We start from the raw sequence: 54,828 nt of genomic DNA, 5'->3' as shown, positions 1-54,828 counted from the left end.
GGCAGACAGACGTTTTTGCATCGCCATGCAGGCGTGATCGGCCGCAGCCCAGGCGTCGAAATCGGGCAACCAGCTGTGCAGTAAATCCCAGACCGCCCCATCAGGCCGAATGCGGGCCTGGGTCAGCAGTTTGGCTGCGGCCAGACGGCCCTCGTGTATATTGGTCTGCCACAAGGCATCCGCCAACTCCACGCGCTCAGATACATCCAGGTCTTGACGCCAATCTTTCGTCAGGTCGTTCAGAACGGGGTTCGCGACACCCAGATAGGGGCGGTCAACCTTGTGATAGGCCGCCATTTGGCTCGCGCGTACGGGGTCGGCATGAGCTTTGATCTGTTCCAGATAGAAATTCAATGTTTGTCGCCCTGCTGGTGAAACGGGCCGTGGGTGCAGCCCGATCTTGGCTTATTCGACGGTGACGGATTTCGCCAGATTGCGGGGCTGGTCCACATCGGTACCTTTGGCGACAGCCGTATGATAGGCCAGCAGCTGCGCCGGAACCGAATACAGGATCGGGGCAAGGCTGGGATGAATATGGGGCATGCGAATAGTGCTCCACACCCCATCCTCGGCCTCGGTAACGCCGTCATCATCCGAGACCAGTATTACCTTGCCTTTGCGCGCCATGACCTCTTGCATGTTCGACACGGTCTTGTCGAACACCGCATCGCGCGGGGCCATGACCACCACCGGCATGTGCTTGTCGATCAAGGCGATGGGACCGTGCTTTAGCTCGCCAGAAGCATAACCTTCGGCGTGTATATAGCTGATTTCTTTTAGTTTCAGCGCGCCTTCCATAGCCAGTGGATACATCAGGCCGCGGCCCAGGAACAGCACATCGCGCGCCTCGGACAAGCGCTGGGCCGAGGCCTTGATGGACTGGTTCTGATCCAGCGCGGCATTTAGTGCGGTCGGCAATCCACGCAATGCGGCGGCATGATCAGCCAGTTCCTCATCGCTTAGGGTGCCCCGATCCGCAGCCGCCTTGAGCGCCAGCATCAGCAATACACTTAGCTGACAAGTGAAAGCTTTGGTCGAGGCCACACCGATCTCAACCCCAGCATGGATCGGCAGGGCGATGTCGCTTTCGCGCGCGATCGAGCTTTCGGGGACATTGATCACCGAAACGATCTTATCGGCCTTGCCCTCGCAATAGCGCAGCGCGGCCAGCGTGTCGGCGGTCTCACCCGACTGGCTGACAAACAGAGCCGCCGTACGATCGGGGATCGGAGGTTCGCGATAGCGAAACTCGCTGGCGATATCGACCTCGACGGGCATTCTGGCCAACTGTTCGAACCAGTACTTTGCTGTCAGGCAGGCATAAAAGGCAGTTCCGCAGGCGACCATGGTCAGGCGGTCCAGCTTGCTGAAATCCAGCTCACACGGCAGGGTTATCTCGTTGCCGCCAGTGGGCAGGTAGGATTGGATTGCCTCGGCAACCACCACGGGTTGCTCGGCGATTTCCTTTGCCATGAAATGCTTGTGACCCGCCTTGTCGGCCCGTGTTTGATCCAGTTTGATCTGGCGGGTCTCGCGGTTGGCCAGTTCTCCGGCTTCGTTGCGGATTTCAAGCGAAGTGCGGGTCAGGACCGCCCGGTCGCCTTCTTCAAGATAGGTGATACGATCCGTCAGCGGGGCCAGCGCAATGGCGTCCGAACCGACATACATTTCGCCTTCCCCATGCCCAATGGCCAAAGGTGAGCCCTTACGCGCCGCGACGATCAGGTCGTCTTGCCCGTCAAACAGAAATGCAAGTGCAAACGCCCCTTGAAGCTGGTCGATGGTTTTGAACGCCGCATCAACGGGCGATAGGCCGATATTGAGATAATACTCGGCCATCAGAGCCACGGTTTCGGTATCGGTCTCGGTGACGAAATCGACGCCATGTTCGGCCAACTCAGCCCGCAAATCGCGATAGTTTTCAACGATGCCGTTATGCACCACGGCCACGGGGCCTGCCTTGTGCGGGTGCGCGTTGGTGACTGATGGTGCGCCATGTGTGGCCCAACGGGTATGCCCGATGCCCGATTTACCGCGCAGAGGATTGTGCACCAGCAAATCGCTGAGGTTGACCAACTTGCCCACAGCCCGGCGGCGCCCAAGTTCACCGTCATTGACCGTCGCAATACCGGCGCTGTCATAGCCGCGATATTCCAGCCGTTTCAGCGCCTCAACCAAAATAGGGGCGGCTTCGTGTTGCCCCAGTACACCTACAATTCCACACATAGATCAGGTTCCTTTGTCGCGGCGAGCCTTCTTCGCCTTCAACATATCAAACAATTTACGTGCATAACCCGGCTTGTTGTCCTGCTTGGCGCGGGCCATGGCCAGCGCGTCGGGCTCGACGTCTCGCGTCACGACTGTGCCGGTGGCTGTCATTGCGCCGTCTCCGACCTTCACCGGGGCCACCAGCATTGTGTTCGAGCCGACAAAAACATTCTCACCAATTGTGGTGCGATGCTTCATCACACCGTCATAGTTGCAGGTGATTGTTCCAGCGCCGATATTCGACGCCGCACCTACCGACGCGTCACCGATATAGCTGAGGTGGTTAACCTTGGCCCCTTCGGCGATCTCGGCGTTCTTTATCTCGACAAAATTGCCGATGCGGGCGTTTTCGGCCAACTCGGCACCTGGGCGCAGGCGGGCATAGGGGCCAACAATAGAACCGCGGCTGACGTGGCAGCCCTCCAAATGCGAAAACGACCGGATTGTAGCACCACTTTCGACTGTGACGCCGGGGCCAAAAACCACGTTGGGTTCAATCACAGTGTCGCGCCCGATGACGGTGTCAGCGGCCAGATAAACAGTATCGGGTGCCATCAGGGTGACGCCAAGATCCAACAGCTCGGCACGGGCACTGGCCTGAAACACAGCATCTGCCGCAGCCAAATCGGTGCGGGAGTTCACACCTAATGTCTGTGCTTCGTCACAGGCGACTGCGGTGACTTTCAGACCGCGCGCGCGCGCGATTTCCACGACGTCCGTCAAATAATACTCACCTGCCGCGTTGTCATTTCTTACCGTGTCGATCAGGGAAAACAACGCCTGCGCATCACAGGCCAAAAGACCAGAGTTGCAAAAGGTTATCGCGCGCTCTTCATCCGATGCGTCTTTGAATTCGACGATCCGCTCAAGACTGTCACCGTTCATCACCAGGCGACCATAACGCGCAGGATCGCCGGCCTCAAACCCCAGAATGACAAGATCGTTTTCTGCCCGCGCCGCGATCATGCGTTCCAGCGTATCGGGCTGCAGAAACGGCGTGTCGCCATACAAAACCACGACGTCGCCGGTGAATCCGTCCAAAGCCTCGCGTGCCTGCGCGACGGCATGGGCAGTACCCAACTGCTCGTCCTGAACAGCGATTTGCGCCGCTTCATCCTCGGCAGTTGCAACCTTGGCTACGGCTTCAGCCCCGTGCCCGGTGACGATCACGGTCCGCTCGGGCGACAATATGGCCCCGGCGCGCATAGCGTGCACCAGCATCGGGACCTGCGCGATGGGATGAAGAACTTTGGGAATATCCGAATGCATCCTGGTGCCTTTTCCAGCGGCAAGGATGACAAGGGCAGTGCTCATGAAATCGATTTCTCTTTGTGTTTTGTTGCGCTCCGTTTTATCCGCTGAGGGCAAAGGCGCAAGCGGTTCACGGATCAAACAAGATTGCCGTTTGCAACACGAGACGGCAATAAACCGCCGAGGCAGGAGGCACAATGCGCACAGTAATCTTCGATCTGGACGGAACTTTGGCCGATACGTCGGGTGATTTGCTGGCGGCGGCCAACCACTGTTTTCGCCAGATGGGGCATGGGGATGTCCTGGTTCACGATGATGACGCAGCCGTTGCCTTGCGGGGTGGACGGATGATGCTGACCCATGGGCTGAAGCGGGTCGGTGCTTATGATGAGGATACTGTTCTGGCCTATTATCCCACCCTGCTTGAGGCTTACGCGAAGGACATCGACACTCACACTCGGTTCTATCCCGGTGCGCTTGAGGCTGTCGAAATGCTGAAATCCCAAGGTTATGGCGTAGGTATCTGCACCAATAAACCAGAGGCTCTAGCCCATCAGTTGCTGACCCAGATGGGCGTGCGGGATCAGTTTGCGTCTTTGGTGGGGGCAGACACGTTGCCCGTGCGCAAACCGGACCCCGAACCACTGCGCGAAGCCGCGCGCCGGGCCGGGGGACACCCCGATTTGTGTGTGCTGATCGGCGATTCCGACACCGACCGAAATACGGCGCGGGCAGCGGGCGTGCCCTCGGTGCTGGTGACGTTTGGCCCGTCCGGGCAAGATATGGCCGCATTGGAACCCGAAGCACTGCTGCATCACTTTGAAGATCTGCCTGAGCTGGTCACCGGACTGATTGGTGCGGCGGCACAAATTCTTGACCCCAACCCTTTGCAGGATCAGAACTAGCCCATGACCGAAACATTCACTGGCAGCTTCACCCAGCAGGAACCTATTCCAGAAGAGGCGATTGACGCCGCCATGGCCGTTCTGCGCCATGGGCGTCTGCATCGCTATAACGTCGTACCCGGAGAGTTGGGCGAAACCGCGCTGCTGGAGCAGGAGTTCGCGGCGCAAATGGGGGCGAAATACTGTCTGGCTGTGTCTTCTGGGGGTTATGCACTGGCCACCGCATTGCGGGCCGTGGGGGTGCAGCCGGGTGATCCGGTTTTGACCAACGCCTTCACGCTTGCGCCGGTGCCGGGATCGATTGCCTCGGTCGGGGCAAGGCCAGTTTTTGTGGGCGTGACTGAGAATCTGACGATTGATCTGGATGATCTTGAGGTCAAGCTGGATCAGGCGCGGGTGCTGATGCTCAGCCACATGCGCGGACATCTGTGCGATATGGACCGGTTAATGCAGATGTGTGATGCGGCGGGCGTTGCGGTGATCGAGGACTGCGCCCACACAATGGGTGCCGCATGGCGCGGGCAATTGTCGGGGCGTCAGGGGGCGATTGGGTGCTATTCCTGCCAGACGTACAAACACGTCAATTCCGGTGAAGGTGGTCTGCTGATCACCGATGACGAAGTGATTGCGGCCAAGGCCACGATGCTGTCGGGCTCGTACATGCTATATGAACGCCACCTTGCCGCACCGGGGCCCGAGGTGTTTGAAAAGATCAAATACACCACGCCCAATGTGTCCGGCCGCATGGACAATCTGCGCGCCGCGATCCTGCGCCCGCAACTGCGTGATCTTGACCGGCAGGTGCAGCGCTGGAACGAACGCTATGACGAAATCGCAACCGGCCTGCGGGACACCCCCGGCCTGACCATCGTCGAGCGTCCCGAGCAAGAGACCTATGTCGGTTCGTCGATCCAGTTCTTGCTGCTCGACTGGACGCCCGAACGTATTGCCGAGGTAATCCGTCGTTGCGGCGCACGGGGGGTCGAGATTAAGTGGTTTGGTGGGGCGGAGCCGACTGGATTCACCTCGCGCTATGACAGTTGGCGCTATGCCGAAAGCACGCCTTTGCCCGCAAGTGACCGTATCCTTGCCGGGGTAATGGATATGCGCGTGCCGTTGACTTTTTCGCTGGACGACTGCCGCCTGATCGCGCGCATCATCCGGGCCGAAGTTGGGGCTGTGTTTCAATCGTGATCCAATTGAGTGCGCCTTTGGCGCACGCTTTAATCTTGAAAAATGCCACCCTGTTCGGGGTGGCATTTTCTTTGGTGCTAGCCTTCTCATTGACCCGTGGAGGATTCGCTGTTACCTAATTATTGAACAAGTGTTCATTAATTCGATGAGGAGGTCGCAACATGTTCACGGCCACAATGCAATTTGATCTGGGTGAGGATGTGAACGCTCTGCGCGAGATGGTGCATCGCTGGGCGCAGGATCGGGTCAAACCGATGGCGGCCGAGGTCGATCAATCGAACGCCTTTCCCAATGAACTGTGGAAAGAGATGGGCGACCTCGGGCTGTTGGGCATCACCGTGCCCGAAGAGTATGGCGGGGCGGGGATGTCCTATCTGGCCCACACCGTAGCGGTGGAGGAGGTGGCGCGGGCCTCGGCTTCGGTCTCGCTGTCTTACGGGGCGCATTCGAACCTGTGCGTCAATCAGATCAAGCTGAACGGCAATGACGAGCAGAAGGCGAAATACCTGCCGCGTCTGATCTCGGGTGACCATGTTGGCGCGCTTGCAATGTCCGAGGCCTCGGCCGGATCAGACGTTGTGTCGATGAGGCTGCGCGCGGAAAAGCGCAACGACCACTACCGTCTTAACGGCAACAAGTATTGGATTACCAATGGGCCGGACGCGGACACGCTGGTCGTGTATGCCAAGACAGACCCGGACGCGGGCTCAAAAGGGATCACGGCCTTTTTGATCGAGAAAGAGATGAAGGGATTCTCGACCTCTCCGCATTTCGACAAGCTGGGGATGCGGGGGTCGAACACAGCCGAACTGATCTTTGAAGATGTCGAAGTGCCGTTCGAGAACGTTCTGGGCGAAGAGGGCAAGGGCGTTGCGGTTCTGATGTCAGGTCTGGATTATGAACGCGTCGTGCTGGCTGGGATCGGCACTGGCATCATGGCTGCCTGTCTGGACGAGATCATGCCCTATCTGGCCGAGCGTAAGCAGTTCGGCAAACCGATCGGTAGCTTCCAACTAATGCAGGGCAAGATTGCCGACATGTATACCGCGATGAATTCCGCGCGGGCTTATGTCTATGAAGTTGCCAAGGCTTGTGACCGGGGTGACGTGACCCGTCAGGATGCAGCGGCGTGCTGCCTTTACGCCTCGGAACAGGCGATGACGCAGGCGCATCAGGCTGTGCAGGCGATGGGCGGGGCCGGGTTCCTGTCGGATTCAGCGGTCAGCCGGATATTCCGAGACGCCAAGCTGATGGAGATCGGCGCGGGCACCAGCGAAATTCGCCGAATGCTGATCGGGCGCGAGTTGATGAGCGAAATGCGCTGAGAAAAACGCCCCGCCAAAGGGTGGCGGGGCGTTAAAGACAAGGATCAGAAGCGATGGACGTAGGATACGCCGACCAGCCAGGGATCGATTTCTGCAGTGCCGATATCGGTGCCGTTCAGTTTGACGTCCGAGTCGATGTCGAACCAGCGCACGTTCAGACGCACGGCTCCTTTTTCGGTGACCATGTAGTCCAAACCGGCTTGCAGCGACACACCGAAGGAGTTGTCGATGTCCAGATCCCCAAGCGCGGATTTTTCGTCAAAGAAGATGGTGTAGTTCAAACCGGCGCCAACATAGGGCTTCCAGGCGCTGTTGGTCGCGAAGTGATAGTTCAGCGACAGGGTAGGCGGCAGGTGTTTGGTGCTGGCCAGATCGGTGCCCCCCAGCGCGATACTGTGGCTGAACGGGGTCGCGGCCAGCAGTTCGATGCCAAGATTGTCCTGGACAAAATACTCTACTGTGAAGATCGCGCTGGTGTCTGCGTCAATGTCGGTATCGAGACCAGCCAGGGTTCCGTTGTCGGATTTCGGGTCCAGATAACCAACACCGACACCCACGGTCCAGTCACCTTGGTTTTGGGCCATTGCAGGGGCGGCAAGTGCGACAAGCGCAGTCGAGAGCGTCAAAGCGGCGAGTGTTTTGGTCATTTTATGGCCTTTGAATTTGTTGATGAGTCGCTTGTGCAGGACCGGACCGTTGCGAACTCTGATCTGCATCAAGTTCCTGTGAAAACAGGGGGGCGTCCGCGCCCGCCAAGGGTAGGAAAAACAAGGGGTTTTGCGCATGCATCCCGATAGGTGCATTCCCGGTATGCGGAAGGCGGGCGTCTGGGATATTCCGGATCAGCTCAATATGGCGCGACAATGCCTGGCGCATCCTCGTGACAATGTGGCCATCGTTGATCTGACAGACGGGTACCGCGAAACCGTTACCTTTGGTCAACTCACGCGCATGACGGACGGGATTGCACGTGAACTGCATCAGCAGGTGCAGCCCGGCGACCGCGTGGGTGTGTTGCTGAGCCAGTCGCCCTGGTGTGCGGCGGCGCATCTGGCGATCTGGAAGCTTGGGGCGATTTCGGTGCCGCTGTTCAAGCTGTTCAAACGGGATGCGTTGGCCTCGCGCGTGGGGGATGCGGGTGCGCGTCTGGTGCTGACCGATGCCGAAGGAGCCGCGTTGCTGGGCGATCTGGCTCACCCGGTTCTGGTCGAACATGTTGCACCATCGGATGATCCGTTCCCCTGCTCAGATACAGGCCCCGAGCATCCGGCGGTGCTGATCTATACCTCGGGCACCACGGGCAGCCCCAAGGGCGCACTGCATGGGCACCGGGTTCTGACCGGCCACCTGCCGGGTGTCTCGATCAGCCACAATTACCTGCGCGAAGGCGATTGCCTTTGGACACCTGCAGATTGGGCCTGGATCGGAGGTCTGTTCGACGTGTTGATGCCCGGGCTAGCGCTGGGTATTCCTGTGGTCGCGGCGCGGTTGGAAAAGTTTACGCCGGAAGCCTGCGTCGACGTGATCGCCCGCGGCGGTGTGCGGAACTTGTTCTTCCCTCCGACCGCACTTCGCATGCTGAAGGCGGCGGAGCAGGCAATCCCCGGTCTGCGCTCGGTCGCTTCGGGCGGTGAGCCGCTGGGGGCCGAGATGCTGGCATGGGGGCAACAGGCGTTTGGCCTGACGATCAACGAATTCTACGGCCAGACCGAATGCAACATGGTCGTGTCTTCTTGTTCCGAGGATTTCCCGGTGCAACCCGGCTGCATCGGTAAACCGGTGCCGGGGCATGAAGTCGCGGTGATCGACGAAGACGGCAATCCGATCGATGAAGAGGGTGACGTGGCCATCCGGCGCGGCTCGGCCTCGATGTTGCTGGAATACTGGAACCGGCCCGAGGCGACGGCTGAGAAGTTTCGCGGCGACTGGCTGATCACCGGAGATCGCGGCGTGTGGGAGGGCGAGTATCTACGCTTTGTCGGTCGCGATGATGACGTGATTACCTCAGCCGGATACCGCATCGGCCCGGCCGAGATCGAGGATTGCCTGCTAACCCACCCGGCGGTGGCGACCGTGGGCGTGGTCGGCAAGCCCGACCCACTACGGACCGAGATCGTGAAGGCCTATGTGGTGCTGAAACCGGGGGCCGAGGCTTCGGGGTCGGAGTTGCAGGACTGGGTCAAGGCGCGTCTGGCTCAGTATTCCTATCCGCGTGAGGTCGCATTTCTGGAGGAGTTGCCGATGACGGTGACGGGGAAGGTGATCCGGAAGGAATTGAAAGTGCGAGCGGCGGCGGAGGACAAACAATGCTGAATAAGTTGCACAGCTTTGATTTGCTTACTCTAGGCACTGTTTCAGTTCTCACCTTTGTGCTGCCCCAAGACCTTTGGGCACAGAACTATCAAGTTCAAGATGAGCACGGACAAACTACCGTGGACCAAGCCTACATGGATGCTCAAGTCCGTGGGTGTGTCGAAAGTGCTGGAGCACCAACAGACCTTTCCGACTGTATTGGTGCTTTTTCGGGCGATTGCATGAATGAAGATATTTCTTGGGGGCAAAGCACTCTGGGAATTTACTTTTGCGTCGAAGCTGAAACAGCGGTCTGGGACACGCTGGTGGACGAGAGTGCCGCAGACCTGCTGGTTCATTACAGCATGCTTGATGAAGGAGACGCTGAGAAAGCTTCCTCTCTACCTTTTAGAGTGCCGAGTTTAACCGAAGCACAAGAACGTTGGGAAGAAATGCGGGAGGCGGACTGCTTGGTGGAGTATCTTCAGTGGAGAGGGGGAACAGGTGCGAAACTCCTTGGGGCCGGGTGTCGCTTGGAGCGAACGAGCCAAAGAGTGGTTTGGTTAAAGACGTTGTTGGAGGAAAGATGATGCTTCTTATTTCGGCGGGTTTTCTGATGGACCAGGAAAGCAAAGAATGAAACTCACATCCAAAGCCATGCCCGCCTCTGAGGGCTTCAAGACAAACCGCACCGCTCATCTCGATGCGCTGGCACAAATCACTGCCGCCGCCGAAGCAGCCCGCATGGGCGGTGGTGAGAAATCCCGCGCGCGGCATGAATCCCGGGGAAAGATGCTGCCACGTCGTCGGGTGGCGAACTTGCTGGACCCGGGGTCTCCGTTTCTTGAGATCGGCGCGACGGCAGCGCATGGGATGTATGGCGATGCCGCGCCTGCTGCCGGGGTCGTCGCGGGTATTGGCCGCGTGCAGGGGCGTGAGGTTATGGTGGTGTGCAACGATGCCACTGTGAAAGGCGGCACTTATTACCCGATGTCGGTCAAGAAACATCTGCGGGCGCAGGAGATTGCTGAGGAAAACAACCTCCCCTGTATCTATCTGGTCGATAGCGGCGGTGCGAACCTGCCCAATCAGGATGAGGTCTTCCCCGACCGCGACCACTTTGGCCGCATCTTCTACAATCAGGCACGGATGAGCGCCAAAGGGATTGCACAGATCGCCGTGGTAATGGGCTCGTGTACGGCGGGTGGGGCCTATGTGCCTGCGATGTCGGATGTGACGATCATTGTGCGCGACCAAGGCACGATTTTTCTGGCCGGGCCGCCTCTGGTCAAGGCCGCGACCGGAGAGATCGTCAGCGCCGAAGATTTGGGTGGCGGCGACGTTCATACTCGCTTGTCTGGTGTAGCCGACTATCTGGCCGAGGATGACGCCCACGCGCTAGCTCTGGCGCGGCGCGCGGTCGGGTCGCTGAACCTGCGCAAACCGCAGACGGTGGATTGGGCCAGCCCCGAGGACCCGGCCTATGACCCCGAGGAAATTCTGGGCGTAGTGCCCGCCGATCTGCGCACGCCGTATGACATCCGCGAGGTGATCGCGCGGTTGGTCGACGGCTCGCGTTTCGATGAGTTCAAACCGCGCTTTGGCGAGACGCTGGTGACTGGCTTTGCCCATGTCAAAGGCTGCCCTGTCGGGATCATTGCCAACAACGGCGTGCTGTTTTCCGAAGCTGCTCAGAAGGGCGCGCATTTTGTCGAGCTGTGTTCGCAGCGGAAAATCCCTCTGGTGTTTTTGCAGAATATCACCGGGTTCATGGTTGGCCGGAAATACGAAAACGAGGGGATTGCACGACACGGGGCCAAGATGGTGACAGCAGTGGCCACGACGAACGTGCCGAAGGTCACGATGCTGGTCGGCGGTTCTTTTGGGGCCGGGAATTACGGCATGGCGGGACGGGCCTATCAGCCGCGCTTCCTATGGACCTGGCCGAACTCGCGGATTTCCGTGATGGGAGGCGAACAGGCGGCGGGCGTTCTGGCCACCGTCAAACGCGACGGGATCGAACGGCAGGGCGGCACCTGGTCTGCCGAGGAGGAGACCGAGTTCAAACGCCCCACACTGGAGATGTTCGAGGAACAGTCGCACCCGCTCTATGCCTCAGCCCGGTTGTGGGATGATGGCATCATTGACCCACGCAAAAGCCGCGATGTGCTGGCGCTGTCGCTGAGCGCCGCGCTGAATGCCCCGATTGAAGAGACACGTTTCGGCGTGTTCAGGATGTGATGCGCATGAACCTGAAAGAAGTAATGACCCGCTACCCGGACGCACAGACTTTTAAGTTCGGCGATAGCGCTGCCTTGAGTGCTGAATTGCTGGCATTGGTGCGCTCAGGCCAAAAAAAAGCAACTTGTGGGGCGCTGCGCGACTATCCGGACGGAAGCCCTGAGACACCAGTTGTCGGGCGACGCGATATCGCTCTGGAATGGGATGACACCCCGGCTTTGGTGATTGAAACGGTCGATGTCACGATCTGTCGTTTTTGCGATGTGACTGAGGACTTTGCTTTGGCTGAGGGTGAGAATGAAACGCTTGAAGGATGGCGCGAGGATCACCGTCGTTACTTTGAGCGCAATGGCGGTTTCGATCCCGAGATGGAGTTATTGTGCGAACGTTTCCGTCTTGTCGAAGATCTGGCTGTTGAGGGGTAAGACATGTTCACTAAAATCCTGATTGCCAACCGGGGCGAGATCGCATGTCGCGTCATGGAAACGGCTCAGAAAATGGGCGTCTTCTGTGTTGCGGTCTATTCCGACGCGGATGCCTCGGCAAAACATGTGCAGATGGCCGATGAGGCTGTCCGTATCGGCGGCGCGGCTCCCGCTGAAAGCTATCTGAAGGGCGACGTGATCATTCAGGCTGCGCTGGATACCGGAGCTCAGGCGATCCATCCGGGGTACGGCTTTCTGTCGGAAAACCCCGAATTCGTGGATGCGGTCGATGCGGCTGGTTTGACGTTTATCGGCCCTTCGGCGGATGCGATCCGCAAGATGGGTCTCAAGGATGCGGCCAAGGTTCTCATGGAGCAGGCAGGCGTGCCGGTTGTGCCGGGATATCATGGTGACAATCAGGACCCCGAACATCTGGCGGGCGCTGCTGAATCCATCGGTTATCCCGTGTTGATCAAGGCCGTGGCAGGTGGCGGCGGCAAGGGCATGCGGCTGGTCGAACGTCCTGAGGATTTCGCCTCAGCATTGGACAGCGCACGGGGCGAGGCCAAAACAGCCTTTGGCAATGACGCCGTTCTGGTCGAGAAATTTGTCGCCAAACCCCGCCATATCGAAGTGCAGGTGTTTGGCGACGGCACCCATGCGGTGCATCTGTTTGAACGAGACTGCTCGCTTCAACGCCGACACCAGAAGGTGATCGAGGAGGCTCCGGCCCCGGGTATGACGGCTGAGATGCGCGAGGCGATGGGGCAGGCGGGCGTGCGGGCCGCCGAGGCGATCGGGTACAAGGGCGCAGGGACGGTTGAATTCATCGTTGATGCTTCGGACGGGCTGCGTCCGGACAGGTTCTGGTTCATGGAGATGAACACGCGCCTGCAGGTCGAGCATCCCGTGACCGAAGCGATCACCGGGGTCGATCTGGTCGAATGGCAATTGCGGGTCGCCGCTGGCGAGGCGTTGCCGAAACGTCAGGACGATCTATCCATCACTGGCCACGCATTTGAGGCCCGTCTTTATGCCGAGGACGTGCCCAAGGGCTTCCTGCCTGCAACGGGCACCCTGACGCATCTGCAATTCCCTACGGCCTGCCGTGCCGATAGCGGAGTGCGTGCGGGTGATACGATCAGCCCATGGTATGACCCGATGATCGCTAAAGTCATCGTCCATGGCCCCACGCGCGCGGTTGCATTGGAACAGCTTCATCGTGCCCTGCAGCAGACCGAGGTCGCAGGCACCGTGACCAACCTCGCCTTTCTGGGCGCGCTGACCCGGCATGAAGGTTTCGCCACAGGTGATGTAGATACCGGGCTGATCGGGCGGGATATTGATGCGCTGACACTGGTAGCTCCGATTTCGGCAGCGACATGCGTGGCGGCTGCGATGACGGCGTTGGACTTGGTCGATACGAAGGAAGAGACTGGGTTTTCCCTGTGGGCTCCGTTGCACCGTGCAGTTCAGCTAAAGGTAGATGACACCCTTGATCTTGATGTTCAGGTTGAAGGTTCAAATCGTCAGGTTTGGCAGGTCGGGGAAGATACTGTCATTGCCGAGCGCAGCAACGGTATCTGGTCCATTGACGGCAGCCCAATGCCGCAGGTGTCGGTTTCGGGCGCGCGGATCACGGTCTTTGACACCTACGGGCAGGCGTTTGACATTGTTGATCCGCTGGACCGCGATGCCAGCGCTGCAGGCGATACTAACGTGATCGAAGCCCCCATGCCCGGATTGGTCAAGGCGGTGTTTGCCGCCGTTGGTCAAAAGGTAAGTGAGGGAGACAGGCTTGCCATTTTGGAGGCGATGAAAATGGAACATTCCCTTCTGGCCGCCCGCGACGGTGTCATTGCCGAGGTGCTGACTGAGGACGGCGCGCAGGTCGAAGCCGGAGCGGCCCTGATCAGATTAAAAGAAGAGTGACCTGTTCGCGCGCCGCATCGCGTGGCACAGTCAGGCCATCCGAACAGGACACGAAACAAAACCGGGAGGAGCGCGGCCATGGGTGAGCGGGTCGAGATTTTCGAAGTAGGTCCACGTGACGGCCTGCAAAATGAACAGCGTGAGATCCCGGTTGCCGAGAAAGTGGCGCTGGTCGACTGCCTCAGCCGCGCCGGGTTCAACCGGATCGAAGTAGCCAGTTTTGTATCGCCCAAATGGGTGCCGCAGATGGCCGGCAGTGCGGAAGTTTTGGCCGGAATAAAAAGGACAGATGGGGTGCGCTATGCCGCGCTGACGCCCAACATGCGTGGATATGAGGACGCCCTGACGGCCAAAACGGATGAGATTGCAGTATTCGCCTCGGCCTCCGAGGGATTTTCGAAAGCCAATATCAACGCCACGATTGCAGAATCCATCGAGAGGTTTACACCGATCCTCGAGGCCGCGCGTCATATTGATCTGCCGGTGCGCGGCTATGTCTCTTGCGTGACCGACTGCCCCTATGATGGCCCAACACCGCCCGAGAAGGTGGCCGAGGTCGCTGATCAGCTGTTTGGCTTGGGCTGCTATGAGGTCTCATTGGGCGATACAATCGGGCAGGGGACGCCAGATACCATCGCGCATATGCTCTTGGCCGTACGAGAACGCGTGCCGGTAACCCGTCTGGCTGGGCATTTCCACGACACCAATGGCCGGGCGCTCGACAATATTGATGCTGCCCTGGCGCTGGGCGTGCGGACCTTTGATACGGCAGTTGGTGGATTGGGCGGCTGCCCTTATGCGCCCGGAGCTGCGGGGAATGTCGCGACCGAGGCCGTGGCCGCCCATCTGGAGCGGTTGGGCTATGAAACCGGGCTTGATCTGGAAGTCGTAGAGCAGGCCGCGCAAATGGCGCGGGCCATGCGGCCAGAGTGAGGGGCGGGCATGTTTGAAACGATCTCGGTGACCACAGACGCGCGTGGAGTTGCGACTTTGACGCTCGACCGGGCGGAAAAACACAACGCGATGTCGGCGCAGATGATTGCCGAACTGACACAAGCGGCTGCGCAACTGGGTGCAGATGACACAGTTCGCGTGGTGGTGCTGACCGGGGCGGGCAAGAGTTTCTGTGCGGGCGGTGACCTGGGCTGGATGCAGGACCAGATGGCCGCCGACCCCGAAACGCGGTTTGCCGAGGCGCGCAAGCTGGCCGAGATGCTGCAGGCGCTGAACACCATGCCCCGCCCGCTGATCGGTGCGATTCAGGGCAATGCGTTTGGCGGTGGTGTTGGGCTGACTGCTGTTTGCGACGTGGCCATTGGTGTGGACAGCGTAAAGATGGCCCTGACTGAAACGCGGCTGGGCCTGATCCCCGCCACGATTGGCCCATATGTGATTGCCCGGATGGGTGAGGCGCGGGCGCGGCGCGTGTTCATGTCGGCCCGGTTGTTCGATGCTGTCGAGGCGGTCGAGCTTGGGCTGCTGGCCAAAAACGTTCCGGCAACCGATTTAGCTGATGCGGTCGAAGCCGAAGTTCTGCCCTATCTTTCCTGTGCGCCAGGCGCGGTTGCCTCGGCCAAGGATTTGGTCAGCAAGCTGGGACCCAATATTGACGATGCTGTGATTGACCAGACGATCCGATCCTTGGTGGATCGGTGGGAAACCGACGAGGCGATTGAGGGAATCGGTGCGTTCTTTGAAAAGCGAAAACCTGCATGGAAAAGTTAGGTTTAGGCCTTAATTTCATTGCAGTTGCAGTAGGAATCACCTTTACCGGATCACAGGGCATGACAAGTGGATTATTACTCCTGTCTGCGACTGTGTTCGGTTGACCCTCTGACCCCGCGCGGATAGAGAATGTCCAGTCAACACGCCAATTGACGGCGCCCCCCGACCGGGTTGCGCAGGAAAGGAGCTATTCGTGGAAGACCTGCTACGGGAGTATCTCCCGATTCTGGTGTTTCTGGCCGTTGCTGTCGGCCTTGGAATCGTCCTGATTCTGGCGGCTGTGGTTCTGGCAGTCCGCAACCCCGACCCTGAAAAGGTCAGCGCATATGAATGTGGCTTCAACGCCTTCGACGATGCGCGGATGAAATTCGACGTCCGGTTCTATCTGGTCTCGATTCTGTTCATCATCTTCGATCTGGAAATCGCCTTTCTGTTTCCGTGGGCCGTCGGCTTCAAGGACATCAGCGATGTAGGGTTCTGGTCGATGATGGTGTTCCTGGGTGTTCTGACCATCGGCTTTGCCTATGAATGGAAGAAGGGGGCCTTGGAATGGGAGTGATGACGGGTGCAAACACTGCCGGTGTCGACAAAGAAGTCGCAACCCAGGCCCTAAATGCCGAGCTGCAGGACAAAGGGTTCCTGCTGACCTCGACCGAAGACATCATCAACTGGGCCCGTACCGGATCGCTGCACTGGATGACCTTCGGTCTGGCCTGCTGCGCGGTTGAGATGATGCACACCTCGATGCCGCGTTATGATGCCGAACGGTTTGGTATCGCCCCGCGGGCGTCCCCACGTCAGTCCGATGTAATGATCGTGGCGGGAACGCTGACTAACAAGATGGCCCCGGCGCTGCGCAAGGTTTACGACCAGATGCCCGAGCCGCGCTATGTGATCTCGATGGGGTCCTGCGCAAATGGCGGTGGGTATTACCACTATTCCTATTCGGTCGTGCGCGGCTGTGACCGCGTGGTTCCAGTGGATATCTACGTCCCCGGGTGCCCGCCAACCGCCGAGGCGTTGCTGTATGGCCTGATGCAGTTGCAACGCAAAATCCGCCGCACCGGCACCATCGTACGCTGAGGAGAGAGCTGATGAGCGAAGCACTCAAAGAACTCGGCGCGCAGCTTGAACTGAAACGGGCCGATTGCGTTCTGTCCTGGGATGTGACCCATGGCGAGCTGAACGTGGATGTGGCGCCGTCGAACCTTGTGGAATTCGTTGAGTTCCTGAAATCCGACCGGAATTGCCAGTTTTCGTCGCTGGTTGACATCACTGGCGTGGATTACCCCGAACGGGCCAAGCGGTTCGATGTGGTGTATCACTTCCTGTCGATGTACCAGAACCAGCGCATCCGCCTGCGGGTTTCAATTCGAGAAGAAGACATGGTGCCCTCGATCGTTGACGTTCACCCCTCGGCGAACTGGTTCGAGCGTGAGGTGTTCGACATGTTCGGCATCCTGTTCTCGGGCCACCCGGACCTGCGCCGCATCCTGACCGACTATGGGTTCCGCGGCCACCCACTGCGCAAGGATTTCCCGACCACCGGCTATACCGAGGTGCGCTATGACGAAGCGCAAAAGCGCGTTGTCTATGAGCCGGTGTCGTTGGTGCAGGAATACCGTCAGTTTGATTTCATGTCCCCGTGGGAAGGCGCGAACTACATTCTTCCGGGGGATGAAAAACAGGAGACTGAATAATGGGTGGCATCTGGTGGCTGATCCTTTCTGCACTGACCATCATTCCGATGGTGAAGATTTTGCCGTTTTTCGGGATCAACAAGTTCTGGTGCCTTCTTTGTCTGGTTCCATTTGGCACAATTGCGTTGCTGTGGTGGGTTGGGCTGAAACTGCAAGAGTTGGAGCGCCGCTGAGATGATGGGTGAACTTATCATTCTGGGTGCGCTGGGGGTGCTGCTGGCAGGTGCCGCTGCCAAAGCGGCCGAAGCTGAAAAGGTTCGGGTTCGGGCCGAAGCGAAAAAGAAAAAACGGGGGCGTTGATGGACGGCTCAAGATACGATGACGGCAGCACGGACGCGCTGAGCGGAGAACAGAAGATCCGCAACTTCAACATTAACTTCGGTCCGCAACACCCTGCGGCGCATGGGGTTTTGCGTCTGGTGCTTGAGCTGGACGGTGAGATTGTCGAGCGCTGTGACCCGCATATCGGTCTGCTGCACCGTGGCACCGAAAAGCTGATGGAAAGCCGGACGTATCTGCAGAACCTGCCGTATTTCGACCGTCTGGATTACGTGGCACCGATGAACCAGGAGCACGCCTGGTGTTTGGCCATCGAAAAGCTGACAGGGGTTGAAGTGCCGCGTCGCGGCTCGCTTATCCGTGTTCTCTATTCCGAGATCGGGCGCATCCTGAACCATCTGCTGAATGTGACCACGCAGGCGATGGATGTGGGCGCGCTGACGCCGCCGCTCTGGGGCTTTGAAGAGCGCGAAAAGCTGATGGTGTTCTATGAGCGCGCCTGCGGTGCCCGCCTGCACGCCGCCTATTTCCGCCCTGGTGGTGTCCATCAGGACCTGCCGCCGGAACTGCTGGACGATATCGAGGCGTGGAGCCACGAATTCCCCGCCGTTCTGGACGACATCGACGGTCTGCTGACCGAAAACCGTATCTTCAAACAGCGTAATGCCGATATTGGCGTCGTAACCGAGGATGACATCCAGAAATACGGCTTTTCGGGCGTGATGGTGCGTGGGTCTGGTCTGGCATGGGATTTGCGTCGCGCGCAGCCTTATGAATGCTATGACGAGTTCGAATTCCAGATCCCCGTCGGCAAGAACGGCGACTGCTATGACCGCTATCTGGTGCGCATGGAAGAGATGCGCCAGTCGCTGTCGATCATCCAGCAGGCCATCGCCAAAATCCGTGAGTGCCCCGGCGATGTTCTGGCGCGCGGCAAGATCACCCCGCCGAAACGCTCAGACATGAAGACCTCGATGGAAAGCTTGATCCACCATTTCAAACTGTACACCGAAGGTTTCCACGTTCCCGCCGGTGAGGTCTACGCCGCCGTTGAGGCCCCAAAGGGTGAGTTCGGCGTCTATCTGGTCGCCGACGGCACCAACAAACCTTACCGCGCCAAACTGCGCGCACCGGGTTTCCTACACCTGCAAGCCATGGACCACGTCGCCGGAGGCCACCAATTGGCCGATGTTGCCGCCATCATCGGCACCATGGACGTCGTATTTGGAGAGATTGACCGCTAATGCTCCGCCGCCTCCACCCCGAACAACCCGAAAGCTTTGCCTTCTCCGCTGCCAACCAGCAATGGGCCGAAGCGCAGATCACAAAATACCCTGAGGGGCGCCAGGCCAGCGCGGTTATCCCGCTGCTGTGGCGCGCGCAGGAGCAGGAAGGCTGGCTGAGTCGTCCGGCGATTGAATCCGTCGCCGACATGCTGGGCATGGCCTACATCCGCGTGCTTGAGGTCGCGTCTTTCTACTTCATGTTCCAGTTGCAGCCGGTTGGCTCGGTGGCACATATTCAGGTCTGCGGCACGACGTCCTGCATGATCTGCGGGGCCGAGGATTTGATTGCTGTCTGCAAGGACAAGATCGCTGCCAGGCCGCATGAACTATCTGCCGATGGCAAGCTGAGCTGGGAAGAGGTGGAATGCCTCGGGTCCTGTACCAACGCGCCGATGGCGCAGATTGGTAAGGATTATTATGAGGACCTGACCACCGAGAGCTTTGGCAAAATCCTCGACGATTTGGTTGCGGGCAAAGTTCCGACACCGGGCCCGCAGAATGGGCGTTATGCGGCAGAACCTCTTAAAGGACTGACCAGTCTGACGGAATATGACAGTGGTCGAACCCAGTTTAACGCCAGTGTCGAACTGGCGAATGATCTGGGCGATACAGTCAAGCGGATTGATGGGACCGAAGTGCCCATCCTAACCCCTTGGCTGGGTAAGGACGGTAAGGCTGCAGCGACCAAGGCGGCACCAAAACCTCCGAAAGCGCCGACACCGGGCAAGTCTGCGGTGAAACAGGCCGAAGAGGCGAAGGCGAAAGAAGACCAGCCGGAAACCCTGACCACGCCGCGCGATGGAAAAGCTGATGACCTGAAGATGCTCAAAGGTGTCGGACCCAAGTTGGAAGAAACGCTGAACGAGTTGGGCTTTTACCATTACGACCAGATTGCGGCCTGGACATCGGAACAGGTGGCTTGGGTTGATGCGCGGCTGAAGTTCAAAGGTCGGATCGAGCGGGACGGCTGGATCGAACAGGCCGGTAAGCTGGCGGCGGGCGAGGAAACCGAGTTCGCCAAACGTGCCAAGGAAGACGGCACTTACGAAGACTAGGACGCATGCCCATCCGGGGCATGAAGGATGAGATGGACAAGGACAAAGAACAGGCCATAGCCCGCAAGGGTCGTCACATAGGTATCGTCATTGCAGTGACGATGACCATTTGGCTTGCCATGAACCTGTTCATTGGCCCCGCACTGGAACTGACGACGCGCCATGCGTTGTTGTTTGATCTCGCCGCTCTGGCGGCGTTCGTCTATGCGGGCGTCAACATATTTCAACTCTGGCGCATGCGTCAGGATAGCTGAAGGTAACACGCGATGCTGAAGGATCAGGACCGGATCTTTACCAACATCTACGGGATGCACGAGCGCACGCTGAAAGGTGCGCAGGCCCGCGGGCATTGGGACGGCACAGCTGGCCTGATTGGCAATGGGCGCGACTGGATCATTCAGACGATGAAGGACTCGGGCCTTCGTGGGCGCGGTGGCGCGGGTTTCCCAACCGGTCTGAAATGGTCGTTCATGCCCAAGGAAAGTGATGGTCGTCCGGCCTATCTGGTGGTGAATGCGGATGAATCCGAGCCCGGCACCTGCAAAGACCGCGAGATCATGCGCCATGATCCGCACACGTTGATCGAAGGCTGCCTGATCGCGTCTTTCGCGATGAACGCACACACCTGCTATATCTACCTGCGCGGCGAATACATCCGCGAGCGCGAGGCGCTGCAGGCCGCGATTGACGAAGCGTATGACGCGGGTCTGCTAGGCAAGAACGCCGCCGGTTCGGGTTGGGATTTCGATCTGTTCCTGCATCACGGCGCCGGTGCCTATATCTGCGGAGAAGAGACCGCCCTGATCGAAAGCCTTGAGGGCAAGAAAGGTATGCCGCGGATGAAGCCTCCGTTCCCGGCGGGCGCGGGGTTGTATGGCTGCCCGACCACGGTGAACAACGTAGAATCCATCGCGGTTGTGCCGACCATCCTGCGCCGTGGTGCGGACTGGTTTGCGGGATTCGGTCGACAGAACAACGCGGGAACCAAGCTGTTTGCCATTTCGGGTCACGTGAACAACCCCTGCGTGGTCGAAGAGGCAATGTCTATTCCCTTTGAGGAGCTGATCGAAACCCATTGCGGCGGCATTCGCGGCGGTTGGGACAATCTTCTGGCGGTTATTCCGGGTGGTTCTTCGGTACCCTGTGTGCGCGGTGAGAACATGCGCGATGCGATCATGGATTTTGATCATCTGCGCAACGATCTGGGCTCGGGCCTGGGAACGGCGGCGGTGATCGTGATGGACAAGTCCACGGACATTATCAAGGCGATCTGGCGGCTGTCGAAATTCTACAAACATGAAAGTTGCGGTCAGTGTACGCCCTGCCGTGAAGGCACCGGCTGGATGATGCGCGTGATGGACCGTCTGGTGCGCGGCGAGGCCGAGCTGGAAGAGATTGACATGTTGTTCGATGTGACCAAACAGGTTGAAGGTCACACGATCTGCGCCCTCGGCGATGCGGCTGCCTGGCCGATCCAGGGCCTGATCCGTAACTTCCGCGAAGAGATTGAAGATCGCATCAAGGCCCAGAAAACGGGTCGGATGGGTGCGATGGCGGCGGAGTGATCGAGATGCGGAGCTTTCGAACAACTTGTGTCGCACTCTTGCTTATCGGGGCTGTAGCAGCCCCAGCCGCAGCTGCGAAACGTGCGGCATACGATCAGGCTGTCGGTGAAGTTCTTGCGGCTCATTTCATAAAAGACAGATGCAGCGGTCTGGCCACTGTTGGCGGTTCTGATTACCAGAGTTACGTGCTGACTGCGACAGAACTGACTGCGGTTCAGGGATTGCGTCGGCAAAAAATGCGCAAGTTCTTATTTTATGGGAGATCCGATTGGCTTAAGGGGCAAGTAAGGAAGGTTCTCGACGACAGAAATGTAGAATTTTCAAACAAAAAATCTCTTTGTGCGTTTGGACGAGGCGTGGCAGGAACCGAAGATGCTATCGGGCGATTTCTGGTAAAGGAGTGACCTAGATGGAATTTCTAACCGACTACTCCCACGCAGTTACTTCGATAGTGATCTTCACGCTCGTGCTTCTGTTCATGTCGCCATTCACGGCTTTGGCGAAACAAAGCAAAGGGTTGGCGCCGGGGGCCACACCCGAACAAGACTATGCTGACAAGGCCTATCGCCTGAATCGCGCCTACCTGAATGGGACCGAGACGCTGCCCGCCTATCTGACGGTCATTGTCGCGGCCATTCTTATGGGGGCCAGCCCATTTTGGGTTAACCTGCTGGCTTCGGTCGCGTTGCTGGCGCGTCTGATAATGCTGGTGGTGCATATTCGCGGTATCGGCAAACCGTCTGCTGGTTTGCGCTCGGTTCTGTATGTCATCGCCTGGGCTTGCATGGTCGTGATGGGGATTATGGCAATAGTGGCGGCGTTTTGATGAAGACTTGGGGAAAATATCAGATGCTAGGACGTAAAAGTGTTGCCGGTCGCGTGTCCATGTTGGCCGGCGTCCTTACGTTGTCACTTGTTTCGGCGTGCGGCGGCATCACGTCGTCCAGTGATCGTGTCCTTTTTGACGGTAAGTACTTTCGGGCCAAAGCAAAGCCCGTCGATAAAAAGAAGATGCCGACCGAATTCACCGTGGTTGTGAATGGAGTTTCTGCCTCGTTGGACGGCGCGCGCGAAGCGGGACGGTACGAGGGGACGAAATTCTGCATCAAGAACTTCGGTTCTTCCAGCATCGCGTGGAAGGTCGGCCCGGATACTGAACCCCAGAACTTGCGTGTCAGCGACGACAAGTTGACCTTTGCAGGAGCTTGCCAGCGACCATGACGCGCGTGATCGCATATCACTCGATGACACGGGGGATGTTATTGCATAGCACCCCGACTGCCGGTCGTCTTGGGTTTCCCAAGACGAAAGGAATTGTCATGTCCAGTGTGAAAATGCTGACGCTGCTGTCTGTGCTGGCTTTGCCCACCATCGTTGAAGCGAAACCGCCCTTGCGCGAAGTCAAAGAGATCGACAACGAACTCTATTACATCGCCATTGCAAATGAGATTTCAGAGTATTGCCCCTCGATCAGCGGGCGGCGTCTGAAAGCGATCGGTGTGCTGTGGGGATTGAAGTCGCAAGCGAACAAACTGGGATACTCGGACAATGAAATCCGGGCGTATGTGGATTCGGATGCCGAAAAGGACCGGATGCGCGCCAAGGGCGAGGCGTATCTGGCCCAACACGGTGTCACCTACGAAAACCCCAATTCCTTCTGCACGCTGGGGCGGGCAGAGATTGAAAGAAACAGCGCCATTGGCGTGTATTTGAGGGCGAACTAGACGATGTCTGACCTCCGTAAGATCAATATCGACGGGCAGGAAATCGAAGTCGATGGTGCGATGACCCTGATCCAGGCTTGTGAGCAAGCCGGGGTCGAGGTGCCGCGCTTCTGTTATCACGAACGTTTGTCGATCGCAGGGAACTGCCGGATGTGCCTGGTTGAGGTTGTGGGCGGCCCGCCCAAACCTGCAGCGTCCTGCGCGATGCAGGTGCGCGATTTGCGCCCCGGCCCCGAAGGGCAAGCGCCGGAGGTCAAAACGAACTCACCCATGGTCAAAAAGGCCCGCGAAGGGGTGATGGAGTTTCTGCTCATCAACCACCCGCTGGATTGCCCGATCTGTGATCAGGGCGGCGAGTGCGACTTGCAGGATCAGGCGATGGCCTATGGTCTGTCGGGCAGCCGCTTCAAGGAAGCCAAGCGCGCGGTGGACGATCTGGATCTGGGACCGCTGGTTGGCACAGCGATGACGCGCTGCATCAGCTGCACCCGTTGTGTGCGGTTCACGACCGAGGTTGCCGGGATCACTCAGATGGGTCAGACGGGGCGCGGAGAAGATGCCGAGATCACCTCATATCTGAACCAGACGCTGGATTCGAACCTGCAGGGCAACATCATCGACCTGTGTCCGGTGGGGGCGCTGACCTCGAAACCTTATGCCTTTACGGCTCGTCCGTGGGAATTGACCAAGACCGAGAGCATCGACGTGATGGATGCCTTGGGCTCGAACGTCCGGGTGGATACCAAGGGGCGTGAGGTCATGCGCTTCCTGCCGCGCAACCATGACGGCGTGAACGAGGAGTGGATCAGCGACAAAACCCGCTTTGTGTGGGACGGTCTGCGGCGTCAGCGTTTGGACCGCCCATATATTCGCGAAAACGGCAAGCTGCGCCCGGCCTCGTGGCCCGAGGCGCTGACCAAAGCGTCCCAGGCGCTGAAAGGTGCCGAGAAACCGGCGGGTATCGTGGGTGATCTGGCGCCAGTCGAAGCGGCCTTTGCGCTCAAACAGATGATCGAAAGCCTGGGCGGTGTCGTCGAGTGTCGCACCGACGGTGCCCGACTGCCTGCGGGCAACCGTGGGGCTTATGCCGGGACTGCTGCGATCGAGGATATCGACAGAGCCGAGCGTATTCTGTTGATCGGCACCAACCCGCGTGAGGAAGCTCCGGTTTTGAACGCGCGTATTCGCAAGGCATGGGCGCACGGGGCCGAGGTTGCTCTGGTCGGTCCGGCTGTCGATCTGACCTATAAGTATCACCACATGGGTGATGACCGCGCAGCACTGCAAAAAGTCGTCGATATGGGCGGCGATGATGTGATCAAAGGCAAGGCCTCTCTGGTTGTTGTGGGGCAGGGGGCGCTGCAAGAGGCTGACGGTGCCGCTGTTCTGGCCACTGCGCAAGCCATTGCTGCAAATACAGAAAGCGGTCTGATCGTTCTGCATACAGCAGCCTCGCGCGTGGGCGCGATGGACGTGGATGCGACAAACGAAGGTGGTATGGGCGCGATCAGCGCGGCGGACGTAATCTATAACCTTGGCGCGGACGAGGTCGAGATCGGTGAGGGCGCGTTCGTCATCTATCAGGGCAGCCATGGCGACCGGGGCGCACACCGCGCCGATGTGATCCTGCCGGGCGCCGCCTATACTGAGGAAAACGGCCTGTTCGTGAACACCGAAGGCCGCCCTCAGCTGGCCATGCGCGCAGGCTTTGCACCGGGTGAGGCCAAGGAAAACTGGGCGATCCTGCGGGCCTTGTCGGCCGAATTGGGCGCGACGCTGCCTTACGACTCGCTGGCGCAATTGCGCAGTGCGCTGATCGAAGCAGTGCCGCATCTTACGCGCATCGACGAGGTGATCGAAAACGAAGTGCAATTGATGGAGGCTGGCCCCCTAGGTACAGCCACTTTCCGCAATGCGATCAAGGACTTTTACCTGACCAATCCAATCGCCCGCGCCTCGCAACTGATGGCTGAGCTGTCGGCGCAGGCACAGGCACGCAAGGCCGGGAAGATCGCGGCGGAATGAAACAGACCTGTTTCATATCGCTTTTAGGCGCCTGCAATAAGGTGGCTGTGAAAATGCGCGTGAGACGCAAGAATAAGGGTGGCGTAAGTGCGGCGGATGCTGTTTACACCAACGCGCCGACCCAGCCGCAGTTTGCGCAGGCAAATGGCCTTCGCAATTTACGCGGAAAACGGAATACCCACGGTGTGAGGACCAATGGCTGATTTCTTTAACACCCCAGGCGGAATAGCCATCATCATTCTGGCGCAAGTGCTTGCCGTTGTTGCCTTTGTGATGATCTCGCTGTTGTTCCTCGTTTATGGCGACCGCAAGATTTGGGCGGCGGTACAGATGCGCCGCGGTCCCAATGTGGTGGGCGTCTATGGCCTGCTGCAATCGGTGGCAGATGCGCTGAAATATGTGGTGAAAGAGGTGGTCATCCCCGCCGGGGCCGACCGCACGGTTTTCATTCTGGCACCGCTGACAAGCTTTGTTTTGGCGATGATCGCCTGGGCGGTAATCCCGTTCAACGATGGCTGGGTTCTGTCAGATATCAACGTCGCCATCCTGTATGTCTTCGCCGTATCCTCGTTGGAGGTTTATGGCGTGATTATGGGCGGTTGGGCGTCGAACTCAAAGTACCCGTTCCTAGGATCGTTGCGCTCGGCTGCGCAGATGATTTCTTACGAGGTTTCCATCGGCCTGATCATCATTGGTGTGATCATTTCTACAGGGTCGATGAATTTCGGCGACATCGTACGCGCGCAGGATGGAGGGCTGGGCCTATTCAGCTGGTACTGGCTGCCGCATTTCCCGATGGTCTTCCTGTTCTTCATCTCGGCGCTGGCGGAAACCAACCGACCACCGTTTGACCTGCCCGAGGCGGAATCCGAACTGGTCGCCGGTTATCAGGTGGAATACTCGGCCACACCCTTCCTGTTGTTCATGGCAGGCGAATACATTGCGATCTTCCTGATGTGCGCGCTAACATCGCTGCTGTTCTTCGGTGGCTGGCTGTCGCCGATCCCGGGCCTGCCCGACGGTGTCCTGTGGATGGTTGCGAAGATGGCGTTCTTCTTCTTCCTCTTCGCAATGGTCAAGGCGATCACACCCCGCTACCGCTATGACCAGCTGATGCGGTTGGGCTGGAAAGTGTTCCTGCCGTTCTCGCTGGCCTGGGTGGTGTTCGTGGCCTTTGCGGCGAAATTCGACTGGTTCTGGGGCGCATTCGCCCGTTGGAGCGTAGGAGGCTAATCATGACGCAGATCGACTATAACCGCGCTGCCAAATACTTCCTGCTGCAGGACTTTTGGGTCGGCATGAAGCTGGGGTTGAAATATTTCTTCGCCCCCAAGGCCACCATAAACTACCCGCACGAGAAGGGTCCTCTATCCCCGCGGTTCCGGGGCGAGCACGCCTTGCGTCGTTATCCGAATGGCGAGGAACGTTGCATCGCCTGCAAACTCTGCGAGGCGGTTTGCCCGGCGCAGGCCATCACCATCGACGCCGAGCCGCGCGAGGACGGCAGCCGCCGAACTACGCGCTATGACATCGACATGACCAAATGCATCTATTGCGGCTTCTGTCAGGAGGCCTGCCCGGTCGATGCAATCGTCGAAGGCCCGAATTTCGAGTTCGCCACCGAAACCCGGGAAGAGCTGTTCTACGACAAGCAAAAACTGCTGGATAACGGCGAACGCTGGGAAGCCGAGATTGCCCGCAACCTGGAAATGGATGCGCCGTACAGATGAGTGACAAGCCCACAAACCCATTCGAGCAAATGCTCAAACAGGCACAGGACATGGCCAAGGCGATGAACCCGGGGCTCGAGAATTTCTCGCCCAAGGGGTTCGAAGCGCTGTGGCCGACCATGCCCAAAGAGGTCATGGAGATGATGTTCGGCAACACCGTCAACAAGGACGGATTGGACGCCAAGACCCGCTTGCTGCTGACGCTGGCTGGGCTGACTTGTCAGGGCGCGCAGGCGGATTCAGCGGTGCGTCAGACCGTGCGTCATGCGCTGAAAGCGGGCGCGAAGAAACAAGAGATCGTGGAAACGATCGGTCAGATGTCGGTCTTTGCCGGCATCCCGGCCATGACCCGCGCGCTGGATCTGGCGCAAGAGGTCATGGGCGACAACGAGGATGAGGATCAATGACCGTCTTTGCCTTCTATCTGTTTGCCATCAGCGCCATCACCGGTGGTCTGTTCACGGTAATCAGCCGCCAGCCGGTGCATTCGGTGCTGTGGCTGATCCTCTCCTTCCTCTCCTCGGCCGGGTTGTTCGTGCTGCTGGGGGCCGAGTTCGTGGCAATGCTGCTGATCATCGTCTATGTCGGCGCGGTCGCGGTGCTGTTCCTGTTCGTGGTGATGATGCTGGACGTGGACTTTGCCGAACTGAAGGCTGAGATGGCGCGCTATATGCCGCTGGCCCTGCTGATCGGTCTGGTCATCCTGATGCAGTTTGTCATGGCCTTTGGCGCATGGGACAGCGCGCAGGGCGCGGCGGCCAATTTGGCTCAGCCGGTGCCTGTGGATCGCCATAACACCGAAGCGCTGGGCGTCATCCTTTATGATCAATACTTCCTTCTGTTCCAGCTGGCGGGCCTGATCCTGCTGGTGGCCATGATCGGCGCCATTGTTCTGACGCTGCGCCACCGTCAGGACATCAAGCGTCAGGACATCATCGGCCAGATGATGCGCGACCCGGCCAAGGCGATGGAGTTGAAGGACGTGAAACCGGGGCAGGGACTTTGAGACGATGATCGGACTTGAACACTATCTTACGGTCGCGGCGACGCTGTTCGTCATCGGCATCTTCGGTCTCTTCCTGAACCGCAAGAACGTCATCATCCTGCTGATGAGCATCGAACTGATGCTGCTGGCGGTGAATATCAACCTTGTGGCGTTTTCCAGTTTCCTCGGCGATCTGGTCGGGCAGGTGTTTACGCTGTTCGTGCTGACCGTTGCAGCGGCCGAGGCGGCGATTGGTCTGGCCATTCTGGTCTGCTTCTTCCGCAACCGCGGCACCATCGCGGTTGAAGACGTCAATATGATGAAGGGGTAAGAGAACATGGAAACCACCATCCTCTTTGCCCCGCTGGTGGGCGCGCTGCTTTGCGGGTTCGGCTGGCGATTCATTGGCGAGAAGGCCGCGATGTGGACCGCCACGGGCCTGCTGTTCCTGGCCTGTCTACTGTCGTGGATCGTGTTCTTCACGTTTGACGGGGTGACCCAACAGGTCGAGATCATGCGCTGGATCGAGAGCGGGTCGCTGTCGACAAGCTGGGCCGTGCGTCTGGACCGTCTGACCGCGATCATGCTGATTGTGGTGACGACCGTATCGGCGCTCGTGCATCTTTATTCGTTCGGCTACATGGCTCACGATCCGCAATGGCGCGAGGGCGAGAGCTATAAGCCGCGCTTCTTTGCCTACCTGTCCTTCTTCACCTTCGCCATGCTGATGCTGGTGACGGCGGACAATCTGGTTCAGATGTTCTTTGGCTGGGAAGGCGTGGGTGTCGCGTCTTACCTGCTGATTGGGTTCTACTACCGCAAACCATCGGCCAACGCGGCGGCGATGAAAGCGTTCATCGTTAACCGGGTGGGTGACTTCGGCTTTGCGTTGGGGATCTTCGCGCTGTTCTTCCTGACGGACAGCATCAATTTTTCCGACATTTTCGCGTCGGCCCCTGAGCTAGCGGAAACGCAACTGCACTTCCTGTGGGGTGAGTGGAACGCCATCGAAGTGATTTGTGTGCTGCTGTTCATCGGTGCGATGGGTAAATCGGCGCAGCTGATCCTGCACACCTGGTTGCCGGATGCGATGGAAGGCCCGACACCGGTGTCGGCACTGATCCACGCTGCGACCATGGTGACTGCAGGTGTCTTCCTGGTGTGCCGCATGTCGCCGCTTATGGAGTTCGCACCGGGTGCGACCGGGTTCATCACCGTACTGGGCGCCTCGACCGCGTTTTTCGCCGCAACTGTGGGTCTGGTGCAGACCGACATCAAGCGCGTCATCGCCTATTCGACATGTTCGCAGCTGGGCTACATGTTCGTGGCCGCCGGTGTGGGCATGTATTCGGCTGCGATGTTCCACCTGTTCACGCACGCGTTCTTCAAGGCGCTGCTGTTCCTTGGTGCAGGGTCGGTGATCAACGCGATGCATCACGAGCAGGAAATGACCGAATACGGCGGTCTGCGTAAGAAAATCCCTTATACCTTCTGGGCGATGATGATCGGGACACTGGCTATTACCGGCGTTGGTATTCCGCTGACCACCATCGGGTTCGCCGGGTTCCTGTCCAAGGATGCCATCATCGAGAGTGCCTATGCTGGTGGGTCGGCCTATGGCTTCTGGCTGCTTGTGATCGCGGCTGCGTTCACTTCGTTCTACAGCTGGCGCCTGATCTTCCTGACTTTCTATGGCGAGCCGCGTGGTGATCAGCATACGCATGAGCATGCGCATGAAAGCCCGATGACCATGTTGATTCCTTTAGGCGTGCTGTCCTTGGGTGCGGTCTTTGCCGGGATGATCTGGTATGGCAACTTCTTTGGTCATGCGGACAAAGTCGGCAAGTTCTATGGCATTCCGGTGGCCGAGGCGTCGGAGCATGCCGAGGCGGGCGATCATGGCACTGCGGGTTCACATGCGGATGATACACACGCTGATGAGGGGCACGCAGAAGATACTCATGCCGATGATGGACACGGCGAGAAGGATGCACATGGCGGTGATCACCACTATGTCTTTGCGGGTGAGCCGGGCGAGGGCGCGATCTATATCGCGCCGGACAACCATATTCTGGACGATGCGCATGCCGCCCCGAAATGGGTCAAGGTCTCACCCTTTGTCGCGATGGCGCTGGGTTTTGTCATGGCCTATTGGTTCTATATCGTGAACCCGTCCCTGCCGGGACGTCTGGCACAGAATCAGCGACCGCTTTACCTGTTCCTGCTGAACAAGTGGTACTTTGACGAGATCTACGATGCGATCTTTGTCAAACCCACCGTTGCGCTTGGTCGGTTCCTGTGGAAACGCGGTGACGGCAATACTATCGACGGCTTCCTGAACGGGGTTTCGATGGGCGTAATTCCCTTCTTTACCCGCCTCGCAGGCAAGGCACAGACGGGCTACATCTTTACTTATGCCTTCTGGATGGTTCTGGGTATCGCTGCCCTGGTCACCTGGATGTCGATCGGCGGAGGCGCACACTAATGGATAATATCCTCTCGATCGTCACCTTTATTCCGGCAGTGGCGGCAGGCATCCTGGCCCTGTTCCTGCATGGTGAGGACGCGGCTGCGCAGCGCAACGCGAAATGGGTTGCACTGGTGGCGACCACGGTGACCTTCCTTGTCTCGATCGGTATCTACACAGGGTTTGATCCGTCCAATACCGGCTTTCAGATGGTGGAAGAGGCCGAGTGGCTGCTGGGTCTGAAATACAAGATGGGTGTAGACGGTATCAGCGTTTTGTTCGTACTGCTGACCACTTTCATCATGCCGCTGACCATTCTGGCCAGCTGGCAGGTCACCGACCGCGTCAAAGAATACATGATCGCCTTCCTGCTGCTGGAAACGCTGATGCTGGGCGTATTCATGGCGCTGGATCTGGTCCTGTTCTATCTGTTCTTCGAGGCCGGCCTGATCCCAATGTTCCTGATCATCGGCATCTGGGGTGGGGCGAACCGGATTTACGCAAGCTTCAAGTTCTTCCTCTATACTTTCCTGGGCTCGGTGCTGATGCTGGTGGCGATGGTTGCGATGTATTCCGATGCAGGCACCACCGATATCGAAGCCTTGATGAGCCACCATTTCTCGTCCGAAGGGTTCAGCGTGCTGGGCGTTTATATCGTCGGCGGTATGCAGACGTTGATGTTCCTGGCCTTCTTTGCCTCGTTTGCGGTGAAAATGCCGATGTGGCCGGTTCATACCTGGCTACCTGACGCACACGTTCAGGCGCCGACTGCAGGCTCGGTTGTGCTGGCGGCGATCCTGCTGAAGATGGGCGGCTATGGCTTCCTGCGGTTCAGTCTGCCGATGTTCCCGGTCGGGTCAGCGGTGATGACCGATCTGGTGCTGTGGATGTCGGCCATCGCAGTAGTCTACACCTCGCTAGTGGCGCTGGTGCAGGAGGATATGAAAAAGCTGATCGCTTATTCCTCGGTTGCTCATATGGGCTTTGTGACTATGGGTATCTTTGCTGCGAACCAGCAGGGTATTGACGGCGCGATCTTCCAGATGCTCAGCCACGGGTTTATCTCGGCCGCGCTCTTCCTGTGTGTCGGTGTAATCTATGACCGGATGCACACGCGTGACATCGACGCTTATGGCGGTCTGGTGATCCGGATGCCCGCATACGCGCTGGTTTTCATGCTGTTCACCATGGCCAATGTCGGCCTGCCGGGTACATCCGGGTTCATCGGTGAATTCCTGACGCTGATGGGCGCGTTCCAGGTCAATACCTGGGTGACGGCTGTGGCTGCATCTGGCGTGATCTTCTCGGCTGCCTATGCGCTGTGGCTGTATCGCCGGGTCGTGTTTGGCGATCTGATCAAGGAAAGCCTCAAGGCAATGACGGACATGAGCTCGCGCGAGCGGCTGATCTTTGCACCGCTGATCGTGATGACCATCCTGCTGGGCGTTTACCCGTCGCTGGTAACCGATGTGATCGGCAATTCGACCGCCGCGCTGATTTCGAACTATGACTCGGCTCTGGCCGCGGCTGAGGCCGCGACCCAGACGGCCGCCTCGCATTAAGGGAGCTTTGGAGACATGATCCAGGCTGATCTGACAATAATCCTGCCGGAAATCGTTCTGGCCGTGTATGCGATGGCCGCCCTTATCGGGGCAGTTTACACGACGAAAGACGCGCTGGCGCCAATTCTGGTGTGGACGACGGCGGGGCTAATGGCGCTGCTGTCCTTCTGGATTGCAACCAATGGCGATGGCACCAACGTGGCGTTCAATGGGATGTTCGTCGATGACGGGTTCTCGCGGTTTGCCAAGGTCGCGATCCTGCTGTCGGCTGCGGCTGTTCTGGTGATGAGCCAGGAATATATGACCCGCCGCGATCTGTTGCGGTTCGAATACCCGTTGCTGGTGGCGCTGGCTGCTGTCGGTATGATGATGATGGTCAGCGCAGGCGATCTGATGTCCTTGTATATGGGGCTGGAACTGCAATCTCTGTCGCTGTATGTCGTGGCTGCGTTGCGTCGTGACAGCGCCAAATCAACTGAGGCCGGTCTGAAGTACTTCGTACTGGGTGCGCTCAGTTCGGGGCTGCTGCTGTATGGTGCATCGCTTGTTTATGGCTTTACGGGCACGACGCTGTTTTCGGGCATCATCCAAACGGTCCACCATGACGACATCTCGGTTGGTCTTCTGTTCGGCCTGATCTTCCTGATCTCGGGCCTTGCCTTCAAGGTTTCGGCTGTGCCCTTCCATATGTGGACGCCGGACGTGTACGAAGGATCGCCCACGCCGATCACCGCCTTCTTTGCCACTGCACCAAAAGTGGCGGCGATGGCGCTGTTTGCCCGCCTGATGCATGACGCCTTTGGTGGCGTAGTGAAAGACTGGCAGCAGGTGATCGTGCTGCTTTCGGTTCTGTCGATGCTGCTGGGTGCGGTTGCCGCGATTGGTCAGCGCAATATCAAGCGGCTGATGGCGTTTTCGTCGATTGCCCATATGGGTTATGCGCTGATCGGTCTGGCAGCGGGTACGGAAATGGGCATCAAAGCGATGCTGATGTATCTGGCAATTTACGTGACCATGAATATCGGCACCTTTGCCTTCATCCTGATGATGGAGCGCGATGGCAAACCCGTCACTGATATCGATGCGCTGCGCCAGTTTTCCAAACGCGATCCGGGTAAGGCCTTGGCTGTTCTGATCCTAATGTTCAGCCTTGCTGGCGTTCCGCCAATGTTGGGCTTTTTCGCCAAGTTCGGCGTCTGGCAGGCTGGTATCAGCGCGGGTCTGACCGGGTTGGTGATCGTGTCGGCCATCGCCTCTGTGATCGGTGCGTTCTATTACCTGCGGATCGTGTTCTATATGTATTTCGGGGCCGAGAACGAGGATCCGATCGAAACCCACTCGACCCCGGTTCTGTGGGTCGCGCTGATGGGGTCGGCGGCGTTGATGCTGGTGGGCGTTTTCTATCAGTTCGGCATCGAAGGCGCGGCTGCGGCTGCGGCAGCGACGCTTGTCAACTGACGTGTTTAACATCCAATTACAGGGGGCTCGGTCAAAAGGCCGGGCCTTTTTGACATGACTGATTGGCCGCAAGGATACGGACTGCACATCGTGCAGGAAGTCGACAGTACATTGAATGAGGCTGCCCGACTTGCCCCTACGGCGCCGGGCCCTGTGTGGATCATGGCGCATCACCAGACGGCGGCGCGGGGACGACGGGGTAGGGCGTGGGCCAACCCCAGGGGCAACCTGGCGGCGACCTTGTTAATGCGACCGCAGGGTAATCCGGAACAAGCGGCCTTGCGCAGCTTTGTGGCGGCCTTGGCGCTGTTCGACGCCTGTGTCGCGGTCACCGGTCGCGCCGACGGGCTGTCATTGAAGTGGCCCAACGACGTGCTGCTGAACGGGGGCAAGCTGGCGGGCATCTTGCTGGAAAGCACCGGAAAGGGCGGGGGCGTGTCGTATCTGTCGATTGGCATCGGTGTAAATCTTTCCGAGGCGCCCCCAGCCTATGCGGTGGAACAAAGCGCGGTGCGGCCAGTCTCTCTGTTATCGGAAACCGGTGCCGCAGTGCTGCCCGAGGATTTTCTGACCGAATTGGCCGCGGCTTATGCACAATATGAAACTCAGTTCGTGACCTACGGGTTCGAACCGATCCGCACTGCCTGGCTGTCTCGTGCCGCTCGCTTGGGTGAAGTGATCACCGCGCGAACCTCGACATCTGAAACGGTTGGAACCTTTGAAACCGTGGACTCGGGCGGCAACCTTGTCCTAAAGACCGCAAAAGGCCGTGTCAGCATTCCTGCGGCGGACGTGTATTTCTAAAGGGGGCTCAGATGCTTCTGGCTATCGACTGCGGCAACACCAATACCGTTTTCTCGATCTGGGACGGCGAAAAGTTCCTGTGTACCCTGCGCACCTCGACCCATCATTCGCGTACGGCGGATGCCTATTTCACTTGGTATTCGACGCTGGTGAAACACTACGGGATCGAAGCGGAGATCACTGACGTGGTGATCGCCTCGACCGTGCCGCGTGTGGTCTTTAACCTGCGTATTTTTGCTGATCGCTTCTTTGGGTGTCGGCCGCTGGTTGTGGGCAAGCCTGAATGCCTGTTGCCCGTGGCACCGCGCATTGACGAAGGAACAATCCCCGGCCCGGACCGGTTGGCCAATGCCGTGGGCGCGTTTGACCGCCATGGCGGCGATGTTGTTGTGGTCGATTTCGGGACGGCCACGAATTTCGATGTAGTGGCCCACGACGGGGCCTATGTTGGCGGCATCATTGCACCGGGTGTGAACCTCAGCCTTGAGGCACTGCACCAAGGCGCGGCCGCATTGCCGCATATCGACATTACCCGCCCGGAAAAGGTGATTGGTACGAATACTGTTGGCTGCATCCAGTCCGGCGTGTATTGGGGCTATTCCGGTTTGATCGAGGGGCTGATTGCCCGGATCAAGGCAGAATACGGGATGCCGATGAAAGTGGTCGGCACCGGTGGGCTTGCGCCTTTGTTCGATCAGGCGGATGTCGGGTTTGACGCGATCGAAGAAGATCTGACGATGCACGGGCTGACCGTGATCCATCGCTATAACAAGGATAATGGCTCGACATGAGCAGTGAACGACTGATCTATTTGCCGCTGGGTGGTGCCGGCGAAATTGGCATGAATGCGTATGTCTATGGCTATGGAAAGCCTGGGAAAGAGCGTCTGATCCTGGTGGATCTTGGCGTGACCTTTCCGGATATGGACACGACGCCGGGCGTTGATTTGATCCATGCCGATATCTCGTGGCTGCGCGAAAGGGCGGACCGGCTTGAGGCCGTATTCGTCACCCACGCGCACGAAGACCACGTCGGCGCCGTGGCCCATTGCTATGAGGCACTGGGCGCACCTGTTTATGCACGCGCCTTCACCGCCAACATTGCCCGTCGCAAGATGGAGGAACATGGCCACCCCGAGGACGCGGTCCGCACGGTATCGGCCTGGCCCGAGCAGGTCTCGGTCGGTCCCTTCACGATTGGCTTCCTGCCTGTGTCGCATTCGATCCCCGAAAGTGCTGCGCTGGTGATCGACACGCCCAAGGGGCGGATTGTGCATACTGGTGACTTCAAGCTGGATGAAAACCCCGTGGTGGGTGAGCCCTTTGATCCCGATCTGTGGGCCGAGGTCGCGAAATCCGGTGTTAAGGCGCTGGTCTGTGACAGCACCAATGTTTTTTCTGGCCATGCGGGTCGTTCGGAATCCGAGGTTGGCCCCGAGATCACCAAACTGGTTGAAAGCGCCGAAGGTATGGTGGTTGCGACCACCTTTGCATCGAACGTTGCACGGGTGAAAACACTGGCCGAAGCGGGCCAGCGCGCCGGGCGTTCGGTTGTGTTGCTGGGTCGTGCCATGCGACGGATGATTGAAGCCGCGACTGAAACTGGAATCCTCACGGATTTTCCCAAGGTTGTCAGTGCCGAAGAGGCCGTGGACATGCCGCGCCAGAACCTGATGCTGATCGTGACCGGCAGCCAGGGCGAACGCCGCGCCGCCAGTGCCCAACTGGCGCGGGGCAAATACCGCGGGCTGGAGCTGAAAGAGGGTGATCTGTTCCTGTTCTCATCCAAAACCATCCCCGGAAATGAGCGCGGCGTGATTTTCATCATGAACCAGCTCAGCGAAAAGGGTGTGGATGTGGTGGATGACAGTTCAGGTCTGTACCACGTGTCCGGCCATGCCAACCGACCGGATCTTGAAAGAGTTCACGCCCTGATCGACCCGCAGATGGTGATCCCGATGCACGGCGAGCATCGGCATTTGCGTGAACACACTAAACTGGCCGAGGCCGGTGGGCGTACGGGCATTCTGGCCGTCAACGGAACGATGGTTGACCTGACAGGCAATGCGCCGCAGGTGGTGGATTATATTGAAACCGGCCGCACCTATCTGGACGGCACCGTCAAGGTCGGGGCTCTGGACGGGATCGTGCGTGACCGTATTCGCATGGCTTTGAACGGGCACGTGACCGTGACGGTCATTCTGGACGAAGAGGATGAGCCGCTGGGTGAGCCGTGGTGCGACACGATGGGTTTGCCTGAAATCGGGACGTCGCGGGCGGCGCTGATTGAAGTGTTGGAAGAGGACCTGAACCAATTCCTGATGCGGGCCGATGCCAAGACGTTGCGCGACGATGACAAGCTGGAGGAAGCTTTGCGCCGCATCGTGCGCCAGACCGCCAAGTCAGAAATCGGTAAAAAGCCCGAGGTGACGACGGTTATCAGCCGGATGAGGTGACGCCTAGTCCGCGTCGGGCATGGGATAACCCTTGAGCTGCAAGAACAGGCTTTGTTCTTCGGTATGCAGGTATAGCGGCACGGTGGCGGGTGGTTCGGGATTTGTAGCCCGGGCCGCTATTTCCGCAAGAACGACCTCGGTAATGAAGGGCAGGTCCAGTTCGCGCGCGCGGTCCAGCGGGACCCATTGCAAATGGGACAGCTCATCCGACGCGCGGCTGAAATCATCCAGATCCCCCTGAACGGCGTTGGCATCGACCAGAAAGAACCGTGCGTCGAAACGGCGTGGGCGCCCCGGAGGGGTCACAGCACGGAACACAAATTGCAGCGCGCTGGCCGATGGGCGGTAACCCAAGTCGGCAAAGCCCTGCCAATCGTCCGGAACTGTGCCGCTCCACCCGCCGGGATCCCCCAGGATCAGCCCTGTTTCTTCCCACAATTCACGAATTGCGGCTGCGGCCAGTGCGTTTTGCAATCCCGGTTCGGACTTTTCGTCTAGCCTGTCGCTGCACAACGCGGGCAGGGGCGTGGCCAAAGGGACCGAGCTGTCCTCTGCATCGACGGCACCGCCGGGAAACACGAACTTATTGGGCATGAATACGGCCTTTGCACCGCGTTGCCCCATCAGGATGGACGGCTCGATCATACGATCTCGCAGAACGATGACCGTTGCCGCGTCCCGTATCGCTGATTTGTCGACTGTCATGTTCTGTGCGAGCCGATGAGCGAGGTCATTGCGCTTTTTCGAATCCGTGCATGCGACGTGCCCATTGGTACGCGACAACCGCCCCCTTCAGCCGAGGCAGCAGGAACAAGGACAGGGCCGTACAACCGATGGCAAAGATCAGGAACATGGTCATCGGTTCCGGGCGAAACTCTACATAAGACACGTGAAGGGCCGGTGCCATCAGGTGTCCGACCAGCAGAATGGTCAGGTACGCCGGACCGTCATCTGCCCGATGGTGAAACAGCTCTTGCCCACAAGAGTCGCAGCTGTCCTTGACCTTCAGATAGCCTTTCAGAACCTTGCCCTCGCCGCATTTGGGGCAGCGGCAGCGGAAGCCTTTGACCAAAGCAGGCCAAGTGGGGCGGTCATTCTCAGTCGTGGTGTCGATCGTTTGATCTGTCATTGTAAAACTCGCGCGTTCGTTTGAGCCGGATAATGCGCTTGTTTTGCCCTGAAAAAAAGAGGGGTGCGTCGCTTTGTGGCGTGGGGTGTTGGTAAAGGCCTGCAAAGTTTTTTGGATTTTTGCGACGGAAAGCATCCCGCCCTGCGTTTGAACTAATGTGAGCAGCGGCGATGGGGCCGCCAAACAAAGGGAAAACGACATGAAAAGCGCCAAATTCATTCCGGCCATCCTTATCTCGGCTATTGCAATCACAGGTACGTCCGTATTGGCGGCCGGACCAAAGGATCGTGAACCTGCAAGCTTTCAAGAACTGGATGCCAATGGTGACGGTCAACTGACGCAGGAAGAATTGGAGGCCCACCGCACGCAGCGATTCTCGAACGCTGACACTGACGGCGACGGCAAACTGAGCGTCGAAGAAATGCAGGCCGCTGGCCAAAAACGCGCCAATGACCGCGTGACCAAGATGTTCGAAAAACACGACGCCAATCAGGACGGCTTTCTGAGTGAAGACGAGTTGCCCAAACCGCGCCGCGCTGGCAAGATGTTTGACCGTATCGACGCGGATAACAGCGGAACGATCTCGGAACAGGAATACGCCGATGCGAAAGAGCGGATGGGTCGCAAGCACAAGAAACACGGCAAGGCGGACTCTGACGACAGCTGATGAAGGATGGAGGATCTGACCTCTCCATTACAGGATGTCCGCGGCGCAGAATGTGCCGCGGATACGACAGATGATGCATTGCTGCGGCAGTTCGCGGGCGGCGACGCGGCGGCTGCCCGTCAGTTGACTGACCGGTTGGGGCCGCGTTGTTTTTCAGTCGCGATGCGAATGCTGGGCAACCGCGCCGAGGCCGAAGACGTAACGCAGGACGCCATGATGCGGCTGTGGCAGATGGCCCCAAAATGGGTACCGGGGCAGGCCAAGGTGTCCACCTGGCTGTATCGGGTCACGCTGAACCTGTGTGTGGATTTACAGCGCAAGAAAAGGCCGGACTGTCTGGACGATGTGCCCGAGCCCGAGGATGAAGACCTGAGCGCTACCGAGCGGCTACAAGAAGCGGCGCGTAAGGATGCGCTGCAATCAGCGTTGTCGCAATTGCCAGACCGCCAACGGCAAGCGGTTATTTTGCGGCATATCGAAGAACTGCCCAACCCTGAAATCGCCAGGATCATGGGCATTTCGACTGAAGCGGTAGAAAGCCTGACTGCGCGCGGAAAGCGCGCCTTGGCGGCAATACTGGCAGGACGGCAAGATGAACTGGGGTACGAAGATGGCTGAAGATGACATGAAATTGGACCAGTTGTTTGCTCAGGCACGGCAAGCCCGGCCGGAACTGCCCGATGATCTGGCAGTTCGCATTCTGACGGACGCCGAAACGGTGCGTCTTGACCGGATGAAACCTGCAGATCCACCGCGTTCTGTCTGGGCGCGGCTGCTGGACGGGATCGGAGGCTGGCAGAGCATGGGTGGTTTGGTCGCGGCCAGTGCCGCAGGGGTTTGGATCGGATTTGCCGCGCCTGACTTTTTACCTGACCCGGCAACGATTATTTTTCCGCAGGACACCAGCTTTGTGGTCGCTGACCTTGGCCTGGACACAACTTTTCTGGAGGACGCCGAATGAGCGATAATGTCAAACCCAAAAGACGGTGGGTGACGGTTCTTTTGACCGTATCGCTGGCGCTGAACCTTTTGGTTGTCGGGGTCGCTTTGGGCACTGTTTACAGGGTCAAAGGCGGGCATCACGGCAAGGGTCCGCCCGGATTTGCCCCAACATTGTACCGGGCGCTGCCCAAAGAGGAACGGAAAGCGTTGCGCGGTGAGTTGTCTGAGCGGCATATCAAGGGGGCGAAGATGCGGTCGCAGGACTTTGCCGCGCTTGTGGCAGCCTTGCGCGCGGAACCGTTCGATCCCGAGGCGGTGCAGGCGCTGTTGCAGCAACAGGCGCAAGCCATGGCCGAATTGCAAAGCGCATTGCAGGATAAATGGCTGGACCGCATCACCGGGATGTCTGACGCGGAACGTCAGTCTTACGCGGACCGGCTGCAGGAAGTGGTCGAGCGCAAGGCGCATGGGCGCAAGCAGAAGGATTGATCGGTTCAGGCTGCGCTCTGCCGGACCCGAACCTGGTTGCGCCCAGCCGACTTGGCAGCATAAAGCGCGGTGTCGGCCGATTTGATCAGCCCCTCCAACCGGAGTGGTTGAAGTGATTTCGACAATCCGTTTGGTTGGGCTGCGATTAGTCCAATACTGATCGTGACCGGTATTGGGGCAGGGGCGTCTGGCAGCTCAAAAGGTTTGTCACGGATGCAATCACACAAGCTTCTTGCTAGTTTCAGTGCTTTGGCCTGCGTTGCTTCGGCGAGGCCAACCATGAACTCTTCGCCACCGATTCGTGCGATGAACCCGGCCGAGCCAATCGTTTGTTTCATCCGGGCCGCTGCCTCGGCCAGCACCAGATCCCCGCCAGTGTGGCCGAAGGAGTCGTTGATACACTTGAAGTGATCCAGGTCAGCCAGCATCACCGCAAAACCTTGTTCGGTCCGCGCAGCCTTGTGCATGATCTGATCCATCGCGTGCATCGCATATCGGCGATTGTGCAGGCCGGTTAACGGATCGACCCAGGAATCCTCCAACCCGCGCCTGAGCGACGCGCGCATCTGGTCCAGCCGGGCCTTTCGCACAATCTGGTTTTCCAGGCGCAACAGCGTTTCTTCGGGGCAGAAACTACCCATGCAAATCGCGTCGGCACCCCGATCAAGCGCTTCGGATGCCAATTCGGTATTCTCTTCCTCAAGAACACCGATCAGAACCGTATGCCGCGTAGTGCTTCGCGATTTCAGATCGGCCAGCAGTTTGAGGTCCGACGGGTTTGCACTGACCTCGAACACGATGGCATCAGGGACAGGTCCCGACAGAATACCCCGAAGGTTGGATGTTGTATGAGCGGATAGATTGTGCGGTGTCTGCTTGAATAGAGCCTTTTTCCACAAAGCGCTGGTGCATGACGATTGTGTCAGAATAGCGACTCGACCGGTTTTCGCAGGCATGATCAGCGCAGCGCTGGGTTCGGCAAATCCGATGGGGTGCGAACTGGTTCCAACCTGCAATTCTTGGGTATCGGCGCGCGCGCGCAACAGGCTGCGAACCCGCGCAAGCAGGAACGTATCCTTGAACGGGTGGGCCAGAACATCGTCCAAGCCGTCAGCCAGCGCCTTCAGCCGCGCGGCCTTGTCGTTTTGCTGTGCGATCGCAACCACCGGCACATCGGTCAAATCCGGGTCTGTCATGACAAGCTTCTTTACGTCAGCGGCAGTGCCGTCCGGCAAGGTTTGCGAGGTCAGTACCAGGTCGGGCCTGGCACGCCGTAAAAGCCCGGGCAGACCCTGAAGCCGTTCACCCTGAACAACGTGATACCAAGCCGCAGTTAGCTGAACCTTCAGCATGATGCGATTGGTTGAGGCCCCGTCGAGGACAAGGATGGTTCCCTGCACGGACATATCAGTCACCATTGATTGCATGCGTTGCTAAAGTGTTTATGAGTCTGGTTAACAAACCCTTTCCAAGACCTGATCCGGGGCTACTTTATGTCAATCAACGCCCAATCTGCCGAAACACTGGCGCTCAATGTTCTGAGTTGGCTGGTGGGCAATGAAGAATTGCTGCCAATTTTCCTTGGCTCAACCGGTGCATCGACACAGGACCTGCGCGAAAGAGCAGGCGAGCCCGAGTTTCTGGGGTCGGTGCTGGATTTTCTTGTGCTTGACGACTCGTGGGTAATCGCCTTCTGTGACGCGAATTCCGTGCCCTATGACCTGCCTGGACAGGCCCGCGCGATTTTGTCCGGTGGCGCTGACGTCCACTGGACCTGACCCACAACTTTGCAGGAGCATGCAATGCCTATCGACGCGATCCTGTTCGACAAGGACGGCACCTTGTTTGACTTTGCCAACACCTGGGGGGCTTTCGGGCGCAATGTCGTGTTGCGCCTGGCCGACGGAGACCCTGCACGCGCTTCAGAATTGGGGCGTGTTATCGGCTTTGACCTGGAAAAGGCCACCTATTCCGAGGACAGCATCGTCATCGCCGGTACGGTTGATGAAATAGCCGAAGCCTTGGTTCCGCATCTTCCCGACATGACGCAGGAAGATCTGGTCGATGTTCTGAACACCGAATCGGCGTCGGCTCCGCAGGCGCAGGCCGTGCCATTGGCCCCCTTTCTGGAAGGTTTGAAACAGGCTGGGCTAAAGCTGGGCGTGGCAACAAATGACGGTGAGATGCCAGCGAAACAGCATCTATCCTCGGTCGGGATTCGCGATCATTTTGACTTTGTCGCGGGCTATGACAGCGGCCACGGGTACAAACCAGGGCCCGGGCAGTTGCTTGCCTTTGCGACCCATGTAGGCGTGGCACCTGAACAGGTGGCCATGGTGGGCGACAGTCTGCACGACCTGCAAGCTGGTCGCGCTGCCGGGATGACGACAATTGCCGTTCTCACGGGCATGGCCCCGGCCGAAGCACTGGCGCCCATGGCGGATGTCGTGTTGCCGGATATCGGGCACATTCCCGACTGGCTGGCGAAAAACTGATCACGCTCCAGCCAATTTCGTCGCTTCGGGATAAAAAACCGACAAAGTCTGTCGCAGACAGAGCGGCCAGCCCCCGACCTTCGGGGCTTGCTTGTGATAGAGCAAGCTCCGGAGGATCAGATGGCAGACACAAAAACTCGCAGGCGTCGTGGTGGTGGACGTGCCGGGGCCGCTGAACGCAGAGGTACTGCGGTAATCGACCAGATGCCGTGGAGCCCGCCAATCAACATCGACCGCCCGACTGAACCGTTGGATCAGGACGGGATCGAGGCGATCCATGAAGGGGCCATGCGCATCCTCGAAGAGATCGGGATCGAGTTCTACAACGAAGAAGCCAAAGGCATTCTGCGCGAGGCAGGGTGTACGGTCGAGGGCGACAATGTTCGCATGGGCCGGGACTTTGTCATGGAGATGGTGGGCAAAGCCCCTTCAAGCTTTACGATTACTCCGCGAAATACGGACCGCACGATTGAGATCGGCGGAAAGAACATGGTGTTCGGCAACGTCTCATCGCCGCCGAATTACTGGGATATGGAGATCGGTACCAAGGTTCCCGGCAATCGAGATATGTGCCGCAACCTGTTGAAACTGACGCAATATTTCAATTGCATTCACTTTGCGGGCGGGTATCCGGTTGAACCCGTCGATATACATGCCAGTGTCCGGCACCTGGATGTGCTTTATGACAAGCTGACCCTGACCGACAAGGCGATGCATGCCTATTGCCTCGGGAAGGAACGGGTCGAAGATGTGATGGAGATGGTCCGCATCGCTGGCGGGCTGAGCCACGAGGAATTCGAGGCAACGCCTCGGATGTATTCCAACATCAACTCGACCTCACCGCTGAAACATGACCACCCGATGATTGACGGATGCTTGCGTTTGGCGCGGCGGGGGCAGGCGATTGTTGTGACGCCGTTCACGTTGGCTGGTGCAATGGCTCCGGTAACGATGGCGGGGGCTGTGGCGCAATCGCTGGCCGAAGCCTTGTGCGCAATCGCTCTGTTCCAATACGTGCGCCCGGGGATTCCCTGCGTAATCGGGACGTTCACATCCAATGTGGATATGAAGTCAGGCGCACCTGCCTTTGGTACACCGGAATACATGCGTTCCACCCAGATGACTGGGCAAATGGCACGGTTCTACAACCTGCCGATGCGGTCGTCGGGGGTGTGTGCCGCAAACGTGCCTGATGGCCAATCGGTTTGGGAGACCTCGAACTCTCTGTGGGCGTCCGTTCAGTCGGGTACCAATATGGTATACCACGCAGCAGGTTGGCTTGAGGGAGGGTTGATCGCCAGCCCCGAAAAATTCATCATGGACTGTGAAATATTGCAGCAAATTCAGCGCTATATGCAGCCTGAAATTACCGCGACCGGTCCAGATGAAATCGCGTTGGATGCGATCCGGTCGGTGGGCAATGACGGCCATTTCTTTGGTATTCAGCACACGCAGGACCGCTACACCACCGCGTTCTATCAACCCTTCCTGAGTGATTGGAAGAACTTCGAGGGCTGGAATGTTGCGGGTGGCATTTGGACGGCGGAGCGGGCCCATCACATGTTCAAAGAGATCATCACCAGCTTTGAACCACCGGCGCTGGATGATGCGATCCGGGATGAGCTTGCCGACTTTGTCGCCCGTCGCAAGGCCGAAGGTGGGGCGCCGACGGATTTCTAGTTCCCTGTCAAAGACTTCCACTGCGATACTTGTTCAGATTGTTGGAATCCAACGACCTATCTTGGGGGTTTGTTAAGGAATCTCGGGCCAGATTGGAGAAGTAACCAATCTGGGGCATTTTATGCATGGTCTGATCAATCGGGCGGTACAATCTTTCGTATGTGCGACCTACGGGCAGACGTGCTGGTTGCGCGTAACCGAGATGGCTGAGCTGGGATTTACCGAGTTCGAGGCCATGCTCGTCTACGATGACGACATGACTGCCCGGGTTTTGGACGCACTGTGCGACGAAATAAAGCGCCCACGTGCCGAAATACTCGAGGATTTGGGAACATATCTGGTGTCTCACCCGAATATGGAGGATCTGCGCCGTCTGCTGCGCTTTGGCGGCGTCACTTATGTAGAGTTCCTGCATTCCCTGGATGACTTGTCCGACCGCGTCCGTTTGGCAGTTTCCGACCTTTGCCTGCCAATGTTGGAGCTTATTGAGGTGAGCCCAACAGAATATCAATTGTATTGTCATCCCGGATTGGCCGGATATTCCAGCGTTATGGTCGGGGTTTTGCGCGCCATGGCTGACGATTACGGTGCCTTGGCCATGTTGTCCCATGACGGGCAAGAGGGCGAGGCCGAAGTCATCTCAGTCGTACTTGTGGAAAGCGCTTTTGCCGAAGGGCGTCATTTCGATCTTGGGGCGCGCAAATCATGATGGATACTGGCGATCTGGGTTCTTTGCTGGAAACACTATGTCCAATGTTCGTTCTGGTGAGCGAAACTGGGCGGATAACACGCGTAGGGCCGACGTTGCAGAAACTTCGCCCGGATCAACCGATAGAGGGGAAAGAATTTCTGGACGTATTCGAGTTGATACGCCCGCGCGCTGTCACAACCCTTTCGGCGCTGATGTCGTTGGCTGGCGCAAAACTGCACCTGAAACTCCATGATACGCCACGAACGGCGTTGAAGGGATTGATTGCCCCACTGCCCAACGGAAAAGGCGCAGTAATTAACCTGTCCTTCGGCATTTCGATTTTGGATGCTGTACGTGATTATGCGCTGACCAGTGCGGACTTTTCTGGCACCGACCTTGCGATCGAACTGCTGTACCTGGTCGAGGCTAAATCGGCCGCGATGGAGGCTTCGCGGTCGCTTAACCTGCGGCTGCAAGGGGCGATGTTGGCCGCCGAAGAACAAGCCTTTACCGATATGCTGACCGGGTTAAAGAACCGTCGGGCCATGGACGTGGTTCTGGGCCATCTGATATCCGGGCATTTGCCTTTCGCCCTGATGCATCTGGATTTGGATTTCTTCAAGTCGGTCAATGATCAATATGGGCACGCAGCGGGGGATCACGTGTTGCAGCAGGCCGCCCGGATCATGGTAGAGGAAACCCGCAACGATGACACAGTGGCCCGCATTGGCGGGGATGAGTTCGTTATTATCTTTAAGGGTTTGATGGATGAATCTGTCCTTTCAGCAATTGCGTCACGTCTTATTGACCGGTTGCAAAAACCAATGGTGTTCGAGAAAAACCCCTGTCGGATATCAGCCAGTATCGGGACCGCGTTGTCCACGCAGTTTTCGCCCCCCAAATCCGCGGAAATTCTGAACGCGGCTGATTTGGCGCTGTATGAGGCGAAGAGGAAGGGCAGATCTCGGCATTGCTTATACTCGACACTGGTGGGGCGTCGGCAAGGCGACCCGGCATCCGGGGTTCGTTTGGATTAAAATCGCGCGGACCCGGCTTAGATGCGATCAAGCCTAATCGAACACACGGCTCAGAGTGTTTGCAATATGGCGTTTGATCGGTGGTAGCTCTCCGACAACTGGCATGAGTTGTCCTTTGAACGTGGCTTCAGCCAACTCTTGCGGCAGGTCCTCAAGAACGTGACCGCCGGTGCAGGCAAAATAGGGCAGGCAAATAGCTTGCTCCGAAAAACCTGACGCGGCCTCGGAGATGGAAGGGGGTTCTTCGACAAAACCCACACGAATAGACCTGAATGCTAGATGTTTTTCTAACGTGCCGGCAAATGCAAGGGCAACGGAAGATGGGTTGCGACTGCGACCTGAGCCATGAGCGGCCACAACCAGATCCGTTTCCTGCGCCGTCCACTGGTTTTCCACCAACCTGTCGCGCAGCGCCCCGGCCACAAGTTCTGGTAGGTCAGGGTCGACACCAAGCGGGTCCAGAATGCGTAGATTTCGCCCGGCAAGACGTTTGGGTAGGGCGCTGGTGACAAACCACCCTTTTGCCATGAAAAGCGGGTAAATCACTGCGTCATCTGTCAGCTTTGAAACGCGCTCTTCGAATATACCCGGTGCCGCCAGCGTTGCCGACCGTACAGTCACCTTTGCGCACAGTGCGTCGACCTCGGCGGCATACTCGGCTAAGACCTGTTCGGCCGGGGTCGGGTCCGACGGTTGGCCATGGGCGACGATAAGGGCGTGGTGCATTCGAATTGTCCTGTTAGCTTTACCGATAGGTGCGTCCCGCCGCGCCAGAGTCAATCCAAACTAAGGTGCCATCAACCTAAAAGTGTCAGCCAGAACCAGACCGTCAGAATCGAGGTCGCCGTTCCAATCAAAACGGATGAGGCTGCCACCCGTTTTGCGTGTCCGTACATGTTGGCAAATATATAAGCGTTGAAGCCGGGCGCCATCGCCGCTGTGAGAACGCCCGAGCGGAACAAATCCTGAGGCAGACCAGCAGAGGTCCCAAACAGCCAAACCAGGGCGGGGTGCAGGATTAATGAAATGCAGCAGACATAGGCAATCGCGCGCAGATCGCCCTCGGGCTTGTATTTGACCAGAACTCCGCCCAGCGCAAACAGGGCGCCAGGCAGGGCGGCACGAGTAATAAGGCCAAGCGCTTCGTCCAAAACTGAAGGTACGCCAATTCCTGAAAGGTTAACGATAAATCCCAGCGCGATACCGAGGATCAGCGCATTGCGGAACATTGCCGACATCACCGACCGGATCATGCGCCTGCCGCCATTCCCCCGGTTTCGGACAACTTCCATCACCGTGATGCCGATGGCATAGCAAAATGGCGCATGGAAGGCGATGATGGCGTAGTTCCCGTCCAAATTCTCGGACCCAAAGGCGCGTTCCGTGATCGGAAGGCCCAGCAGAACCGAGTTCGAGAACAAACAGCAAAAGCCGATGGCGACGCAATCTTCCCACTCGCGGTGAAAGATCAGGCGGGCGCCGAACAACCCGGCGGTGAAACACAGGGCTGCGGCGGCATAAAAGCTGCCCAGCAGCCGGGGATCGAAACTGGCGCTCAGATCCAGATGTGCGATGGCCAGAAACAGCAGGCAGGGAATCGCGAAGCCCTGGGTGAATTTCATCAACCCTTCGACATGGGCTTCTTTGAAATACCCCAGACGGGTCGCGGTGTATCCGGCACCGATCACAAGAAATACCGGCAGGATAACTTCGATCAGAGTTTGCAGCATCCAGCCGCCCCAGAGTGTTTCGCGGGCTGCAACGGCAGTGCCCTATAAATCCTGATGGATCACCATACCGTCATAGGCAGGGGTGATGTGATCGGCGGTTTCGGCGTCAACCGTGACATAGTCGAGGTCGATATGCATGTTGGTCAGAACCGCTCGTTTGGGTTTCAGCTGCTCAATCCATTCCAACGTTTTATCCAGATGGGCGTGTGTGGGATGAGGGCTACGGCGCAGGGCGTCAATGACCAGACAGTCCAGCCCTTCCATCATAGGCCATGCGTCGTCATAAAGTTCGGCGACGTCCGGCAGATACACCAGCTTACCCATCCGAAAACCCAAAGAATCGATCGAGCCATGATTGACCTTGAAGGGGTGAAACGGGATCGAACCGCCGGGGCCGTCGATTTCGAACGGGCCGTCGATGGACTTCAAGTCAAGGATCGGCGGATAGGGAGAGCCTTCGGGTTGGATGAAGGCATACCCAAACCGCCCCAGCAGGGCGTTCTGCGTATCACCGTCGGCCCAGACCGATACTCTCTCGCGCATGTTATAGACGATCATGCGCAGGTCATCGATGCCGTGGACGTGATCGGCATGGGAATGAGTATAAACCACGCCATCCAAACGCCCTGTTCCAGTACTCAGCAATTGGCTGCGCATGTCGGGGGTGGTGTCGATCAGCACCGTGGTCGTGCCATCCGGCCCGTCACGTTCAACCAGCATCGAACAGCGGCGGCGAATATTCTTGGGGTTCTGCGGATCGCAATCCCCCCAATGCCCGCCCAGTCGCGGTACGCCGCCGGACGAGCCGCAGCCAAGGATGGTGCAGCGCAGCTGGGTCATGCAGCCGCCTTGTAGGTTGCGGCCTTTGTGAACAGACGGTCGAAATTGGCCTGCGTCTGGGCAGCGAAATCGGCATAGTCCAACCCGAACACTTCGGCCCCTTTATGGGCGGTGTGGGCGGTATAGGCCGGTTCGTTACGTTTACCGCGATAAGGCGGCGGGGCCAGATAGGGGGCGTCAGTTTCCACCAGAACGCGGTCGACCGGCGCGGCGGCGAAGATATCGCGCAATTCCTGGCTTTTGGGGAAGGCGGCGATGCCGGACATGGACAGGTAGAAACCCAGATCCAGCGCGGCGCGGGCCAGTTCCGTCGAGGATGAGAAACAGTGCATTACGCAGGAATAGGGCGCATTGCGGTGTTCCTCGGCCAGAATGCGCGCCATGTCATCATCAGCTGCGCGGGCGTGGATAATCAGCGGTAGACCGGTGTGCTGGGCGGCCTCGATATGTACGCGCAGCGATTGCTTTTGCACCGAGGCTGAGTCAGCGGTGTAGTGATAATCCAGTCCTGTTTCGCCGATGCCGACAAATTTAGGGTGCCGGGACAGCGCGATCAGTTCGTCGACCGTGGCCATCGGCTCATCCGCGGCGCTCATGGGATGGGTGCCTGCGGCATAGAAGATCGGCGCGTGTGCCTCGGCAATGGCACGAATGGTGGGTTCGTTGCGCAAGCGGGTGCAGATCGTGACCATGCGGGTCACGCCTGCTTCGGCGGCATTGGCGATGATCTGGTCCAGCTGCCCCTCAAAATCGGGGAAGTCCAGATGGCAATGGCTGTCGGTGATCTGGGGGGTGTCGCTCATCTGCTCTGACCGGCGGTTTCCTGTATCTTGAACACCGTATCTAGGACCAGAGCGGCAGGGTCAAGGTTCACCGCCTGACCATGGCGCGCGCGGGCCGTGATTGTCGCCGCAACCTCGGCCCATTGACGGGCCTGATGCGGAGATGGGGACAAACGTGACAGCGTTTCCGCCTCATTCGGCGCAGCCGCGGGTAGTGGCGGCGCACCGGTTGCGCCGGTCAGCGCCAGGCGCGACAGGACGACGTCGATCAGGGTCAGCAGCAGTTCGAACCGCTCTGCCGCACCGCGTTGGGCAGCGGCTTCGGCCAAAGCCAACGCGCGCTGGCGATCCATGCGGGGCAGAGTGCCGAGAATGGCGATCAGTTCAGCATAGATCTCTAACCCACCCAGATTGATCAACCGCACCGCATCGCCGACCGACCCGGCGGCCAGCGCCGCCAAATGGTCGGTCTGCGCGGGCAGGTCCGCACCCGTTTGCACGAGGGCGGCTTGCATATCCTCAGGTCCAAGTGGAGAAAGGCGCAGGGTTCGACAACGGGATCGGATCGTTGGCAACAGGCGTGACGGCTGGTGCGAAACCAACAGTAATGTCGTGCGCGCAGGTGGCTCTTCGAGCATTTTCAGCAGGGCGTTAGCCGCGCTGACATTCATCTCATCCGCTGAATCGACGATTACGACACGCCGCCCGCCATCGGCCGAGGACAGACCGAAGAATTTCCCCAGCTTGCGAATATCATCAACGACGATTTCGTTCCGCAACCGCCCCTGATCATTCACGGATCGGGTGATGGCGGCCAGCCCCGGCTCGGCCCCGGCCAGTATGCGGTGTGCGACCGGATGTTCGGGATCAATCGCAAGGGTTTCAGGTGGCGGAGGGGCACCGAACAGCCCATCCTCTTCCATCGGCGGCGTTGCCAGTAAAAACCGTGCAATCCGCCAGGCCAGGGTTGCCTTACCCACCCCGCGCGGGCCAGTCAAAAGCCAGCCGTGGTGCAGCCGGTCCGAGGTGTAGGCGCTCAGAAATGCCTGTTCAGCCGCGGCTTGCCCAAACAGTTGCTGGGTTTCGCGCGGGTGCGGGGCACCGGGGGCCTGATCCGGGGTTGGGGTATCGTCGCTCATCTATCGTCAGTCACAAAGCTTGCAGAACGATATCTGTCACATCCTGTGCAACGCTGTCCATGTCGCGATTGCCGTCAATCACGCGAAAGCGGTCCGGAAACTCATCGGCCAGCGCCAGAAATCCGGCGCGCATCTTTTGCTGCAGATCGATGCCGAAATCTTCGAACCTTTCTTCTGTGCCCTGTCGCCCCTTGGCGCGGGCCAGACCGGTTTGTGGGTCCATGTCGATCAGCAGTGTCAGATCGGGTTCGCGCCCAATCACCAGGCTGTGCAATTGATCAACCACCCCGCGCAAATCGCCGCGCGACAGGCCCTGATACATGCGAGTGCTATCGGCAAATCGGTCACAGATAACCACTTTGCCAGCGGCAAGAGCGGGCTCGATTGTGCGCTCCAAATGATCCCGCCGCGCGGCAGTGAACAACAGCAATTCCGTTTCGGCCGACCAGCGGTCGGGGTCGCCTTCCAAAACCAGGCGGCGGATCTCTTCGGCCCCGACCGAGCCACCGGGTTCGCGCGTCAGCACGACCTCATGACCAAGATCACGCAAACGCTCGGTCAGCATGCGTGCCTGCGATGATTTGCCTGATCCATCAATGCCTTCGAAGGTCAGAAACAACCCGGGCTTTGTCACAATGCGTCCAGTGGATTGCCGATCACATCGGTCAGAAAGATACCGCCCACGGTCATCATACGCACCACGAAGCCTCCGGCCGGGACGCTTTCAGACGCCACCAATGGGCGGCGGATTTCCGGCAATCCTTCGGGTTTGATAACCAGCTCAGCCAGTTGTTGGCCCTTTTCAATTGGCGCGTTGACCGGCCCGTCATAGACAACCTCGGCCTCAATATTCTTGTCACCCAGAACTGGGAACAGCAGCGACAAGTCCTCTTCCGGGACCAGACCCACGGTCTTTTGCGCGCCCATCCAGATCTTGGCCTCGGCTATTGGCGTGTCCGCGTTGGCAACTGTCCTCTCGACAAAATTTCGAAACGACCAGTTAACCACGGCCTCAGCCTCCTCTGCCCGTTTGCCGGTGCTGTCGAGACCTGAGAGTACAAAAATCACCCGACGGTCACCCTGTTTGGCCGACCCGACAAGGCCATACCCGGCCTCTTGCGTGTGGCCGGTCTTCAGACCGTCGGCACCGATCCCCAGCTTGAGCAGCGGGTTGCGGTTGCGTTTGTTCGACGGCGCGCGGCCATCGAATTCAAACTCTTCCTCGGCGAACAGGGGGTAGTATTCCGGGAAATCCGAAATCAGATGATTTGCCAACACAGCCAAGTCATGGGTGGACATCATATGACCGGCAGCGGGCCAGCCGTTCGAGTTGGCAAAGTTGGAATTGTTCATGCCCATTTGCTGCGCACGTTGCGTCATGTATCGGGCAAACCCAGCCTCGGTTCCGTCAGGGCTGAGCGCCTCGGCGATCACCACGCAAGCGTCGTTGCCCGACAGTACGATAATGCCGCGCAACAGGTCCTCGACCCGGACGCGGTCCTGCGTGTTCAGGAACATGGTTGAGCCGCCATAGCTCATGGCGTGTTCCGAAACCGGCAGTGTTTCATCCAGTGTCAGGCGGCCATCGCGCAGTGCCTCGAACGCCACGTAAAGCGTCATGAGCTTGGACATAGAGGCAGGCGGTAGGGGCAGATCGGCCTCTTTGGACAGTAGAACCGTACCTGTGGTCTGATCTACCACATATGCCGCGCGGGCTGTTGTATCAAAGGCTTGGGCGGGCAGGGCAAACACAGCCAGCCCAAGGGTCAAAACGGATGATCGCAGTGAGGACAGCACGAGGGGCCTCCTTTGTTTCAATTCTTGACAGAGAACGCGTCGGAAAACCCAAGGTCTCTGACGTCGCTTTGCAATGCGTTGCGTTCCGAGCGGGTTTTTGCCGGGCCAACCAGCACGCGCCAGACCGTTTTGTCGTCGGCCTTCAGCTCGCGAACGTTGGCAGTCATTCCGTTCCGCTCAATTTTTTGCGCCGCGCTCTTGGCATTGGCTTCGACATTGAAGGTTCCAACCTGAACAAACGGCTTGGTCAGAGATCGTGGTGCTGGATCCTGAGCCACCGGAGCAGGCGCGCTTACCGGGGTGGGGTCGGCCGCTTCAATCGCGGCTGCAGCACCTGCAACGGGGTCAAGCGGCGTTTCAGTGATCTCGTTAGGATCTTTCTTTTGCCACCACTTCCGCTTGGCCGGTTTGTCCTCGGGTGGGGTGACTTCGGGGTCAGACAGAGACGGGGCCGCGGTGGGTTGAGTTGCGGTTTCTACCACTTCTCCCACCGCATCAGCGGTTGCCTCAGCTGCGGTGTCGCTTGTTGCCGCCGCGGTAGCTCCGGCTGCGCCTGCTGCGGCAACCGGTTCTTTCTTTTGCCACCACTTCCGTTTGGCGGGCTTTTCCTCGGACGGGCTGACTTCGGGTTCAGATTGAGTAGAGGACGGTGTGGCCTGAGCTGCGGTTTCAACCACGTCTTCCGCGGCATCGGCGGTTGCTTCAGCTGCGGCATCGCCTGTTGCCGCTGCAGCGGCTCCGGCTGCACCTGCTGCGGCAACCGTTTCTTTCTTTTGCCACCATTTCCGCTTTGTGGGCTTTTCGGCATCTGCCGTAGCCGTTTCTATGGCTGCGTCTTTTGATTTTGCTTCATCGGTGACCGATTTATTCTCGGTTGTCGCGGTTTCTTCGGGCTTGGGTTCTTCTTTTTCTACGGGTTTGCGCCGCAGGGCAGTAACCTGAACCTTGGTCGGCGCACCTGCAAGGATACCCAGCTTGCCAGCGGCCGCAGAGGACAGTTGTAAAGCCGGGCCGGGCAGGTTTCTTTCCCGCCGGAACAAGGCGCCATTCACAGATTTGTTGTTTTTCGGATTCTTGATGACAACGCGTTCGGGTTGAGTCACATCCGGGTGGGCAACCCAGATACCGCCCAAGGACGGACGCCCATCCCACAGAGCGGCTTCGGTCACATTGAAGGCCTCTGGCGCTTCGACCGTTGCGCCTGATTTGTCTGAATGACCGGGAAACAGTTCGACGGTACCGCTGGTCTGGGTGCCGTCACTTGGTGCGTCCGACAATGCTTCCTCGGTCGACAGTGTCTCGTCACACCCCGCCAGAATTGCCAATGTTACCGCCAGCACCGCCCACGATCGCGGTTTTAAGCGTGTCTCAGTCGCTCGCTTCATTTTGTCATCCCTTGCCTGAAGGGGTCTCGTTTCCTGAACCCCGCCGCCAATTGCCGGTTCTGTCTTGCCGGTCTGTTACGGTCTTTCCTGCAAAGCATAACGTGGGTGAGGTGTCATGGAAAGACCACTGCACATCCTTAGGCGAGAATTCCCTATTTGCTCTTGCCACCGATTTCAGTTGGCCTTAGACCCAGCCCCACGCGGGGAGGTGGCAGAGTGGTCGAATGCGGCGGTCTTGAAAACCGTTGGGCGTGAGAGCGTCCCCAGGGTTCGAATCCCTGTCTCCCCGCCACTCATACCTGTCTCACTTCAGTTGTGTTTTCTGACCCGGAATTGTGCCGCAATTCCCGCGAGTTGGAGCATGCGCTTTCAATCAGAGACGGAGCAAACCGTACACTCTGAGTAGAATTCAGGCCTCAGTCTCAGTGCCACATTTTGTCGGGGTCGCTTTGGACCAGATTTCCCTGATACCCGGCAATTTACAGGGAATTTTCGTGAGATGGGTTCAATATCAGACGTTTTGCAGGTCAGAACCGTATGCTTTTCAGCGGCTTATGTGGGAAATTCCCTAAAAGGTGGAACAGGGAGTTTTCTTGAGCGAACAGGGGGTCTTGTCAGAAGAACTTTGCTTCAGCAGGGCAGGGGTGTTGCGTAGCTTTTTCTCATGACCAGACCTGCCTCTTTCAAATACTTCAAAACCAATCCCGAGATTATCCGCTTGGCGGTGATGCTGTACATCCGTTTCCCGCTCTCGCTTAGGAATGTTGAAGATCTGCTGCACGAGCGAAGCATCGACGTGAGCCACGAAACTGTCCGGTATTGGTGGAACAGGTTTGGCCCAATGTTTGCTGCTGAGATCAGACGGAAGCGTGTTCAGCAATTGAGAGCATACTCCAAATGGAAGTGGCACGTGGACGAGGTTTTCGTGAAGGTGAATGGCAAGAGACACTACCTCTGGCGGGCTGTCGATCATGAGGGCGAAGTGCTGGAAGCAATCGTCACCAAACGCCGAAACAAGCAGGCCGCGTTGAAATTCCTCAGGAAATTGATGAAGCGACACGGTAAAGCGGAAAACGTCGTCATGGATCGCTTCGCCTCATACAGAGCCGCGCTCAGAGAGCTGGGCGCGCTCAAAAAACAACAGACGGGCAGGTGGCTCAACAACCGCGTTGAGAATTCCCACCTTCCTTTCCGGCGACGCGAACGCGCGATGCAACGGTTCAGGCGCATGCGAAGTCGACAGAAATTCGTCTCGGTCCACTCCTCTGTCTACAACCACTTAAACCAGGAAGGATCGCTCGCAAGCTGAGATACCTTCAAGCTGACCCGCGCCGCCGCTCTTAGCGAGTGGCGTCAACTTTGTTCCGGATAG

General features: G+C 58.4%; 59 protein-coding genes, 1 tRNA gene and 1 pseudogene (1 of these 61 only partly in view). 46 read left to right on the top strand and 15 right to left on the bottom strand.

The annotated features are described in order from the left end of the window. The 3 genes in view from GOX21_RS20955 to glmU are tightly spaced (at most 51 nt apart) and all read right to left on the bottom strand, a layout consistent with a single transcriptional unit that may run on beyond the window. A protein-coding gene (locus GOX21_RS20955) for a DNA alkylation repair protein (RefSeq protein ID WP_170374582.1) crosses the window boundary here: on the bottom strand, window positions 1-354 show its 5' portion. 330 nt of this gene lie to the left of the window's left edge; 354 of the gene's 684 nt are visible here — the first part of the coding sequence; it begins with the start codon at window positions 352-354; its stop codon lies off the left edge, out of view. A gap of 51 nt (window positions 355-405) precedes the next feature. Then, complete coding sequence (gene glmS / locus GOX21_RS20950) at window positions 406-2,226, bottom strand: glutamine--fructose-6-phosphate transaminase (isomerizing) (RefSeq protein WP_170374583.1); 1,821 nt, start codon at window positions 2,224-2,226, stop codon at window positions 406-408. Between the two features lie 3 nt (window positions 2,227-2,229). Further along, window positions 2,230-3,582, bottom strand: a complete 1,353-nt coding sequence (gene glmU, locus GOX21_RS20945) for a bifunctional UDP-N-acetylglucosamine diphosphorylase/glucosamine-1-phosphate N-acetyltransferase GlmU (RefSeq protein WP_170374585.1) — start codon at window positions 3,580-3,582, stop codon at window positions 2,230-2,232. A 134-nt stretch (window positions 3,583-3,716) separates the two neighbouring features. Between glmU and GOX21_RS20940 the strand changes: the two genes are divergently transcribed. From GOX21_RS20940 to GOX21_RS20930, 3 genes are all read left to right on the top strand, one after another. Then, complete coding sequence (locus GOX21_RS20940; RefSeq protein ID WP_170374587.1) at window positions 3,717-4,424, top strand: HAD-IA family hydrolase; 708 nt, start codon at window positions 3,717-3,719, stop codon at window positions 4,422-4,424. Window positions 4,425-4,427: 3 nt separating this feature from the next. Further along, the gene (locus GOX21_RS20935; protein ID WP_170374589.1) at window positions 4,428-5,618 is read left to right on the top strand and encodes a DegT/DnrJ/EryC1/StrS family aminotransferase; all 1,191 of its coding nucleotides are present in this window, start codon (window positions 4,428-4,430) and stop codon (window positions 5,616-5,618) included. 161 nt (window positions 5,619-5,779) lie between these two features. Continuing rightward, window positions 5,780-6,943 carry an isovaleryl-CoA dehydrogenase gene (locus GOX21_RS20930; protein WP_170348123.1) on the top strand — a complete coding sequence of 388 codons (1,164 nt, stop codon included), beginning with the start codon at window positions 5,780-5,782 and terminating at the stop codon, window positions 6,941-6,943. A gap of 44 nt (window positions 6,944-6,987) precedes the next feature. Here the strand turns inward: GOX21_RS20930 and GOX21_RS20925 are convergent, their stop codons facing one another. Next, a complete protein-coding gene (locus tag GOX21_RS20925; RefSeq protein ID WP_170348125.1) occupies window positions 6,988-7,590 on the bottom strand; it encodes an OmpW/AlkL family protein in 603 nt (200 codons plus the stop codon). Window positions 7,591-7,726: 136 nt separating this feature from the next. Between GOX21_RS20925 and GOX21_RS20920 the strand changes: the two genes are divergently transcribed. The 32 genes from GOX21_RS20920 (at window position 7,727) to GOX21_RS20770 (ending at window position 36,653) form a co-directional block, all read left to right on the top strand. Then, the gene (locus GOX21_RS20920) at window positions 7,727-9,256 is read left to right on the top strand and encodes an AMP-binding protein (RefSeq protein ID WP_170374591.1); all 1,530 of its coding nucleotides are present in this window, start codon (window positions 7,727-7,729) and stop codon (window positions 9,254-9,256) included. Next, entirely contained in the window at window positions 9,250-9,825 is a 576-nt protein-coding gene (locus tag GOX21_RS20915) for a lysozyme inhibitor LprI family protein (protein WP_170374593.1), read from the top strand. Before GOX21_RS20920 ends, GOX21_RS20915 begins: the two co-directional genes overlap by 7 nt. Window positions 9,826-9,871: 46 nt before the next feature. Then, a complete protein-coding gene (locus GOX21_RS20910; protein WP_170374595.1) occupies window positions 9,872-11,476 on the top strand; it encodes a carboxyl transferase domain-containing protein in 1,605 nt (534 codons plus the stop codon). Then, entirely contained in the window at window positions 11,476-11,901 is a 426-nt protein-coding gene (locus GOX21_RS20905) for an ASCH domain-containing protein (RefSeq protein ID WP_170374597.1), read from the top strand. Before GOX21_RS20910 ends, GOX21_RS20905 begins: the two co-directional genes overlap by 1 nt. A 3-nt stretch (window positions 11,902-11,904) precedes the next feature. After that, window positions 11,905-13,833 carry an acetyl/propionyl/methylcrotonyl-CoA carboxylase subunit alpha gene (locus GOX21_RS20900; protein ID WP_170374599.1) on the top strand — a complete coding sequence of 643 codons (1,929 nt, stop codon included), beginning with the start codon at window positions 11,905-11,907 and terminating at the stop codon, window positions 13,831-13,833. 78 nt (window positions 13,834-13,911) lie between these two features. Continuing rightward, entirely contained in the window at window positions 13,912-14,766 is an 855-nt protein-coding gene (locus tag GOX21_RS20895; RefSeq protein ID WP_170374601.1) for a hydroxymethylglutaryl-CoA lyase, read from the top strand. Between the two features lie 9 nt (window positions 14,767-14,775). After that, window positions 14,776-15,558 (top strand): crotonase/enoyl-CoA hydratase family protein, encoded by a 783-nt coding sequence (locus GOX21_RS20890; RefSeq protein ID WP_170374603.1) that lies wholly within the window; start codon window positions 14,776-14,778, stop codon window positions 15,556-15,558. Between the two features lie 193 nt (window positions 15,559-15,751). Then, complete coding sequence (locus GOX21_RS20885; protein ID WP_050602775.1) at window positions 15,752-16,117, top strand: NADH-quinone oxidoreductase subunit A; 366 nt, start codon at window positions 15,752-15,754, stop codon at window positions 16,115-16,117. After that, a complete protein-coding gene (locus GOX21_RS20880; RefSeq protein ID WP_010442777.1) occupies window positions 16,108-16,641 on the top strand; it encodes a NuoB/complex I 20 kDa subunit family protein in 534 nt (177 codons plus the stop codon). The genes GOX21_RS20885 and GOX21_RS20880 overlap by 10 nt, the downstream gene beginning before the upstream one ends. Window positions 16,642-16,652: 11 nt before the next feature. Continuing rightward, window positions 16,653-17,258: an NADH-quinone oxidoreductase subunit C gene (locus GOX21_RS20875; RefSeq protein ID WP_170348140.1), complete on the top strand. Its 606-nt coding sequence runs from the start codon at window positions 16,653-16,655 to the stop codon at window positions 17,256-17,258. Beyond that, complete coding sequence (locus GOX21_RS20870; protein ID WP_058274391.1) at window positions 17,258-17,431, top strand: hypothetical protein; 174 nt, start codon at window positions 17,258-17,260, stop codon at window positions 17,429-17,431. Before GOX21_RS20875 ends, GOX21_RS20870 begins: the two co-directional genes overlap by 1 nt. Before the next feature lies 1 nt (window position 17,432). Further along, window positions 17,433-17,558, top strand: coding sequence for a hypothetical protein (locus tag GOX21_RS21695; protein ID WP_264187107.1), 126 nt, complete (start codon window positions 17,433-17,435; stop codon window positions 17,556-17,558). After that, a complete protein-coding gene (locus GOX21_RS20865) occupies window positions 17,558-18,781 on the top strand; it encodes an NADH-quinone oxidoreductase subunit D (RefSeq protein ID WP_170374605.1) in 1,224 nt (407 codons plus the stop codon). The genes GOX21_RS21695 and GOX21_RS20865 overlap by 1 nt, the downstream gene beginning before the upstream one ends. After that, window positions 18,781-19,878, top strand: coding sequence for an NADH-quinone oxidoreductase subunit NuoE (nuoE, locus tag GOX21_RS20860; RefSeq protein WP_170374607.1), 1,098 nt, complete (start codon window positions 18,781-18,783; stop codon window positions 19,876-19,878). The genes GOX21_RS20865 and nuoE overlap by 1 nt, the downstream gene beginning before the upstream one ends. A gap of 32 nt (window positions 19,879-19,910) precedes the next feature. Beyond that, window positions 19,911-20,132: a DUF5337 domain-containing protein gene (locus tag GOX21_RS20855; RefSeq protein WP_170349358.1), complete on the top strand. Its 222-nt coding sequence runs from the start codon at window positions 19,911-19,913 to the stop codon at window positions 20,130-20,132. A gap of 12 nt (window positions 20,133-20,144) precedes the next feature. After that, on the top strand, window positions 20,145-21,443 hold the full coding sequence (gene nuoF, locus GOX21_RS20850; RefSeq protein ID WP_170348145.1) for an NADH-quinone oxidoreductase subunit NuoF: 1,299 nt from the start codon (window positions 20,145-20,147) through the stop codon (window positions 21,441-21,443). A 5-nt stretch (window positions 21,444-21,448) separates the two neighbouring features. Continuing rightward, complete coding sequence (locus GOX21_RS20845; RefSeq protein WP_170374609.1) at window positions 21,449-21,847, top strand: hypothetical protein; 399 nt, start codon at window positions 21,449-21,451, stop codon at window positions 21,845-21,847. A 5-nt stretch (window positions 21,848-21,852) separates the two neighbouring features. Next, window positions 21,853-22,269: an MAPEG family protein gene (locus tag GOX21_RS20840; protein WP_170348149.1), complete on the top strand. Its 417-nt coding sequence runs from the start codon at window positions 21,853-21,855 to the stop codon at window positions 22,267-22,269. Next, a complete protein-coding gene (locus GOX21_RS20835) occupies window positions 22,269-22,664 on the top strand; it encodes a hypothetical protein (protein ID WP_226688669.1) in 396 nt (131 codons plus the stop codon). The genes GOX21_RS20840 and GOX21_RS20835 overlap by 1 nt, the downstream gene beginning before the upstream one ends. A gap of 98 nt (window positions 22,665-22,762) precedes the next feature. Then, entirely contained in the window at window positions 22,763-23,167 is a 405-nt protein-coding gene (locus GOX21_RS20830) for a DUF5333 domain-containing protein (protein ID WP_254428648.1), read from the top strand. 3 nt (window positions 23,168-23,170) lie between these two features. Beyond that, on the top strand, window positions 23,171-25,192 hold the full coding sequence (nuoG, locus tag GOX21_RS20825) for an NADH-quinone oxidoreductase subunit NuoG (protein WP_170374613.1): 2,022 nt from the start codon (window positions 23,171-23,173) through the stop codon (window positions 25,190-25,192). Between the two features lie 195 nt (window positions 25,193-25,387). Then, on the top strand, window positions 25,388-26,425 hold the full coding sequence (nuoH, locus tag GOX21_RS20820) for an NADH-quinone oxidoreductase subunit NuoH (protein ID WP_170348155.1): 1,038 nt from the start codon (window positions 25,388-25,390) through the stop codon (window positions 26,423-26,425). Window positions 26,426-26,427: 2 nt separating this feature from the next. Further along, window positions 26,428-26,922, top strand: coding sequence for an NADH-quinone oxidoreductase subunit NuoI (nuoI, locus tag GOX21_RS20815; RefSeq protein WP_170374615.1), 495 nt, complete (start codon window positions 26,428-26,430; stop codon window positions 26,920-26,922). Continuing rightward, window positions 26,919-27,329, top strand: coding sequence for a carboxymuconolactone decarboxylase family protein (locus GOX21_RS20810; RefSeq protein WP_170374617.1), 411 nt, complete (start codon window positions 26,919-26,921; stop codon window positions 27,327-27,329). Before nuoI ends, GOX21_RS20810 begins: the two co-directional genes overlap by 4 nt. After that, the gene (locus GOX21_RS20805) at window positions 27,326-27,928 is read left to right on the top strand and encodes an NADH-quinone oxidoreductase subunit J (protein ID WP_170348161.1); all 603 of its coding nucleotides are present in this window, start codon (window positions 27,326-27,328) and stop codon (window positions 27,926-27,928) included. Before GOX21_RS20810 ends, GOX21_RS20805 begins: the two co-directional genes overlap by 4 nt. A 4-nt stretch (window positions 27,929-27,932) precedes the next feature. Beyond that, window positions 27,933-28,238 carry an NADH-quinone oxidoreductase subunit NuoK gene (nuoK, locus tag GOX21_RS20800; RefSeq protein WP_005984024.1) on the top strand — a complete coding sequence of 102 codons (306 nt, stop codon included), beginning with the start codon at window positions 27,933-27,935 and terminating at the stop codon, window positions 28,236-28,238. 6 nt (window positions 28,239-28,244) lie between these two features. Beyond that, window positions 28,245-30,392, top strand: a complete 2,148-nt coding sequence (nuoL, locus tag GOX21_RS20795; RefSeq protein WP_170374619.1) for an NADH-quinone oxidoreductase subunit L — start codon at window positions 28,245-28,247, stop codon at window positions 30,390-30,392. Next, complete coding sequence (locus GOX21_RS20790) at window positions 30,392-31,936, top strand: NADH-quinone oxidoreductase subunit M (protein WP_170348165.1); 1,545 nt, start codon at window positions 30,392-30,394, stop codon at window positions 31,934-31,936. The genes nuoL and GOX21_RS20790 overlap by 1 nt, the downstream gene beginning before the upstream one ends. A 15-nt stretch (window positions 31,937-31,951) precedes the next feature. Beyond that, window positions 31,952-33,394, top strand: coding sequence for an NADH-quinone oxidoreductase subunit NuoN (gene nuoN / locus GOX21_RS20785; RefSeq protein WP_170348167.1), 1,443 nt, complete (start codon window positions 31,952-31,954; stop codon window positions 33,392-33,394). A 54-nt stretch (window positions 33,395-33,448) separates the two neighbouring features. Further along, complete coding sequence (locus tag GOX21_RS20780) at window positions 33,449-34,198, top strand: biotin--[acetyl-CoA-carboxylase] ligase (protein WP_170374621.1); 750 nt, start codon at window positions 33,449-33,451, stop codon at window positions 34,196-34,198. Window positions 34,199-34,209: 11 nt separating this feature from the next. After that, window positions 34,210-34,989: a type III pantothenate kinase gene (locus GOX21_RS20775; RefSeq protein WP_170360150.1), complete on the top strand. Its 780-nt coding sequence runs from the start codon at window positions 34,210-34,212 to the stop codon at window positions 34,987-34,989. After that, a complete protein-coding gene (locus GOX21_RS20770) occupies window positions 34,986-36,653 on the top strand; it encodes a ribonuclease J (protein ID WP_170348172.1) in 1,668 nt (555 codons plus the stop codon). The genes GOX21_RS20775 and GOX21_RS20770 overlap by 4 nt, the downstream gene beginning before the upstream one ends. A gap of 3 nt (window positions 36,654-36,656) precedes the next feature. On the opposite strand, the gene GOX21_RS20765 is transcribed toward GOX21_RS20770, so the two are convergent. After that, window positions 36,657-37,358 (bottom strand): NUDIX hydrolase, encoded by a 702-nt coding sequence (locus GOX21_RS20765; protein ID WP_170360146.1) that lies wholly within the window; start codon window positions 37,356-37,358, stop codon window positions 36,657-36,659. A 25-nt stretch (window positions 37,359-37,383) separates the two neighbouring features. Next, window positions 37,384-37,782, bottom strand: a complete 399-nt coding sequence (locus tag GOX21_RS20760) for a DUF983 domain-containing protein (RefSeq protein WP_170360144.1) — start codon at window positions 37,780-37,782, stop codon at window positions 37,384-37,386. Window positions 37,783-37,981: 199 nt separating this feature from the next. Between GOX21_RS20760 and GOX21_RS20755 the strand changes: the two genes are divergently transcribed. Genes GOX21_RS20755 through GOX21_RS20740 form a run of 4 tightly spaced genes read left to right on the top strand, consistent with a single transcriptional unit; the run spans window position 37,982 to window position 39,880 of the window. Continuing rightward, entirely contained in the window at window positions 37,982-38,449 is a 468-nt protein-coding gene (locus GOX21_RS20755) for an EF-hand domain-containing protein (protein WP_170374623.1), read from the top strand. Between the two features lie 6 nt (window positions 38,450-38,455). Beyond that, window positions 38,456-39,067, top strand: coding sequence for an RNA polymerase sigma factor (locus tag GOX21_RS20750; protein ID WP_170374625.1), 612 nt, complete (start codon window positions 38,456-38,458; stop codon window positions 39,065-39,067). Next, window positions 39,042-39,410, top strand: a complete 369-nt coding sequence (locus tag GOX21_RS20745) for a hypothetical protein (protein ID WP_254428647.1) — start codon at window positions 39,042-39,044, stop codon at window positions 39,408-39,410. The genes GOX21_RS20750 and GOX21_RS20745 overlap by 26 nt, the downstream gene beginning before the upstream one ends. Next, window positions 39,407-39,880, top strand: a complete 474-nt coding sequence (locus tag GOX21_RS20740; RefSeq protein ID WP_170374627.1) for a periplasmic heavy metal sensor — start codon at window positions 39,407-39,409, stop codon at window positions 39,878-39,880. The genes GOX21_RS20745 and GOX21_RS20740 overlap by 4 nt, the downstream gene beginning before the upstream one ends. Window positions 39,881-39,885: 5 nt before the next feature. On the opposite strand, the gene GOX21_RS20735 is transcribed toward GOX21_RS20740, so the two are convergent. After that, window positions 39,886-41,286 (bottom strand): diguanylate cyclase, encoded by a 1,401-nt coding sequence (locus tag GOX21_RS20735; RefSeq protein WP_170374629.1) that lies wholly within the window; start codon window positions 41,284-41,286, stop codon window positions 39,886-39,888. Window positions 41,287-41,373: 87 nt separating this feature from the next. Here GOX21_RS20735 and GOX21_RS20730 point away from each other — a divergent pair, with 87 nt between their 5' ends. The 5 genes from GOX21_RS20730 (at window position 41,374) to GOX21_RS20710 (ending at window position 45,783) form a co-directional block, all read left to right on the top strand. Continuing rightward, window positions 41,374-41,658, top strand: a complete 285-nt coding sequence (locus tag GOX21_RS20730; RefSeq protein WP_170374631.1) for a DUF3572 domain-containing protein — start codon at window positions 41,374-41,376, stop codon at window positions 41,656-41,658. Between the two features lie 24 nt (window positions 41,659-41,682). Then, window positions 41,683-42,375, top strand: a complete 693-nt coding sequence (locus GOX21_RS20725; RefSeq protein WP_170374633.1) for an HAD family hydrolase — start codon at window positions 41,683-41,685, stop codon at window positions 42,373-42,375. 120 nt (window positions 42,376-42,495) lie between these two features. Continuing rightward, entirely contained in the window at window positions 42,496-44,055 is a 1,560-nt protein-coding gene (locus GOX21_RS20720; RefSeq protein WP_170348182.1) for a trimethylamine methyltransferase family protein, read from the top strand. Between the two features lie 121 nt (window positions 44,056-44,176). Further along, complete coding sequence (locus GOX21_RS20715) at window positions 44,177-44,764, top strand: heme NO-binding domain-containing protein (protein WP_170374635.1); 588 nt, start codon at window positions 44,177-44,179, stop codon at window positions 44,762-44,764. After that, window positions 44,761-45,783, top strand: a complete 1,023-nt coding sequence (locus GOX21_RS20710) for a GGDEF domain-containing protein (protein ID WP_170374637.1) — start codon at window positions 44,761-44,763, stop codon at window positions 45,781-45,783. The genes GOX21_RS20715 and GOX21_RS20710 overlap by 4 nt, the downstream gene beginning before the upstream one ends. A gap of 33 nt (window positions 45,784-45,816) precedes the next feature. Here GOX21_RS20710 and GOX21_RS20705 read toward each other — a convergent pair whose 3' ends face one another. The 8 genes from GOX21_RS20705 to GOX21_RS20670 form a co-directional block, all read right to left on the bottom strand. After that, entirely contained in the window at window positions 45,817-46,509 is a 693-nt protein-coding gene (locus GOX21_RS20705) for a CbiX/SirB N-terminal domain-containing protein (RefSeq protein WP_170374639.1), read from the bottom strand. Between the two features lie 71 nt (window positions 46,510-46,580). Further along, window positions 46,581-47,513 (bottom strand): AEC family transporter, encoded by a 933-nt coding sequence (locus tag GOX21_RS20700; protein ID WP_170374641.1) that lies wholly within the window; start codon window positions 47,511-47,513, stop codon window positions 46,581-46,583. A 42-nt stretch (window positions 47,514-47,555) separates the two neighbouring features. Next, complete coding sequence (locus tag GOX21_RS20695) at window positions 47,556-48,353, bottom strand: MBL fold metallo-hydrolase (RefSeq protein ID WP_170348187.1); 798 nt, start codon at window positions 48,351-48,353, stop codon at window positions 47,556-47,558. Continuing rightward, window positions 48,350-49,156, bottom strand: a complete 807-nt coding sequence (locus tag GOX21_RS20690) for a TatD family hydrolase (protein WP_170374643.1) — start codon at window positions 49,154-49,156, stop codon at window positions 48,350-48,352. The genes GOX21_RS20695 and GOX21_RS20690 overlap by 4 nt, the downstream gene beginning before the upstream one ends. Next, entirely contained in the window at window positions 49,153-50,274 is a 1,122-nt protein-coding gene (locus GOX21_RS20685) for a DNA polymerase III subunit delta' (protein ID WP_170374645.1), read from the bottom strand. Before GOX21_RS20685 ends, GOX21_RS20690 begins: the two co-directional genes overlap by 4 nt. A 10-nt stretch (window positions 50,275-50,284) precedes the next feature. Further along, window positions 50,285-50,908 (bottom strand): dTMP kinase, encoded by a 624-nt coding sequence (gene tmk / locus GOX21_RS20680; protein ID WP_170374647.1) that lies wholly within the window; start codon window positions 50,906-50,908, stop codon window positions 50,285-50,287. Beyond that, window positions 50,905-52,071 carry a D-alanyl-D-alanine carboxypeptidase family protein gene (locus GOX21_RS20675; RefSeq protein WP_170348191.1) on the bottom strand — a complete coding sequence of 389 codons (1,167 nt, stop codon included), beginning with the start codon at window positions 52,069-52,071 and terminating at the stop codon, window positions 50,905-50,907. The genes tmk and GOX21_RS20675 overlap by 4 nt, the downstream gene beginning before the upstream one ends. A 17-nt stretch (window positions 52,072-52,088) precedes the next feature. Further along, window positions 52,089-53,456, bottom strand: a complete 1,368-nt coding sequence (locus tag GOX21_RS20670; protein ID WP_170374648.1) for an SPOR domain-containing protein — start codon at window positions 53,454-53,456, stop codon at window positions 52,089-52,091. A gap of 202 nt (window positions 53,457-53,658) precedes the next feature. On the opposite strand from GOX21_RS20670, the gene GOX21_RS20665 reads away from it, so the two are divergent. After that, window positions 53,659-53,748, top strand: a tRNA-Ser gene (locus GOX21_RS20665). Window positions 53,749-54,120: 372 nt separating this feature from the next. Then, window positions 54,121-54,762 (top strand): annotated as a pseudogene (locus GOX21_RS20660) (IS6 family transposase); the annotation flags it as partial. Between the last annotated feature and the right edge of the window lie 66 nt (window positions 54,763-54,828).

The organism is Ruegeria atlantica, assembly GCF_013032005.1.
Lineage (GTDB): Bacteria > Pseudomonadota > Alphaproteobacteria > Rhodobacterales > Rhodobacteraceae > Ruegeria > Ruegeria atlantica_A.
Note: the sequence above shows the minus strand (reverse complement) of the source record. Positions and strands in the feature narration are given on the sequence as shown.

Excerpts from the sequence above, each read along its gene's own strand:
- GOX21_RS20710 (WP_170374637.1), top strand. The coding sequence starts at position 44,761 with ATGATGGATACTGGCGATCTGGGTTCTTTGCTGGAAACACTATGTCCA.
- nuoF (WP_170348145.1), top strand. The coding sequence starts at position 20,145 with ATGCTGAAGGATCAGGACCGGATCTTTACCAACATCTACGGGATGCAC.
- GOX21_RS20725 (WP_170374633.1), top strand. The coding sequence starts at position 41,683 with ATGCCTATCGACGCGATCCTGTTCGACAAGGACGGCACCTTGTTTGAC.
- GOX21_RS20760 (WP_170360144.1), bottom strand. The coding sequence starts at position 37,782 with ATGACAGATCAAACGATCGACACCACGACTGAGAATGACCGCCCCACT.
- nuoN (WP_170348167.1), top strand. The coding sequence starts at position 31,952 with ATGATCCAGGCTGATCTGACAATAATCCTGCCGGAAATCGTTCTGGCC.
- GOX21_RS20690 (WP_170374643.1), bottom strand. The coding sequence starts at position 49,156 with ATGAGCGACACCCCCCAGATCACCGACAGCCATTGCCATCTGGACTTC.
- GOX21_RS20935 (WP_170374589.1), top strand. The coding sequence starts at position 4,428 with ATGACCGAAACATTCACTGGCAGCTTCACCCAGCAGGAACCTATTCCA.
- GOX21_RS20895 (WP_170374601.1), top strand. The coding sequence starts at position 13,912 with ATGGGTGAGCGGGTCGAGATTTTCGAAGTAGGTCCACGTGACGGCCTG.
- GOX21_RS20755 (WP_170374623.1), top strand. The coding sequence starts at position 37,982 with ATGAAAAGCGCCAAATTCATTCCGGCCATCCTTATCTCGGCTATTGCA.
- GOX21_RS20790 (WP_170348165.1), top strand. The coding sequence starts at position 30,392 with ATGGATAATATCCTCTCGATCGTCACCTTTATTCCGGCAGTGGCGGCA.
- GOX21_RS20840 (WP_170348149.1), top strand. The coding sequence starts at position 21,853 with ATGGAATTTCTAACCGACTACTCCCACGCAGTTACTTCGATAGTGATC.
- nuoE (WP_170374607.1), top strand. The coding sequence starts at position 18,781 with ATGCTCCGCCGCCTCCACCCCGAACAACCCGAAAGCTTTGCCTTCTCC.
- GOX21_RS20845 (WP_170374609.1), top strand. The coding sequence starts at position 21,449 with ATGCGGAGCTTTCGAACAACTTGTGTCGCACTCTTGCTTATCGGGGCT.
- GOX21_RS20870 (WP_058274391.1), top strand. The coding sequence starts at position 17,258 with ATGGGTGGCATCTGGTGGCTGATCCTTTCTGCACTGACCATCATTCCG.
- GOX21_RS20730 (WP_170374631.1), top strand. The coding sequence starts at position 41,374 with ATGTCAATCAACGCCCAATCTGCCGAAACACTGGCGCTCAATGTTCTG.
- GOX21_RS20705 (WP_170374639.1), bottom strand. The coding sequence starts at position 46,509 with ATGCACCACGCCCTTATCGTCGCCCATGGCCAACCGTCGGACCCGACC.
- GOX21_RS20865 (WP_170374605.1), top strand. The coding sequence starts at position 17,558 with ATGGACGGCTCAAGATACGATGACGGCAGCACGGACGCGCTGAGCGGA.
- GOX21_RS20920 (WP_170374591.1), top strand. The coding sequence starts at position 7,727 with ATGCATCCCGATAGGTGCATTCCCGGTATGCGGAAGGCGGGCGTCTGG.
- GOX21_RS20890 (WP_170374603.1), top strand. The coding sequence starts at position 14,776 with ATGTTTGAAACGATCTCGGTGACCACAGACGCGCGTGGAGTTGCGACT.
- nuoG (WP_170374613.1), top strand. The coding sequence starts at position 23,171 with ATGTCTGACCTCCGTAAGATCAATATCGACGGGCAGGAAATCGAAGTC.
- GOX21_RS20740 (WP_170374627.1), top strand. The coding sequence starts at position 39,407 with ATGAGCGATAATGTCAAACCCAAAAGACGGTGGGTGACGGTTCTTTTG.
- GOX21_RS20750 (WP_170374625.1), top strand. The coding sequence starts at position 38,456 with ATGGAGGATCTGACCTCTCCATTACAGGATGTCCGCGGCGCAGAATGT.
- GOX21_RS20830 (WP_254428648.1), top strand. The coding sequence starts at position 22,763 with ATGTCCAGTGTGAAAATGCTGACGCTGCTGTCTGTGCTGGCTTTGCCC.
- GOX21_RS20915 (WP_170374593.1), top strand. The coding sequence starts at position 9,250 with ATGCTGAATAAGTTGCACAGCTTTGATTTGCTTACTCTAGGCACTGTT.
- GOX21_RS20905 (WP_170374597.1), top strand. The coding sequence starts at position 11,476 with ATGCGCATGAACCTGAAAGAAGTAATGACCCGCTACCCGGACGCACAG.
- nuoI (WP_170374615.1), top strand. The coding sequence starts at position 26,428 with ATGACGCAGATCGACTATAACCGCGCTGCCAAATACTTCCTGCTGCAG.
- GOX21_RS20775 (WP_170360150.1), top strand. The coding sequence starts at position 34,210 with ATGCTTCTGGCTATCGACTGCGGCAACACCAATACCGTTTTCTCGATC.
- GOX21_RS20810 (WP_170374617.1), top strand. The coding sequence starts at position 26,919 with ATGAGTGACAAGCCCACAAACCCATTCGAGCAAATGCTCAAACAGGCA.
- GOX21_RS20880 (WP_010442777.1), top strand. The coding sequence starts at position 16,108 with ATGGGAGTGATGACGGGTGCAAACACTGCCGGTGTCGACAAAGAAGTC.
- GOX21_RS20780 (WP_170374621.1), top strand. The coding sequence starts at position 33,449 with ATGACTGATTGGCCGCAAGGATACGGACTGCACATCGTGCAGGAAGTC.
- GOX21_RS20770 (WP_170348172.1), top strand. The coding sequence starts at position 34,986 with ATGAGCAGTGAACGACTGATCTATTTGCCGCTGGGTGGTGCCGGCGAA.
- GOX21_RS20835 (WP_226688669.1), top strand. The coding sequence starts at position 22,269 with ATGAAGACTTGGGGAAAATATCAGATGCTAGGACGTAAAAGTGTTGCC.
- GOX21_RS20695 (WP_170348187.1), bottom strand. The coding sequence starts at position 48,353 with ATGACCCAGCTGCGCTGCACCATCCTTGGCTGCGGCTCGTCCGGCGGC.
- GOX21_RS20745 (WP_254428647.1), top strand. The coding sequence starts at position 39,042 with ATGAACTGGGGTACGAAGATGGCTGAAGATGACATGAAATTGGACCAG.
- GOX21_RS20940 (WP_170374587.1), top strand. The coding sequence starts at position 3,717 with ATGCGCACAGTAATCTTCGATCTGGACGGAACTTTGGCCGATACGTCG.
- GOX21_RS20735 (WP_170374629.1), bottom strand. The coding sequence starts at position 41,286 with ATGTCCGTGCAGGGAACCATCCTTGTCCTCGACGGGGCCTCAACCAAT.
- GOX21_RS20930 (WP_170348123.1), top strand. The coding sequence starts at position 5,780 with ATGTTCACGGCCACAATGCAATTTGATCTGGGTGAGGATGTGAACGCT.
- nuoK (WP_005984024.1), top strand. The coding sequence starts at position 27,933 with ATGATCGGACTTGAACACTATCTTACGGTCGCGGCGACGCTGTTCGTC.
- nuoH (WP_170348155.1), top strand. The coding sequence starts at position 25,388 with ATGGCTGATTTCTTTAACACCCCAGGCGGAATAGCCATCATCATTCTG.
- GOX21_RS20910 (WP_170374595.1), top strand. The coding sequence starts at position 9,872 with ATGAAACTCACATCCAAAGCCATGCCCGCCTCTGAGGGCTTCAAGACA.
- GOX21_RS20720 (WP_170348182.1), top strand. The coding sequence starts at position 42,496 with ATGGCAGACACAAAAACTCGCAGGCGTCGTGGTGGTGGACGTGCCGGG.
- GOX21_RS20855 (WP_170349358.1), top strand. The coding sequence starts at position 19,911 with ATGGACAAGGACAAAGAACAGGCCATAGCCCGCAAGGGTCGTCACATA.
- GOX21_RS20805 (WP_170348161.1), top strand. The coding sequence starts at position 27,326 with ATGACCGTCTTTGCCTTCTATCTGTTTGCCATCAGCGCCATCACCGGT.
- GOX21_RS20670 (WP_170374648.1), bottom strand. The coding sequence starts at position 53,456 with ATGAAGCGAGCGACTGAGACACGCTTAAAACCGCGATCGTGGGCGGTG.
- GOX21_RS20925 (WP_170348125.1), bottom strand. The coding sequence starts at position 7,590 with ATGACCAAAACACTCGCCGCTTTGACGCTCTCGACTGCGCTTGTCGCA.
- GOX21_RS20765 (WP_170360146.1), bottom strand. The coding sequence starts at position 37,358 with ATGACAGTCGACAAATCAGCGATACGGGACGCGGCAACGGTCATCGTT.
- GOX21_RS20700 (WP_170374641.1), bottom strand. The coding sequence starts at position 47,513 with ATGCTGCAAACTCTGATCGAAGTTATCCTGCCGGTATTTCTTGTGATC.
- glmU (WP_170374585.1), bottom strand. The coding sequence starts at position 3,582 with ATGAGCACTGCCCTTGTCATCCTTGCCGCTGGAAAAGGCACCAGGATG.
- GOX21_RS21695 (WP_264187107.1), top strand. The coding sequence starts at position 17,433 with ATGATGGGTGAACTTATCATTCTGGGTGCGCTGGGGGTGCTGCTGGCA.
- GOX21_RS20900 (WP_170374599.1), top strand. The coding sequence starts at position 11,905 with ATGTTCACTAAAATCCTGATTGCCAACCGGGGCGAGATCGCATGTCGC.
- glmS (WP_170374583.1), bottom strand. The coding sequence starts at position 2,226 with ATGTGTGGAATTGTAGGTGTACTGGGGCAACACGAAGCCGCCCCTATT.
- nuoL (WP_170374619.1), top strand. The coding sequence starts at position 28,245 with ATGGAAACCACCATCCTCTTTGCCCCGCTGGTGGGCGCGCTGCTTTGC.
- GOX21_RS20715 (WP_170374635.1), top strand. The coding sequence starts at position 44,177 with ATGCATGGTCTGATCAATCGGGCGGTACAATCTTTCGTATGTGCGACC.
- GOX21_RS20875 (WP_170348140.1), top strand. The coding sequence starts at position 16,653 with ATGAGCGAAGCACTCAAAGAACTCGGCGCGCAGCTTGAACTGAAACGG.
- GOX21_RS20685 (WP_170374645.1), bottom strand. The coding sequence starts at position 50,274 with ATGAGCGACGATACCCCAACCCCGGATCAGGCCCCCGGTGCCCCGCAC.